Source organism: Pedobacter alluvionis (genome assembly GCF_003664035.1).
GTDB classification, from domain to species: Bacteria; Bacteroidota; Bacteroidia; order Sphingobacteriales; family Sphingobacteriaceae; genus Pedobacter; species Pedobacter alluvionis.
On record NZ_RCCK01000010.1, the window covers coordinates 1,730,146 to 1,787,816 of the forward strand.

At 39.8% G+C, this 57,671-nt stretch carries 50 protein-coding genes (1 of these 50 running past the window's edge); 36 read left to right on the forward strand and 14 right to left on the reverse strand.

All coding sequences use genetic code 11. The annotated features are described in order from the left end of the window. The first annotated feature begins 71 nt into the window (after positions 1 to 71). The 11 genes from BCL90_RS07560 (at position 72) to BCL90_RS07610 (ending at position 11,015) form a co-directional block, all read left to right on the forward strand. Positions 72 to 497, forward strand: a complete 426-nt coding sequence (locus BCL90_RS07560) for a Rossmann-fold NAD(P)-binding domain-containing protein (protein WP_121283357.1) — start codon at positions 72 to 74, stop codon at positions 495 to 497. 2 nt (positions 498 to 499) lie between these two features. Then, positions 500 to 1,846, forward strand: a complete 1,347-nt coding sequence (gene hemN / locus BCL90_RS07565; RefSeq protein ID WP_121283358.1) for an oxygen-independent coproporphyrinogen III oxidase — start codon at positions 500 to 502, stop codon at positions 1,844 to 1,846. A gap of 12 nt (positions 1,847 to 1,858) precedes the next feature. After that, positions 1,859 to 4,243 (forward strand): heavy metal translocating P-type ATPase, encoded by a 2,385-nt coding sequence (locus tag BCL90_RS07570; protein WP_121283359.1) that lies wholly within the window; start codon positions 1,859 to 1,861, stop codon positions 4,241 to 4,243. Further along, the gene (ccoS, locus tag BCL90_RS07575; RefSeq protein WP_121283360.1) at positions 4,240 to 4,419 is read left to right on the forward strand and encodes a cbb3-type cytochrome oxidase assembly protein CcoS; all 180 of its coding nucleotides are present in this window, start codon (positions 4,240 to 4,242) and stop codon (positions 4,417 to 4,419) included. The genes BCL90_RS07570 and ccoS overlap by 4 nt, the downstream gene beginning before the upstream one ends. Before the next feature lie 72 nt (positions 4,420 to 4,491). Then, a complete protein-coding gene (gene ccoN / locus BCL90_RS07580; RefSeq protein WP_121283361.1) occupies positions 4,492 to 6,633 on the forward strand; it encodes a cytochrome-c oxidase, cbb3-type subunit I in 2,142 nt (713 codons plus the stop codon). A gap of 3 nt (positions 6,634 to 6,636) precedes the next feature. Further along, positions 6,637 to 6,819, forward strand: a complete 183-nt coding sequence (locus tag BCL90_RS07585; RefSeq protein WP_121283362.1) for a hypothetical protein — start codon at positions 6,637 to 6,639, stop codon at positions 6,817 to 6,819. Beyond that, a complete protein-coding gene (locus tag BCL90_RS07590) occupies positions 6,806 to 7,774 on the forward strand; it encodes a cbb3-type cytochrome c oxidase N-terminal domain-containing protein (protein WP_244095071.1) in 969 nt (322 codons plus the stop codon). Before BCL90_RS07585 ends, BCL90_RS07590 begins: the two co-directional genes overlap by 14 nt. Further along, positions 7,758 to 9,134, forward strand: a complete 1,377-nt coding sequence (gene ccoG / locus BCL90_RS07595) for a cytochrome c oxidase accessory protein CcoG (protein ID WP_121283363.1) — start codon at positions 7,758 to 7,760, stop codon at positions 9,132 to 9,134. The genes BCL90_RS07590 and ccoG overlap by 17 nt, the downstream gene beginning before the upstream one ends. Positions 9,135 to 9,219: 85 nt before the next feature. Next, the gene (locus BCL90_RS07600) at positions 9,220 to 9,648 is read left to right on the forward strand and encodes a FixH family protein (RefSeq protein ID WP_121283364.1); all 429 of its coding nucleotides are present in this window, start codon (positions 9,220 to 9,222) and stop codon (positions 9,646 to 9,648) included. Then, the gene (locus BCL90_RS07605; RefSeq protein ID WP_121283365.1) at positions 9,645 to 10,346 is read left to right on the forward strand and encodes a sulfite exporter TauE/SafE family protein; all 702 of its coding nucleotides are present in this window, start codon (positions 9,645 to 9,647) and stop codon (positions 10,344 to 10,346) included. Before BCL90_RS07600 ends, BCL90_RS07605 begins: the two co-directional genes overlap by 4 nt. A 111-nt stretch (positions 10,347 to 10,457) precedes the next feature. Then, positions 10,458 to 11,015 carry an REP-associated tyrosine transposase gene (locus BCL90_RS07610; protein WP_121283366.1) on the forward strand — a complete coding sequence of 186 codons (558 nt, stop codon included), beginning with the start codon at positions 10,458 to 10,460 and terminating at the stop codon, positions 11,013 to 11,015. Between the two features lie 383 nt (positions 11,016 to 11,398). On the opposite strand, the gene BCL90_RS07615 is transcribed toward BCL90_RS07610, so the two are convergent. Next, positions 11,399 to 13,783, reverse strand: coding sequence for an outer membrane beta-barrel protein (locus BCL90_RS07615; RefSeq protein ID WP_121283367.1), 2,385 nt, complete (start codon positions 13,781 to 13,783; stop codon positions 11,399 to 11,401). 109 nt (positions 13,784 to 13,892) lie between these two features. Here BCL90_RS07615 and BCL90_RS07620 point away from each other — a divergent pair, with 109 nt between their 5' ends. Together BCL90_RS07620 and BCL90_RS07625 are read left to right on the forward strand one after the other, a co-directional pair. Continuing rightward, positions 13,893 to 15,347 carry a sensor histidine kinase gene (locus BCL90_RS07620; protein ID WP_121283368.1) on the forward strand — a complete coding sequence of 485 codons (1,455 nt, stop codon included), beginning with the start codon at positions 13,893 to 13,895 and terminating at the stop codon, positions 15,345 to 15,347. Beyond that, positions 15,334 to 16,026 carry a response regulator transcription factor gene (locus BCL90_RS07625; protein WP_121283369.1) on the forward strand — a complete coding sequence of 231 codons (693 nt, stop codon included), beginning with the start codon at positions 15,334 to 15,336 and terminating at the stop codon, positions 16,024 to 16,026. The genes BCL90_RS07620 and BCL90_RS07625 overlap by 14 nt, the downstream gene beginning before the upstream one ends. Positions 16,027 to 16,065: 39 nt before the next feature. Here the strand turns inward: BCL90_RS07625 and BCL90_RS07630 are convergent, their stop codons facing one another. Beyond that, a complete protein-coding gene (locus BCL90_RS07630; RefSeq protein WP_121283370.1) occupies positions 16,066 to 16,437 on the reverse strand; it encodes a winged helix-turn-helix transcriptional regulator in 372 nt (123 codons plus the stop codon). A 102-nt stretch (positions 16,438 to 16,539) separates the two neighbouring features. Between BCL90_RS07630 and BCL90_RS07635 the strand changes: the two genes are divergently transcribed. Next, positions 16,540 to 17,517: an NmrA/HSCARG family protein gene (locus tag BCL90_RS07635; RefSeq protein WP_121283371.1), complete on the forward strand. Its 978-nt coding sequence runs from the start codon at positions 16,540 to 16,542 to the stop codon at positions 17,515 to 17,517. Positions 17,518 to 17,575: 58 nt separating this feature from the next. Here BCL90_RS07635 and BCL90_RS07640 read toward each other — a convergent pair whose 3' ends face one another. The 3 genes from BCL90_RS07640 to BCL90_RS25605 form a co-directional block, all read right to left on the reverse strand. Next, positions 17,576 to 18,112, reverse strand: coding sequence for a hypothetical protein (locus BCL90_RS07640; RefSeq protein WP_121283372.1), 537 nt, complete (start codon positions 18,110 to 18,112; stop codon positions 17,576 to 17,578). 311 nt (positions 18,113 to 18,423) lie between these two features. Continuing rightward, complete coding sequence (locus tag BCL90_RS07645) at positions 18,424 to 19,161, reverse strand: type 1 glutamine amidotransferase domain-containing protein (protein ID WP_208529859.1); 738 nt, start codon at positions 19,159 to 19,161, stop codon at positions 18,424 to 18,426. A gap of 9 nt (positions 19,162 to 19,170) precedes the next feature. After that, positions 19,171 to 19,317, reverse strand: coding sequence for a hypothetical protein (locus BCL90_RS25605; protein WP_166792194.1), 147 nt, complete (start codon positions 19,315 to 19,317; stop codon positions 19,171 to 19,173). Positions 19,318 to 19,510: 193 nt separating this feature from the next. Between BCL90_RS25605 and BCL90_RS07650 the strand changes: the two genes are divergently transcribed. Then, positions 19,511 to 19,693 (forward strand): hypothetical protein, encoded by a 183-nt coding sequence (locus tag BCL90_RS07650; protein WP_121283373.1) that lies wholly within the window; start codon positions 19,511 to 19,513, stop codon positions 19,691 to 19,693. A gap of 146 nt (positions 19,694 to 19,839) precedes the next feature. Here the strand turns inward: BCL90_RS07650 and BCL90_RS07655 are convergent, their stop codons facing one another. Next, positions 19,840 to 20,169, reverse strand: coding sequence for a hypothetical protein (locus BCL90_RS07655; RefSeq protein ID WP_121283374.1), 330 nt, complete (start codon positions 20,167 to 20,169; stop codon positions 19,840 to 19,842). A gap of 245 nt (positions 20,170 to 20,414) precedes the next feature. Here BCL90_RS07655 and BCL90_RS07660 point away from each other — a divergent pair, with 245 nt between their 5' ends. Next, entirely contained in the window at positions 20,415 to 21,245 is an 831-nt protein-coding gene (locus BCL90_RS07660; protein ID WP_134380611.1) for an XAC2610-related protein, read from the forward strand. A 479-nt stretch (positions 21,246 to 21,724) separates the two neighbouring features. Here BCL90_RS07660 and BCL90_RS07670 read toward each other — a convergent pair whose 3' ends face one another. Continuing rightward, complete coding sequence (locus BCL90_RS07670) at positions 21,725 to 22,498, reverse strand: IclR family transcriptional regulator (protein ID WP_121283377.1); 774 nt, start codon at positions 22,496 to 22,498, stop codon at positions 21,725 to 21,727. Positions 22,499 to 22,772: 274 nt separating this feature from the next. Between BCL90_RS07670 and BCL90_RS07675 the strand changes: the two genes are divergently transcribed. The 16 genes from BCL90_RS07675 (at position 22,773) to BCL90_RS07750 (ending at position 45,202) form a co-directional block, all read left to right on the forward strand. After that, complete coding sequence (locus BCL90_RS07675; protein ID WP_244095072.1) at positions 22,773 to 25,466, forward strand: glycoside hydrolase family 2 TIM barrel-domain containing protein; 2,694 nt, start codon at positions 22,773 to 22,775, stop codon at positions 25,464 to 25,466. 224 nt (positions 25,467 to 25,690) lie between these two features. After that, positions 25,691 to 26,851: an ABC transporter substrate-binding protein gene (locus BCL90_RS07680; RefSeq protein WP_121283378.1), complete on the forward strand. Its 1,161-nt coding sequence runs from the start codon at positions 25,691 to 25,693 to the stop codon at positions 26,849 to 26,851. Beyond that, a complete protein-coding gene (locus tag BCL90_RS07685; RefSeq protein ID WP_121283379.1) occupies positions 26,848 to 27,999 on the forward strand; it encodes a CaiB/BaiF CoA transferase family protein in 1,152 nt (383 codons plus the stop codon). Before BCL90_RS07680 ends, BCL90_RS07685 begins: the two co-directional genes overlap by 4 nt. Before the next feature lie 141 nt (positions 28,000 to 28,140). Further along, on the forward strand, positions 28,141 to 29,304 hold the full coding sequence (locus tag BCL90_RS07690; protein ID WP_121283380.1) for a CaiB/BaiF CoA transferase family protein: 1,164 nt from the start codon (positions 28,141 to 28,143) through the stop codon (positions 29,302 to 29,304). Next, on the forward strand, positions 29,297 to 30,535 hold the full coding sequence (locus BCL90_RS07695; RefSeq protein ID WP_121283381.1) for an extracellular solute-binding protein: 1,239 nt from the start codon (positions 29,297 to 29,299) through the stop codon (positions 30,533 to 30,535). The genes BCL90_RS07690 and BCL90_RS07695 overlap by 8 nt, the downstream gene beginning before the upstream one ends. Continuing rightward, positions 30,532 to 31,614 carry a Gfo/Idh/MocA family protein gene (locus BCL90_RS07700; protein WP_121283382.1) on the forward strand — a complete coding sequence of 361 codons (1,083 nt, stop codon included), beginning with the start codon at positions 30,532 to 30,534 and terminating at the stop codon, positions 31,612 to 31,614. Before BCL90_RS07695 ends, BCL90_RS07700 begins: the two co-directional genes overlap by 4 nt. 591 nt (positions 31,615 to 32,205) lie before the next feature. After that, positions 32,206 to 32,649 (forward strand): MaoC/PaaZ C-terminal domain-containing protein, encoded by a 444-nt coding sequence (locus tag BCL90_RS07705; protein ID WP_121283383.1) that lies wholly within the window; start codon positions 32,206 to 32,208, stop codon positions 32,647 to 32,649. A 137-nt stretch (positions 32,650 to 32,786) separates the two neighbouring features. After that, positions 32,787 to 34,088, forward strand: a complete 1,302-nt coding sequence (fucP, locus tag BCL90_RS07710) for an L-fucose:H+ symporter permease (RefSeq protein WP_121283384.1) — start codon at positions 32,787 to 32,789, stop codon at positions 34,086 to 34,088. Positions 34,089 to 34,215: 127 nt separating this feature from the next. Continuing rightward, on the forward strand, positions 34,216 to 37,659 hold the full coding sequence (locus BCL90_RS07715) for a glycosyl hydrolase (protein ID WP_121283385.1): 3,444 nt from the start codon (positions 34,216 to 34,218) through the stop codon (positions 37,657 to 37,659). 24 nt (positions 37,660 to 37,683) lie between these two features. Beyond that, positions 37,684 to 38,277: a hypothetical protein gene (locus BCL90_RS07720; protein ID WP_121283386.1), complete on the forward strand. Its 594-nt coding sequence runs from the start codon at positions 37,684 to 37,686 to the stop codon at positions 38,275 to 38,277. A 22-nt stretch (positions 38,278 to 38,299) separates the two neighbouring features. Next, positions 38,300 to 38,473, forward strand: a complete 174-nt coding sequence (locus BCL90_RS25610; protein ID WP_166792195.1) for a hypothetical protein — start codon at positions 38,300 to 38,302, stop codon at positions 38,471 to 38,473. A gap of 61 nt (positions 38,474 to 38,534) precedes the next feature. Further along, positions 38,535 to 38,708, forward strand: coding sequence for a hypothetical protein (locus BCL90_RS07730; RefSeq protein ID WP_208529860.1), 174 nt, complete (start codon positions 38,535 to 38,537; stop codon positions 38,706 to 38,708). Between the two features lie 207 nt (positions 38,709 to 38,915). Then, positions 38,916 to 40,343, forward strand: a complete 1,428-nt coding sequence (locus BCL90_RS07735) for a sialate O-acetylesterase (RefSeq protein WP_121283388.1) — start codon at positions 38,916 to 38,918, stop codon at positions 40,341 to 40,343. Positions 40,344 to 40,830: 487 nt separating this feature from the next. After that, positions 40,831 to 43,155, forward strand: a complete 2,325-nt coding sequence (locus BCL90_RS07740) for a DUF5703 domain-containing protein (protein ID WP_394341700.1) — start codon at positions 40,831 to 40,833, stop codon at positions 43,153 to 43,155. Positions 43,156 to 43,250: 95 nt separating this feature from the next. Further along, on the forward strand, positions 43,251 to 44,039 hold the full coding sequence (locus tag BCL90_RS07745) for an SDR family oxidoreductase (protein WP_121283486.1): 789 nt from the start codon (positions 43,251 to 43,253) through the stop codon (positions 44,037 to 44,039). A gap of 146 nt (positions 44,040 to 44,185) precedes the next feature. Further along, entirely contained in the window at positions 44,186 to 45,202 is a 1,017-nt protein-coding gene (locus BCL90_RS07750; RefSeq protein ID WP_121283389.1) for a zinc-binding alcohol dehydrogenase family protein, read from the forward strand. A gap of 493 nt (positions 45,203 to 45,695) precedes the next feature. Here BCL90_RS07750 and araA read toward each other — a convergent pair whose 3' ends face one another. From araA to BCL90_RS07770, 4 genes are all read right to left on the reverse strand, one after another. Continuing rightward, positions 45,696 to 47,186 (reverse strand): L-arabinose isomerase, encoded by a 1,491-nt coding sequence (araA, locus tag BCL90_RS07755; RefSeq protein WP_121283390.1) that lies wholly within the window; start codon positions 47,184 to 47,186, stop codon positions 45,696 to 45,698. A gap of 464 nt (positions 47,187 to 47,650) precedes the next feature. Next, complete coding sequence (locus tag BCL90_RS07760; protein WP_121283391.1) at positions 47,651 to 48,352, reverse strand: L-ribulose-5-phosphate 4-epimerase; 702 nt, start codon at positions 48,350 to 48,352, stop codon at positions 47,651 to 47,653. Beyond that, positions 48,349 to 50,049, reverse strand: coding sequence for a ribulokinase (locus BCL90_RS07765; RefSeq protein ID WP_121283392.1), 1,701 nt, complete (start codon positions 50,047 to 50,049; stop codon positions 48,349 to 48,351). Before BCL90_RS07765 ends, BCL90_RS07760 begins: the two co-directional genes overlap by 4 nt. A 331-nt stretch (positions 50,050 to 50,380) precedes the next feature. Further along, the gene (locus BCL90_RS07770) at positions 50,381 to 51,271 is read right to left on the reverse strand and encodes an alpha/beta hydrolase (RefSeq protein WP_244095074.1); all 891 of its coding nucleotides are present in this window, start codon (positions 51,269 to 51,271) and stop codon (positions 50,381 to 50,383) included. Between the two features lie 428 nt (positions 51,272 to 51,699). On the opposite strand from BCL90_RS07770, the gene BCL90_RS07775 reads away from it, so the two are divergent. Both BCL90_RS07775 and BCL90_RS07780 read left to right on the forward strand, forming a co-directional pair. Beyond that, positions 51,700 to 52,251 carry a TerD family protein gene (locus tag BCL90_RS07775; RefSeq protein ID WP_121283394.1) on the forward strand — a complete coding sequence of 184 codons (552 nt, stop codon included), beginning with the start codon at positions 51,700 to 51,702 and terminating at the stop codon, positions 52,249 to 52,251. Positions 52,252 to 52,788: 537 nt separating this feature from the next. Beyond that, on the forward strand, positions 52,789 to 53,196 hold the full coding sequence (locus tag BCL90_RS07780) for a VOC family protein (RefSeq protein WP_121283395.1): 408 nt from the start codon (positions 52,789 to 52,791) through the stop codon (positions 53,194 to 53,196). 129 nt (positions 53,197 to 53,325) lie between these two features. Here the strand turns inward: BCL90_RS07780 and BCL90_RS07785 are convergent, their stop codons facing one another. The 3 genes from BCL90_RS07785 to BCL90_RS07795 all read right to left on the reverse strand — a co-directional run bounded on the left by BCL90_RS07785 (position 53,326) and on the right by BCL90_RS07795 (position 56,361). Further along, a complete protein-coding gene (locus BCL90_RS07785; RefSeq protein ID WP_134380614.1) occupies positions 53,326 to 54,027 on the reverse strand; it encodes a SpaA isopeptide-forming pilin-related protein in 702 nt (233 codons plus the stop codon). 31 nt (positions 54,028 to 54,058) lie between these two features. Continuing rightward, the gene (locus BCL90_RS07790; protein ID WP_121283397.1) at positions 54,059 to 54,742 is read right to left on the reverse strand and encodes a hypothetical protein; all 684 of its coding nucleotides are present in this window, start codon (positions 54,740 to 54,742) and stop codon (positions 54,059 to 54,061) included. 521 nt (positions 54,743 to 55,263) lie between these two features. Then, on the reverse strand, positions 55,264 to 56,361 hold the full coding sequence (locus BCL90_RS07795) for a LytTR family transcriptional regulator DNA-binding domain-containing protein (protein ID WP_121283398.1): 1,098 nt from the start codon (positions 56,359 to 56,361) through the stop codon (positions 55,264 to 55,266). A gap of 180 nt (positions 56,362 to 56,541) precedes the next feature. Here BCL90_RS07795 and BCL90_RS07800 point away from each other — a divergent pair, with 180 nt between their 5' ends. Both BCL90_RS07800 and BCL90_RS07805 read left to right on the forward strand, forming a co-directional pair. Continuing rightward, a complete protein-coding gene (locus BCL90_RS07800) occupies positions 56,542 to 57,480 on the forward strand; it encodes a cytochrome P460 family protein (protein ID WP_121283399.1) in 939 nt (312 codons plus the stop codon). A 1-nt stretch (position 57,481) separates the two neighbouring features. Next, positions 57,482 to 57,671, forward strand: partial view of a hypothetical protein gene (locus BCL90_RS07805; protein ID WP_134380617.1) — the beginning only. 281 nt of this gene lie beyond the right edge of the window; the window shows 190 of its 471 coding nt (coding positions 1–190); the start codon lies at positions 57,482 to 57,484; its stop codon lies beyond the right edge, outside the window.

Consider the following 57,671-nt stretch of genomic DNA (forward strand, 5'->3'; position numbering starts at 1 on the left):
TTTTTTTCTCTAAGCATTCTCACCTGTTGCCTTACGCTTCCTTCATAGTTTTGTATATATAAACACTGTATATGAAAGCTATAGCTTATAACATTAAGCCCGATGAAAAGGAATGGTTGGTACTGGCCAATTATAAAAAACACGATATCACCATAATTGCCAATAGCTTAACAGCCGATACGCTTTCATTTGCAACCGGCAAAGAGGCCCTTTTGGTTTTTAATAACGATGAGCTGAGTGGTAACATGATATTGGAACTTAGAGCGCTCGGTATCAAGTATATTGCAACTTCATCTTCACAAACAGATCATCTCGATCTTCCTGCTGCCGGGCTTGCCGGTATCAAGATTGCCAATGTGCCATTGCTTGCCGATCAGGCTGATACCAAAGCGAGGATGGAGCAGGTTATTAAAAATCTAGATCAGTGGGCTGCTGGTAAATGCGTGGGCAAAGCCTGCTGCTGCCAGAACGATTGTGCGACCGCTAAAAAACTGTAAAGATGGAAAGTGCCGAATTGCTTAAAAAATATAATGTAGCCGCTCCACGTTATACCAGTTATCCAACCGTTCCGTACTGGGATATTGAGAACTTTAATGCAAATGGATGGCTGGGTAGCGTGGCGAATACTTATGCCGGCTATAAAGAGGAAGGGATCAGTTTGTATATCCACCTTCCGTTTTGTGAAAGCCTTTGTACCTATTGTGGTTGTAATACCCGTATTACAAAGAATCACTCGGTAGAAGTACCTTACATCCTGGCTTTACTTGCTGAATGGGATATGTATGTAGGTGCCTTGCGTGAGAAACCTAAGTTAAGAGAAATTCACCTCGGTGGAGGAACGCCGACTTTTTTTAGTGCAGAAAACCTCGGGCTGCTCATTAACGGAATTATGCAAAATGCTACTTTGGCTTCCGATGCCGAACTCTCTTTTGAGGCGCATCCGGCCAATACCACCAAAGCACATTTAACAGCACTTTACCAGCTTGGTTTTAGAAGATTAAGTTTGGGGATACAGGATTTTGATCCCAAAGTTCAGTTTTTGATCAACCGCTTTCAAACACCTGCTCAGGTAGCTAGAGTAACTTGCGAGGCAAGGGAAATCGGTTATACTTCCATCAATTTTGATCTGATTTATGGGCTCCCCGGGCAAAGTATTGATGGGTTGGAGCGCACTATAAGCGATGTGATTACCATGCAGCCAGACCGCATTGCCTTTTACAGTTACGCCCATGTACCCTGGTTAAAACCCGGACAAAGGCACTATACCGAAAAGGATATTCCGACCGGAGATGAAAAATTTGCACTTTACCAATTTGGCAGAAAGTTACTGCTTGAGGCCGGTTACGAAGATGTGGGGATGGATCATTTTGCTCTGGAAAGCGATCTTTTGTTTCAATCGATGGCAACAGATAAACTGCACCGGAATTTTATGGGTTACACCAGTCAGCATACCCATTTACTTATTGGTCTCGGTGTTTCATCGATCAGCGACAGTTGGACAGCCTTTGCGCAGAACCCTAAAACAGTAGAAGCTTATCTGGATAAAATTGCACAGAAGTTATTACCTGTAGAAAAAGGACATTTTTTAACAGATGAAGATCTTTCAATAAGAAAACACATCCTTAATATCATGTGCAGGGCCAATACTGCCTACAGCGAAGGCATTCCCGAAAAGGTATATGAGCGGCTTTTGCCCTTGCTGCGCGATAAACTGGTATGGGTAACTGAAAAAGAAATCAGGATTACCACCAAAGGAAAATCCTTCCTGAGAAATGTCTGTATGGCATTCGACGAGAAGCTATGGCTTAAGCAACCTAAAACACAACTATTCAGTTCATCAATATAAGAAACGATTACAATGGAAGATCAAAGTAAAACCACAACCAAAGCCATTTGCTACCACTGTGGAGAGGATCTGCCCAAGGTAAAATATCAAACAGATGATAAAGATTTTTGCTGTGCGGGCTGTATGGCTGTTTTCAAAATCCTTTCCGAAAACAACTTATGTAATTATTATGTGTACAACAATAACCCCGGCAGGCAATTAAAAAATGAAAGCCATTTAGAATACCTCGACGATCCTAAAATTATCGATCAATTGCTCGATTACAAACATGAAAGTTCGGGCATCATTACGTTTTACATTCCCGCCATCCATTGCAGCTCCTGTATCTGGTTATTGGAACACCTGTATAAAATCAATCCAGCTATTTTCAGCTCAAGGATCGATTTTCTTAAAAAGCAGGTAACCATCAACTTCAACCATGAAGAAATTTCGCTAAAACATTTGGTAGAAACCTTAAATCAGATTGGTTACGAACCCTTAATCAGTCTGCAGGATGTAGTAAAGGCCCACAGCAGTTCGGTTGATAAAACTTTAGTGCTGAAAATTGCTGTCGCAGGGTTTTTAATGGGCAATGTGATGCTTTTTAGCTTCCCCGAATATTTTGGTTTATCGGGTTTTGAAAAACAGTTCCAGTCCTTATTCGGCTGGTTAAACCTGGCATTCTCCATTCCAGCGGCTTTTTATTGTGGGCGGGATTATTTTACCTCGGCCATTACCAGCATCAAACACAAACACATCAATTTAGATACGCCTTTGGCACTGATTATTGCGGTATTGTTTTTACGCACTGCATTTGAGGTCATTTTTGCCACCGGACCAGGTTTTGCCGATACGTTAACAGGTTTGGTTTTTTTGCTCCTCATGGGGAAATGGCTTAAACAGCGTACCTACCACCACATTTCTTTCGATCGGGATTACCGTTCTTATTTTCCTATTGCGGTTACTACATTAGAGAAGGGTAAAGAAAAACCTGTATCCATCAACGATATCAAAATCGGTGATAGGTTGTGGATTAGAAATGGAGAACTGGTGCCTGCAGATGCCATTTTAATGAAAGGTGATGCCTGGGTGGATATGAGTTTTGTTACCGGCGAATCGGAGCCGATACATAAAGTACTGGGCGAAATTATTTATGCAGGGGGGAGGCAAACCACCGAAGCCATAGAACTCGAAGTGATCAAACCGGTTTCACAGAGCTACCTTACCGGACTCTGGAATAATGAGAATTACAAAAACAACATCGAAAAACAGAATTTTAACGATTCTGTTGCAAAATATTTCAGCCTCGGGGTATTTCTGATTGCATTTGCGGCTACAGCGTACTGGTTGTTTCAGCATGATAGCCATAAGGCCTGGTCGGCATTTACCGCTGTTATTATTGTGGCATGTCCCTGCGTACTGGCTTTAAGCACGCCTTTCACTTTATCTGCTATCTTATCTGTTTTTGATAAAAAAGGATTTTATGTAAAAAATACAGATGCGGTTGAAGAACTCGCCAAATGTGATACCCTGATTTTCGATAAAACAGGTACCTTAACCAGTAACGAAAATGCTGAAATCTGCTTTAGTGGTTCCTTAACAAACGAAGAAAAACTGATTGTTGCTTCGCTGTTGCGCAACTCGACCCATCCCTTAAGCAGGCATATTTTAAAGGCTTTAAATGTGGAAAGATTTTATTCACTTAACGATTATAAAGAGGTGGTGGGTAAAGGTTTATCCGCTCAAATTAATAGCCATACTATCTATGCCGGACATTTATCCATGTTACCTGTAACCATAAAATCGGTTGGGGAAACTGGTGTGCATATTGTGATCGACCATAACTATAAAGGTTGTTTTGATATCAAGCAGCAATGGCGGCCCGGATTGGCTCAGCTGGTTTCGAAACTCTCTAAATTTAACCTGCAGGTGTTATCGGGCGATACGGATAAAGACCGTTCCATGCTGACAACCATTTTTCCTGAACAGAGCACCATCAGGTTCCGACAACGTCCGCATCAGAAACTGGACGCCGTTTTAAGCCTCCAGGAAAGCGGGAATACAGTAATGATGCTTGGCGATGGCTTGAATGATGCCGGAGCTTTAAAGCAGAGCAACTTTGGGATCGCCTTAACCGATAACATCAATAATTTTACGCCAGGCTGCGATGCCATTCTGCAGGGTGGCGGATTGAACCTCTTGCCACATTTTATCCAGCTCAGCAAAGATGGGCTTAAGGTGATCAAAATAAGTTTTGCCATCGCCATTGCCTACAACTGCATTGGTATTTATTATGCCGTACAGGGAACGCTTTATCCATTGGTTGCTGCGGTGCTGATGCCCGTTAGTACCGTTACCATTATATTATTCACCACCCTGGCCACCCGTTGGTTTGCCCGTAAAAATAAACTGATATGAATATCCTCTACTTTTTGGTTGGCTGCAGCGTTTTAATGGCACTCATTTTTCTTGGTGCCTTCTTTTGGGCTTATAAAACCGGACAAAACGATGATGTGCATACTCCTGGTATCCGCGTATTGTTCGATGACGAAGTGACTGCCGAAAAAAGTGAAGAAGATCACTTTTCCAGCTAACCGCCATCATCCTTTATCTCCTGGCTGCAGGATACCTTTGGTGTACAAAACATACAAAATTCCGCTTCGATTATGCAGCTAGAAAAATTTACTTACGATAACAGGATTGTCAGAAACTTTGGCATTGCCACCCTGGTTTGGGGAATTATAGGGATGACGGTTGGACTGCTTGTTGCCATGCAGCTCTTTAAGCCGGCAATGAACATGGGCAACCAGTACACTACTTTTGGCAGGATAAGGCCTTTGCACACCAATGCCGTGATTTTTGCCTTTGTAGGGAATGCCATTTTTATGGGCGTTTATTATTCGCTTCAGCGTTTACTTAAGGCCAGGATGTTCAGCGATGTGCTAAGCAAGATTCATTTTTGGGGCTGGCAACTCATCATCTTATCGGCCGTAATTACCCTTCCACTGGGTTTTACCACCTCACACGAATATGCTGAACTTGAATGGCCCATCGATATTGCCATTACCGTTATCTGGGTGGTTTTCGGCATAAACATGTTCGGTACCATTATTAAAAGGAGAGAGCGCCACCTCTATGTGGCCATCTGGTTTTACATTGCCACTTTTGTTACCATCGCGGTATTGCACATTGTAAACTCTTTTGAACTGCCCATTTCTTTTATGAAAAGCTACTATGTGTATGCGGGCGTTCAGGATGCACTGGTACAATGGTGGTATGGGCACAATGCCGTAGCATTTTTCCTTACTACACCTTACCTGGGCATGATGTATTATTTCCTTCCAAAAATGGCGGGTCGACCTGTTTACTCTTATAAACTGAGTATCCTGCACTTTTGGTCGCTCATTTTTATCTACATCTGGGCCGGTCCCCATCATTTATTATACACCTCATTACCGGGTTGGGCACAATCATTAGGCGTTGCTTTTTCCATCATGTTAATCGCACCAAGCTGGGGCGGTATGATCAACGGTTTGTTGACCCTTCGCGGCGCCTGGGATAAAGTAAGGGAAGATGTGACCCTTAAATTTATGGTAGTCGCCCTTACCGCTTATGGTATGGCCACTTTCGAAGGTCCTTTATTGTCGTTAAAACAGATTAACGGGGTAGCGCATTTTACCGATTGGATTGTAGCCCACGTACATGTTGGCGCTTTGGGCTGGAATGGCTTTTTAACTTTCGGTGTATTGTACTGGTTAATCCCTCGTATTTATAAAACAGAACTTTACTCTAAAAAACTTGCGGGTTTCCACTTTTGGATCGGTACTTTGGGTATCCTTTTTTATGCCATCCCGATGTATTGGGCAGGTTTTACACAAGGTTTGATGTGGAAAGAATTTACACCTGAAGGTTTATTGAAATACCCTAATTTCCTGGCTACAACCCTGCAGATTATTCCGATGCATGTTTTACGTTCAATAGGTGGTGCACTTTATTTAACCGGGGTAATTGCAATGACTTATAACCTGGCCAAAACCATGCTGGGCGCTAAACTTGTAGCCAATGAAGCTGCCGAAGCTATGCCATTATCCAAAATTGTAGTAGATAGTAGTCCTGCAGATAAGGCCTGGCACAGGGTACTGGAACGCAAACCAATGAAATTTATGGTGCTCTCGCTGATCATTATCCTCATTGGGGGAATGGTAGAAATGATGCCGACTTTTACCATCCAATCTAACGTGCCCACTATTGCAAGTGTAAAACCATATACTGCGCTAGAATTACAAGGGAGGGATCTTTACATCAGGGAAGGTTGTGTAAACTGCCATTCGCAAACCGTTCGACCTTTCCGTTCAGAAACCGAACGTTATGGAGAGTACAGTAAGGCTGGAGAATTTGTTTACGATCACCCGTTTTTATGGGGCAGTAAACGTACCGGACCAGATCTTCACCGTGTAGGCGGAAAGTATTCTGATGCCTGGCATTATAACCACCTGGTTGATCCGACTTCAATGTCTCCGGGAAGTATTATGCCGCCATATCCATGGCTTATTGAACAACAACTGGATATCAGCACTACTGCAAGTAAAATCAGGGCCATGCAAACATTAGGCGTTCCATATCCCGAAGGCTATGATAAACACGCCAATGAGGATTTAAAAATTCAGGCCGAAAAAATTGCGTTAGACCTGAAGCTGAACAATATCAAAGTTAAAAGCGACCGTGAAATTGTGGCCATTATTGCTTACCTGCAACGATTGGGTACCGATATCAAAGCCAATAAAGAAACCATTCCTTCAAATCAATAGAATATGTTCAATCAGATCAAAGATTTAGCCGGTGGCGAAATATACCTCGTTACCTCTCTGCTCATGTTCATGGTGTTTTTTGTAATTGTTGGTGTTTACCTCTTCAAATTAAGCAAAAACCATATCAAAACCATGAGCGAAATCCCTTTTCAAGACAACAAAACCAATCAATATGAAGAAGATTAAACTATTGTTATTTTCACTGTTTTTATCAGCTGCAAGCTACGCTGCTGAACAAAAAACAGCAGAAGCTATAGTACCTTCTCAGCCTGGATTAGGACTTAGCCAAACTGAAATACTCATTATACTGCTTTTGCTTTTTGCATTGGTACTGCTTTTTGTTTCGCTAACGTTGCTCAATGCATTTAAAGTAATGTACCAGGAACAGTTAAACCCCACTAAATATAGCGGACCTGTGAAGGAGGAGGCGCTCGATTACGATAGCTGGTTGAAACAAAAAACGGTAAAACCTTCTTTATGGGCAAAATTATTGAGTTTAAAGCCCATAGAAGAAGAAAAGAACCTGGTGATTGATCATTCTTATGATGGCATTAAGGAGTTAAATAACCCTGTGCCGGCCTGGTTTAACTTCCTGTTTTTTGGTACGATGATTTTCGCTGCAGGTTACCTCTTTTATTACCACATTGGTGGCTATGGCGATCTGCAGGATAAAGAATACGAAAATGAAATGGCCAAAGCACAAGTAGAAAAAGCTGCATATCTCGAAAAATCGGCCAATACCATTGATGAAAACTCCGTAAAGTTTGATAATACGCCAACCGTACTGGAAGATGGGAAAACGATTTTTAATACCAACTGTGTAGTTTGCCATGGCGATAAAGGGCAGGGCGTGATTGGCCCGAACTTAGCCGACGATTACTGGTTACATGGCGGCGGAATTAACAATGTGTTTAAAACCATTAAATATGGAGTTCCGGAAAAGGGAATGATCAGTTGGGAGAAAAATCTTAATCCTAAACAGATTAGTGCTGTGGCTAATTTTATCCTGTCGTTAAAAGGAAGCAATCCAGCGGGTGCCAAAGCCCCACAGGGCGAAAAATACGAAGCGAAAGACTTAAAAGACAATGAGATGAAAGCAGCGAAAGATAGTGTAAATCAAGCCGATGTTACCAAAAAATAAATCGGAAAGTAAGGGCAGGGGTAGAAATTTCATTTACCCTAAAAAACCGTCGGGTAGATTGTACAACTACCGCAAATGGGTAAGTTATGTACTGCTGTTATTTTTGTTCTCCTGTCCGTTTCTAAAACTCAATGGTGAGCAATTGGTACTACTGAATTTCATCGAAAGGAAGTTTGTTTTCTTTGGATTGATTTTTACCCCACAGGATTTTTACCTTTTCGCACTGGCCATGCTCATCTTTATCATCTTCATTGTATGTTTTACAGTAGTATTGGGCAGGCTGTGGTGCGGATGGGCCTGTCCGCAGACCATTTTTATGGAGATGGTGTTCCGCAGGATAGAATATTGGATAGAGGGCGATGCCAATAAGCAAAAGAAACTGGATGAAGGACCCTGGAACACCGAAAAGATATGGAAAAAAGGAAGCAAACATTTTATTTTCCTGATCATCTCTTTTGCCATTGCCAATACCTTTCTGGCTTATATGATCGGCTCTGATGTGCTATTTAAAATCATCACCGAGCCCATTGCTGGCCACGTTTCAGGTTTTATATCCATCTGGCTGTTTACCTTTATATTTTATGGCGTATTTGCTTACGTGCGCGAAGTGGTATGCACTGTAATCTGTCCTTATGGAAGGCTTCAGGGGGTGCTGCTCGATAACCAGAGCCTCGTAGTAGCTTATGATTTTACCAGGGGCGAACCCCGTGGACGCATACAGCGAAATACATTGGAACAAAAAACAGGCGATTGTATTGATTGTGGACTCTGCGTACAGGTTTGCCCTACGGGGATCGATATCCGCCAGGGAACACAGCTCGAATGTGTTAATTGTACCGCCTGTATCGATTCGTGCGATGAAGTCATGTTGAAAATAGATAAACCCAAAAACCTGATTGGGTTCTTTAACCAGGATTTTATTGCAGAGCGGAAACCTTATAAAATTGGTTTAAAATCTTACGGCTATGCAGCGGTTTTATTCGTGGTATTAATGGTTTTTTCTTCGCTGATTTATAAAAGAGAAAATATCCAGACTACCGTTTTAAGGGCCAGCGGCACTTTATACCAAAGCAGAGGGACGGATAGAACCAGTAACCTGTACAATGCAGAGTTGGTGAACAAAACCAATAAGGCGGTAAAATTTACTTTCAGGTCGAAGGATAGTAGTGATCAGATCGATTTTATTCAGCATGCAACTATTTTACCAAAAGAAGGTACCGTGCACCTCACTTTCTTTTTGATCAGGAAAAATAATTCAATTAAAAAATACAAAACAGATGCGGTTTTCGAAGTATTAGCCAATGGCGAGGTGTTGAGTACCGCGACAACTAGTTTTTTCGCACAGCCGGGAAACGAATGATTGAATATTGAACGATTGATTCTGCAATTGGCCTTTAAACATTCACTCATTCAAAACGCTCTCATTAAATTTAAAAACAAAACGTATGAACTGGGGAACAAAAATAGTAATGGGGATGTTTGCATTTATGCTATTTATAGTGGGGATGGTGATTTACATGTTCCATGTGCACGGTAGGGATGCCCTGATTGAAGAAAATTATTACGAAAAGGGAATTAATTACAATGCCGAATACGATGCCAAACAGAATGTATTAAATGATGATGCCAGGCCTAAAATTACCATTACCCATACCCAAATTGTAATACAGTTAAAAGACAGTGCGCAATACGAGCTGGTATTGATGCGGCCCGCCAATAGCGATGATGATGTTAAACGGAAAGGAAATACCACAGGAGCTTCGCATCTTATACTGGTAGATAAAACAAAAATGGCTAAGGGGATGTGGTTTATGAATCTTTCATGGCATGCTGGGGGCAAATCATACCTGTTTAAAAATAACATTACCTTATGACCGACTATCTGCCATTGGCATTTTTAATGGGACTATTCGGAAGCCTCCACTGCGCGGTAATGTGCGGACCCATTATGCTGGGCATGCCCTTCAGAAAACAGGATTTCTTTGATAGTGCGGTTCAGCTTTTGTTATATCAGTTGGGTAGAATTACTGTTTACACCGTTTTGGGTTTGCTGGTTGGTATTTTAGGAAACAGCATACGCCTGTTCAGTGATCAGAAAACGCTGAGTGTACTAATTGGTTCTGTATTAATTATATTTACGGCCTTACAGTTCAATAAAAGGTATAGAAACCGGTTTTCGATGATTCAGTTAAAGGCGATGAATCCGCTGAGCAAATTAATGGGTAAGGTATTCAATTTAAAATTATGGGGATTGTTTGCGGGTATGCTTAATGGCATTATCCCCTGTGGCATGGTTTACCTGGCCTTGGCAACGGCATTAAATACGGGCAATGTTCAATCGGGTGCTACTTTTATGTTTCTTTTCGGCCTCGGAACCACACCATTAATGCTCATGATCTCGCTTGGGGGAATCTTTTTGAAAAAATACATCCGTTTTAATACCAATAAGCTTATCCCCTGGTTAATGCTTTTTATGGGTGCTTTGCTCATCATGCGTTCTGCCGATTTAGGCATTCCATTTTTTTCTCCCAAAAACACGGGCGGCTATGGCCATTCGATAGAGTGCAGGTAGATAAGTTTGGAGTTGGGCGGGAGTTACGCATATACTAGCGCAAGTCTTAGTGGTGAGGATAATGTGGGCTGGCTGACTTGTGCTATTGAGATTAAGCTTTTATATTTAAGTATGAGTACAAAATATAAGTTGCATGATCCAACAGAAATATATTTTGTTTCTTTTGCCGTTGTGGGTTGGATTGACGTATTTACACGAGCTCTTTATAGAGATATTTTGTTAGAAAGTTTATCTTATTGCAGAAAAGAAAAAGGACTTAAGCTCCATGCCTGGGTAATTATGAGTAATCATGTCCATCTAATTATAAGTAGTAAGGAAGGATACTTATTGCCTAATATTATGCGTGATTTAAAGAAATATTCGTCCTTTAGGATTTTAAAAGAAATAAAAGAGAGCATTACTGAAAGCAGGAAGGAATGGATGCTCTACTTGTTTTCGAAAGCCGGGCAACAAAATGGCAACAATAAAAATTTTCAGTTTTGGAGGCAGGATAACCATCCAATAGCGTTAGATCCAAATCTTAATATGTTTGACGAGCGGATTAATTACCTTCATAATAACCCAGTTGAGGCTGGAATAGTGGCAAGTCCCGCTGACTATTTATATAGTAGTGCTATAGATTATGAAGAAGGAAAGGGATTGATTGAGATTGACCTGTTAATTGGCTAAATTTCAAGTTCGGCATGGCACTAAGGATTTTTTATAGAATTGGAGTAAAGGATGGATAGAGATTGATTTAACAAAAGCACAAGTCAGGCCATGGCATAGGCTGGAGGCGCTAAGACTTGCGCTAGAATCGGTCGATTAACCGATTGAATCATCGACCATTTAAAGAAATTAAGAATTTAAGATTTAGATAAATTTTATAATACGATCGTCATTTCGACTGAAGCGCAGCGAAATGGAGAAATCTGTAATCTGAGTTAAAAGATTTTGCTTCGCAGAGCCTTCGGGTTCTCCACTGCGGTCGAAATGACGATTTTTGTAGGAACCAATGATCTGTTAACCGATTTGCATTAACCAATGACCAGTGAACTAATGAACCTAATTCATTACTGCGTGCGTTTCTTCTCCTCTTCACTCGCCGAAGTTCTTTTCCTCGCTGCTGTCGGATTACCGCCCAATCGGTACGAGAAACTTAAAGTAGCACTGCGTGTATCACTTTTCTCATAAAAACCATTGCGTTGGTTTTCATAGTTTACGTCAATTCGATAGGCATTACTATAGAAGATATCGTTTACGGCCAGCCTTAAAGTTCCTTTACCTTTTAATATACTTTTGCTCATACCTGCACTCACATCATAAAGCCTGGCAAGCTTATAAATACCCTGTATGGTAGGAGAAGAGTACCATGCGCTGATTTCTGCTTTTAAACCCTGAGCTTTATTTAATGTAAAAGCATGGTTAGAACTTAGGTAAATGCCCCAAACATGATAATCGTAGCGGGCCTGTAAATATCCCGACTTTTCCTGGCGGTAGGAGCCCTGTGCATAATTGTTGATTTCCCACCACGAAGCCGGCTTGATCGGAAAGGATGCTGAAAAACCTATTTCCTGACTCAAATTCAGATTCCGTTGGGTATCATAAAAGAGTTTTGAGGTGTTATCCTGTACCGTAATATTACTAAAATAATCAACTACCCGCCTCAGGTAAAATGAAATGTTATATTGCTGTTTGTAGGTATAACCCAGTTCGCCATTGTAAATAAAGGCAGGTTGTAATGCAGGGTTTCCTTCCAGATAAGTGTAAGGGCTGGTGTAAGATTTAAAAGGATTAAGTCTCCAATATTCAGGACGGCTGATTCTTGAATTATAGGAGAGGCTGATTTCATTGTCTTTATTCATTTTATACACCAAGAAAAGTGTTGGGAAAAGTTTAAAATAGTTATTCTGATTGTTGGTGTTTAATACGACCGATTTCCCATTTGTTCGGGTGTATTCGCCGCGCAAACCGCCCTCAAAGCTCCACTTGCCTACATCTCCTGTAATGCTGGCATAAATGGCTGATATATTTTCGGCATATTCAAAACGGTCGCTACGGCTGCTTACCAATTCGGGACCGGTAGCTGAATTATTGTAAAAATCAAAACTGTTGCGTGTGCGGATACTACTGTATTTCAGGCCCGATTCAAAGGTCCATTTCTTCCAGAATTTATCCGTATAATCTATTTTTCCGGAATAAATATCAATATGTTGATCAGAAGGCGTAAAAATATGGTATTGATCAGGAAGCGGATTGCCGTTACCAGATATGCCGTAAGTATCTACCTGCTGGCTGTTATTATTCTGATATGGCACATAATCTAAGTCCACATTAATATTCCGGCCGTTGGTATCTAATTTGATCTTGTAATTGAGATTAAAACTATATTGGGAGGCTTTTCCGTTAGAAATGTTTTGGGTATGAAGGATAGAATCGGGTACTGCAGAGTGGTTGTTAACAATAGTCGTTAATGTACTATTCGGTCTGTTGTTTGCACCATTGTAGCCATTTACCAAAATGCCGATTACCTGTTTATCAGTAAGATTGTAATCAGCTCCTATTTTATAACTATTAGCATTCCCGGATCGTAGGCCCGATTTTTCATTCCGCCAATCCGAATAGTTTTCAGGCGAGGCGAAAATGACATATTCACTTTCTGTATGGTCCTTTTTGCGTCGGCTATAACCATAACTGCCGTACACATTCAGTTTGTCTTTTCTGTAATTAAATACTGTACCTGGATTGTAACTGCTATAGGTTGATTGGGTATAACCGCCGGAAAGTACCACGTTAAAGCCATCACCTTTTGGTTTTTTAGAAATAATATTAATTACCGCACCGCCCTGGGCATCATACCTGGCTGTAGGATTGGCCATAATCTCTATTTTGGAGGTGTTGTCGGATGGCAAACTTCGGAGATAAGCAGCCAGATCTTCGCTAGAGAGCCTGATGGGTTTATCATCCATATAAATGACCACACCCTTGTTGTTGGCTGTTACTCCGCCATCAAAACGTGTTTGTACTCCCGGAGCTTTCCCCAGCGCATCCCAAACCGTAGCACCACTGGCAATAATGCTGTTTTCGACATTAAATATCACCCTGTCTATTTTTCTTACAATAACTGGTTTTGAAGCCGATACCGTTACCTGGTCCAGGGTTTTATCGTCATTGTTCATCATTATGGTTACTGAATCCATCGGAAGATTTAGGGCTTTGCTTATATCCTTATATCCAACGGCCTTCAACAGTAATACGTAATGGCCTTTTAAAGGCTGCTGAAAACTGAACAGGCCGTTTTTTGAAATCTGGATGGCTAAGGTAGAATCTGCATGGCGCAGGCCAATGGTTACCCCATCTATGGGTTCTCCATTTTTATTGGTTACCAAACCATTACGCAATTGTGCAAAAGCAATTAAAGGAAAGCAGAAGAATAGGAGTAAGGTTAACTTTTTCATGTTTCAAAACTAGTTTCTAACCATGTAAAGCAGCGTTAATCTCGGTTAAATAAGGTTAAATTTTTAGTTCGTACTTCCATTGATAAAATGATTTGTTCATTTTAGGAGAATGAAATGGCTTACATCCAGATATGTTTTTCCTTTGGCAGTAATCACGCTGATCATAAGCCTCTGTTTGCAATGTGCCTGGATACGGCAATTGTACCTGGCACAAAAACAGGATGTTAAAAGCAAACTTGAATCTATTGTAAGCAACGCCTCTAAACAGATCGTTTACCGAAGCGTGTCCAGGGGGCGCGAACGGAGCAGTCGTTTTAAGCAGTTTTTTCTTTCTTCAGAATGGTTTTCATTGAGGCAGGCCTTTGATGAACTGACATTAGATAACCTGCATAGCCAGTTTCATTATGGGATCGATAATGATAGCACTGTCGTTGAAATGAGGATGTCTTTTCTCAATGATCCGAAAAAACACTTTAAAATATCTTCATCATCAAAAACGGATAACATGTCTCCACGTCAGGTTTCATCAGATGATCAGAGAGATTTGAAAAGTCTGGATAGCCTGGTGAACCGTCAACTCCAACAGTTTGGCCTCAGGATCCATAGGGATTATGCCTTATACGATTATTCGAGCGGAAAATTGATCAAGACAGTTCCTTTTACCAAAAGCAGTATTTCTTTTATCAGCGAGCGTTATACCTACAACTTAAAGTTCTTGCACAGATACCAGCTTGTAGTGGACAATATTTTTTGGACTGTTGTTTTTCAGATGCGTTATTACCTGATCTCATCCTTTATGATGCTGGTCCTTACCGCTGCAGCATTTTACTTGCTCATCAGACTGATGAAAAACCAGCAGCTTTATGCACAGGCGAGGATGAGTTTTACCAGCAATATGACGCATGAACTCCAGACCCCGATCTCGACAATTGCTGTGGCCCTTGAATCCATTAGCAAGTATCATTTAATTGATGAACCCGAAAAGCTAAAGAATTATATTAATATCAGCCGTCACGAATTGCAGCGCTTACAGTCGATGATTGAAAAGGTACTTAAACAGGAGCAAATGGACCTGGGGAAAACGAAACTGCAGTTTAGCCTATTCGATGTTCAGCCACTATTGCAACAGGTTATTTACGCCATGGATATACAGGTGCAGGAGAAAAATGCAGAACTTTTACTTTTGCAATCGGATGAACCTGTTTTTATCAAAGGTGATGCCATGCATATTTCGAATGTATGTTATAACCTCATCGATAATGCATTGAAATATTCTCCTCCTCATGCTAAAATTGAGGTATCCTGCAGCATTGCTGATCATGAATTAACTATCAGTTTTAAAGATAACGGCCCGGGGATAAATGAAATTTATCAGCAGCAGGTTTTTGAACGCTTTTTCAGGATTTTTAACCAGGATAATATACACAATGTGAAAGGTTCGGGACTTGGTCTTCATTATGTAAAACAGGTGGTAGAGCTCCACGGCGGACGTGTTGCGCTCCAGAGCAAAATAGGGAAAGGATGCAATTTTATGGTTATTTTGCCATTATATGAAGAAAATTAAGGTTTTGTATGCAGAAGATGAGCCTTTTTTGGCTCGTATTGTTTTCGATGGCTTAAGCAGTAGTGGTTATGAGGTAAATCTGGCTTTGGACGGGCAATTGGCCTGGACACAATTTCAGAAATATAAGCCCGATATCTGCGTGCTTGATATCATGATGCCGCAAAAGGATGGCTATACGCTGGCTACCGAAATCCGTAAATCAGATCCCAACATTCCCATTATATTTTTAAGCGCAAAGGCCCTTACCGAAGATGTGGTGATGGGATTTAAGAACGGAGGTAATGACTACCTTAAAAAACCATTTAGCATTGATGAACTGCTGGTACGCATGGAATCTCTTTTAAAGAGATTTGGACATACGCAAAAGGAAGAAAGTGAACTCGCTAGAAAATATCAGTTCATGAACTGTGAACTCGATCCGGTTGCCCAAAGATTAAAAACGTCTGTAGGTGAATATTCACTTTCTTATAAAGAAACCGTTTTGCTCGAATTACTGTTGAAAAATCGCAACAGCATTTTGGAACGGGAGGATGCTTTGATCAAAATATGGGGAGAAGACAGTTTTTACAATGGCCGCAGTATGGATGTTTTTATGGCACACCTGCGCAAGCTTTTAAAAAGCGAACCAGAAATACAGATCATCAGTTTAAGGGGAGTGGGGTATAAGCTTATTTGTTAATTGTTGCTTCCTCCTATTGAAGTAATATGCTGTACGCGGTCAGGCTTTGATAAACTCTCCATGCTCACATACAATTTCATTGCCACAGTTTGTAATGGCATCCAGAACGGGAATAAAACCTTTTCCAAAATCAGTTAAACTATAAATAACCTTAATTGGTGGCTTCGTACCATACACTTTCCGCAGTACCAAACCATCTTTTTCCAACTGTTTTAATTGAAGACTTAATGTCATTTCGGTGATGGAGGGCATTTCCTTGCGGAGCTCGCTGTATCGTTTAGGTCCGTTTTTTAAATGATACAAAATAACCGCCTTCCATTTTCCACCAATTAAATCCATCGTAAGGCTTACTGTACAAGGGTACATTTTCCCTTTTAGTTTAACATAATCTCCCGCACATTCTGTTTTCATCTTCAATTTTTTAGTCCTATCTGTTTTGATAGTTATTGCAAATGTAGATTACTCAAAATACTTTTGCAACTATAATAATGATAGTTTAAAAAATAAAGAAAAATGTTACATACTTCAATAGAAAATAACGCAACTTCACAAATTGAAAAACCACTCGTTACCATTGTTGGTATTTTGGGCAAGCAAGGTTATAGTGTTGCGCGTACACTGCTAACAAGCGGCGCTTACCGTATTCGCGGTATAACCCGCCGGCTTGATGCCCCGGAAGCAGTTGAGCTGGCGCAAAAAGGCGTTGAACTTGTAAGCTTACCGCTTAGCCTTGGGTATAAAAAAGAGTTTACAGAAGCATTTCGTGGCGCCGATAGTATTTTTCTGATGACACCGAACATTGCCCCGCCGGCTACCTACGAATTTGAATTGGGTAAAGAACTGGCAGATGCAGCCTTTGAGGCGGGGGTAAAACAGATCATTTTTAGTAGTTTGGAAAATGTAGATAAGTTAACAGGTGGAAAATTATTCGCACCGCATTTCACAGATAAAGCCAGGGTAGAAGCGTATATCCGCACTTTACCTGTAAGAAGTTCATTTATTTATATGGCTTTCTTTTTTACTAATCTAATGGAATTTTATAACCCTCAATTAAAAGGCGATACGCTTGTATTTCCGATTTATCTACCGAAAGATTTTGCTGCGCCTTTCGTAGATCCGCTTACTGCAACCGGACCTGCCGTTTTAGAGATTCTTTCAAATCCGGATAAATATTCAGGCAAATCCTTACCTGTAATCGGCGATATCATTACCCCACAGGAAATGGTTGATACCTTTACTAAAGTTACAGGTATAAAAGCTGAATACAGTTCGGCATATAAAAGGCAGGAAATACTCCGTTATTTCCCTGAATTTGCTTCAAATGATGTTTTGTTGAATGAGATTTTAGGCATGGCAGAATTTGCCGTAGAATATGGTTACTTCAGTAACGAGCGTGACCTGGAATGGAGTCGGCAGATCAATCCGGGCACCCTAAATTGGGAAGCGTTTTTACGCACAACCAATTGGAAAGGGCAGAAACTGATGTACTAAAAAATCAAGTGAATTTTAAACTAAAATGTGGGCGAAATATAGAAACCCATCTCCCAAGTCAATTGACGGATGAACCGATGATCTCATTTGTTATCGATAAAAATTTAAGCAGGTTTTTCCTATCAAAAAGAAGGGTGATAAAACGATCACCCCTCTTAAAAAAAAGTTTCATGCCTCCAGGATATTCACCATCCTCACCAAGCTTTTCTTTCTTGATTTTGTATCTGCTAAATTTTAATGTACTTTGTTGAGGGGTTGTCCTGTTCATAACCAAATTAAAGGGCAGGCCTTCCACCTCTATTGGTTGATCCTCAGGAATGATAAAAAACATTTCTTCTATGCTTTTGTCATCCCCAAGACTACAGTATAGTTCCAGCCCTGATCTGGTGAGCCACTTTGCATAAGGCTGCTCGTTAGCATCTTCATAAAAAATAGTTTTTACGCCTAATATTGCAGAAATTTTATCTGGTGTTTGAGGAAAGATAAATTCAGCATTTTTATTTAAGAGGGCCTTAAGACCAGCATTTTTCTGTGCAAAACAAAATAGCGGGAAGATTTGAAATAGCAATATTAATCTGAATGCAGTTGTTTTCATAATATGTGGATCAGAATGGCAAATAATCTATAACAAAGATAAAACTTTTTAAACCTTTGTTGTATGGTAAGGTATTTAATAGATTCTTAATTGTCCTTTAAGATAGTTGCTTTTATATGCCTGATGATGATTTCTTCTTGCCTAAGTGTTTTCTCCAGATTCAATTTTATTTTTTCCTGTAGGGCGCACTAAAACGAGCCGTCATCACTTCAATTATGATCAGCTTATCCGTATTCTCTTTGGTTGCCATCTTCCCCAGATGTCTTTTATGGGTTGCCGGGTGTAAAGGCTTAGTCCTCCAAATTTTTCAGTCATGCTTTTGTGAAGCTTTCCGTTTCTGGCGATTGTTCTGGTTGCTGTTCCTGCTTATCTGCAAGCCGTTCAATCAATGCTTTAGCAACAGGCCCTGCTGATAATGGATTCTGTCCGGTAATTAACAATCCATCAATTTCTACATGGGAAAGGAAGGGTACTAAACTATTTTTTATTTCAACCCCCAGTTCTTCCATTTTTGTTTGCAGCAGATAAGGAACATGGTCACCACGGCCAACTATTGTTTCTTCGGTATTGCTAAACGCCGAAATTCTTTTGCCCTTTAAAAAACCAGGACGTATGTTTTCGGCACTAAGCAATGCGGCCGGACCATGGCATACCGCTGCCACGGGTTTGCCAGCGTCTAAAAAGTCATGAATCAGGATACCACTATTATTGTCGACAGCTAAATCCCAAAGTGGCCCATGTCCGCCGGGATAAAATACCGCATCATAGTCACTAGCCCTGATCCCATTCAACGTGCTGGTATGAGAAAAGGCATTTTTAGCATCATCATCGTCCTGAAATCTACGATTAGAGCCTGTGATGTTTTCGGTCAGTTCACTCATCGGGTCTACTGGCGGTCGTCCTCCTTTAGGGCTTACCAGATCTACCCGATAGCCAGCGTCGATAAATTCGTAATAGGGATCGGTAAATTCGCCAATCCATACCCCGGTTTTATCTTCAGTATTTTGCATGTCGTGATGAGAAGTCATCACCATTAATATTCTTTTCATAATGTATTATTATTTTATGTCTTCAGGATCAAGTTCATTACCTTCTTCATCTATACGCTGGTGTTCATCCCAATTGGAATCTTGGGTGTTTTCAGTTTGTGGGTTTTCAGTTTGCTGTTCTGCATTTTCCTCTTCTTGTTCTTTTGGATCTTTCATGTTTTTCGGATTTTAGTATAAAGAGATAACAAGTTTAAGCGACTAATGGTTCGCTAAAGCTGAAAAGAAATGCTTAACAGCGTAAAAAGATTTGGATTTTGGTAATACACACCTGTTTTAACCACCTGATCTAAAATTGCCTTAATTGTTTAAACCTTATCGCCATTAGCATGTTTTATTAAGAAAAACGATTATGAACGATAACATTGAACCAAGAGACAATGATGCTGAAGACAGCAAAGGCCAGTCGCAAGTAAGTCCGAATGAGGAAAAAGAAGTCGATGACAATGAAGTACAGCGAGGCCTGACCGGCGAAACAGATGATGAGGAAGATGTTGGTGGAGACATTGCAGGTAATGCTGGTGGAAATACTTAATTATTAGGTCTGAAGAACCTTTGTTCCTCAATTGGCGTATTTTATTTGTCTATGCCTTTTCCCACTTTTCCTAAAATAGCGCAACATTATCTACGCATATTTTTGCGACATTAGCATTAATGTTTTAGTTTATATATGGTTGGTGACTAGACGATTTTTAAATTTTTGTTCAAGAAATCCTGTGCACTTCTTAAATCGGTGTTAATCTGTTCCTTGGTTAAATCAGAAATTGAATGCAGTGGATCATCTGTAAATTCGCTCACTAAGCTAACTTCTGCTTCAGCTCCATTAGCCCCGGTATTTCCAATAATATTAAAAATCCCTTCTACTCCCTCGTTAACAAAGCTATACTTTATTTCAAATTGTTGTTTGCCTTCTGTAGGGATCTCTGCAATTTCTCTATATTCACGTGCCTGTATGGTTTCAAGGCCTTGTTTCACTAATTTTATAGCTTCTGTTTTTTGCTCTTCTGTCATAATCCATTAATTAGATTTAATAGTTAACATTTAAGAAAGACTAAAGTTTGATTTTAAGCGACACGCTTGTAGAAAACAGCTGTTAGCATATTAATTTATGATATAAGCATTGTATTGGAAGCATAAATTTGCTGGTTTTGCATGGCTAATAATTTATAGATCATGAAAAGGATTCATTATTTTAGTGCTCAGTTGTTTAAAATTAATGGCACAATAAATGCCAAAGAGAGATATAACACTAAAAAATGATGCATAAGAAGTTGCTCTCCATAACTGTGTTCGTGTTACTGTTTTTCCGGGCATTATCCCAGCCATTTTCGCTTAAGTCCACTAATGGCACGAAGCCTTTCAGGCTGGATATTTACTTTGGCACTGATGGCAAGGGCGCATTTGTCCAATATCATGGTCAACAAGGCCTTATCGCTTTACAGCTAAAAACCTTGAGCAGCCAGGAAAAATCAGCGCAATCCAAAATAACTTATGTATGGGATGAGGTGATTGGAGGAAAGGCAACCGGTAGTTACGGACTTACCCGGGAAGCTGGAAAATTATCAGGCGTATGGTACAAACGGGCTAAAGATGGCAGGCGGTTTCAGTTGGAGCAGATCATAGCACCCGGTGACGAAGCAAGAATTGATAAGTATCTTCTTCATGACGTACTGATTTCCTTCAGGCATACATCTGACAACCTGCTCACCTTCAGTTATAGCGATGGTAATACAATTAAAACCCAGCTTCCAGGATTTGACCATCCCGATCCCCAGCGGTATGGCACGATTGCCGATTACAATTTCGATGGTTTTGATGACGTTGCATTTTCCATACCAGACGCAGGCATGGGTGTTTACCGCACTTTCAGTATTTATCTGTATAATCCCAAATCGAAGCATTTTAGCATACTTGCTGAACCCAATGCACCCCAGGCGAAATGTTCAGGTCTTTGTGATGTGGTACTGGATAAAAAGAATCGGCTTTTAATGTCCTCATGCCGGGGAGGCGCAACCTGGTGGAATGATATTTACAGTTTCTCCCAGCAAAATAACCTTATTTGGTTAAGATCAGCTAAACAGCAATAAAATATATACAGATTTTAGCGGTTGGCAATAGTAACAATTAAGTCCTCATAGAATGATATACTTCGATTATTAAGGTGTTCAATATTATTTGGAAAAGCTGGGTTCGGTGCTTTTAGGTTATGAAAGCCCTGCTCTCCCTCCAAGTCCTCACTCATTGTTCGCTTCGGGCTTTCCGTTCTATCAGGTTTATTTAACAAAACTCAGTTGTTTTTGGCTACAAACTAAATCGCTCAATAGCTTACCGGGACAAAATTCCGCGTTAGGGATTGTAAGGGTTCAGTACCGATTAAGCATCTGTTTTTATTTAATTACGGTATGCTTGCTTGTTTCACAGGTCTTCATCGGTACCGGAGCGAAGCGCAGCCCTGCAAAGCCCGGGCCCTTGCGCAGCTTGGGTAACGCCAAAATCAGTTGGCAGTTAGCGGTTTACAGTTATATTAGCTACTAGAAGGTCAAATCCCCCTTTAGGGAGTTGGGAGTTAAACCCCAATCCTTTGCTCAATCTTTTTAACGCATTTGTAGGCCTCGGCAAGAATCACATCGTTGGCAATCGTCTGATCTACATTTAGCGCATTTAACATCGAAATGGTTAAACAGGCAATAATGCCATTATTACTTGCTATACCGATTGGTACTGAAATATCGGTCACACCTGAAACCGAATCACTATTTTTAAAATAAGATCCCGTTTGCTGAATATCCGTTAAAGAACTTAAGAAATCTTCTTGCTGCGGTTTGGCATATTTCTTGAAAATTGCGTTGTTTTTTAAGGTTGCTATACGCTCAGCTTCGGGCATATAGGCCAATAAAACCTTGCCTGATGCTGTTAATGGTAAGGGAAATAAATTCCCTTCTTCAATGGAAAGTGCAATTGGGCCAGGGCTTTTGGCATGGATAATCACCATGACCTGGTTCATGTATAAAATACTCAAATGGCACGATTGGCGGATGGTATTGGCCAGTTCTTCCAACGGAAACTGTGCCGCTTTACGCAGCTCATCAATAGGTGAGTGCCGGTGTGAAAGATAAAAAAGTTTTAGTGATAGCCTGTACTTGCCCGAAACCTCATCGCGTAAAATGTAACCCCTACTTTCCAAACTCATCAACATCCTGTATATTTCGTTGGGTGTTTTCTCAATACCAATTGCAATTTCAGTTTGAGACAATGGGATCGATTGTGCTGATAAATATTCCAATATATCAAGTCCTTTATCCAAAGCAGGGGCCTGGTACTTCGATTCTTTTTCGTTCATGCGGGTTTAAATTTGGCTGTAGCGTATTTTTTACAATTTCAAACTTACAAAATGCTTTCTTATTTATACAACAGAAGATTTTGCATAATTTAAATATGAATATATGTTTTCATATTTAAAAAAAACATTTATATTTGAATTAGAGATGGTAATTTAAAGTTACGGAATTTTAAAGGCTTAATTCAAAAGAATTGAGAATTTATTTCTCCAGAAATTATATCACTGATAACCATTTATAAACCTAAGCAAACGCCGAAATGGTGTAGATTAAATGATGAGTAAACTCTTAATCTTTTCCTGGCTTTACCTGTTAAGCATTCCGCTTTTTGCGAAAGATCTTAAGGTTGCTCAGTTGGATGGTGAATATCGCAATAATCCGATTGGAATTGATGCACAATCGCCGGGTTTAAGTTGGGAAATGCAATCGTCAAAACTATGTGCATCAAGTCATTGCGAGGCACTCTCTGTTACGGCTTTTCGGGGAAGCAATCCTAATGCAGAAGAAAAGCCCACCCATAGTAGTAAGATTGCTTCCTACCCTGCAACGATGACCTCCCGTGTTTATGCCGTTCCTGAACCTCGCACCAGAATTAGCTTCAACAAGGATTGGAAATTCTTCTTAGGTGATGAGCCAAATGCAAAATCATCCTCATTTAACGATCTGAAATGGAGAAAACTCACTTTACCACACGATTGGAGCATTGAAGGTAAATTTGATGAGAAAAATCCCGCGAAACCTGAAGGTGGAGGTTTACCCACTGGCATAGGCTGGTACAGAAAGGAATTTACAGCACCGGCTAACTTTAAAAACAGACTAATCACCGTCGAATTTGATGGTGTATATAAAAATAGTGAGGTTTGGATTAACGGACAGTATCTGGGCAAAAGACCTTATGGTTATAGCTCATTTTCTTACGAGATCAGTAAGTTTTTGAAAACTGGAAAAAATAGCGTTGCGGTTAAGGTCGATAATTCTGCACAGCCCGATTCGCGCTGGTATTCCGGTTCAGGAATTTATAGAAATGTGTGGTTAACCTCAGCTGCAGCAGTTTCAGTAAAATGCAATGGTGTCTTTGTGAAAACTACTGTTACAAGTGGCGATAAAGGTCAGAGCATTGAAAACAGGATTTTATCTCCTGTTGAAAGCCTGGCATCAATCGCTGTTGATATCGAACTCGAAAATAAATTCAAAGCAAAGGGCAATTATAAAATCCTGACCACCATTTTCGATGATAAAGGATTGAAAATCGTGCAAAAGCAATGGCGGATTTCGGTTGATCAGAACACTTCTAAGTTGGTTACAAATGGTTTGGACATTGCAAATCCCAAATTATGGTCGGTTGAACGGCCGGTTATGTATAAACTGGTTACCGAGATTATGCAGGCCGATGGAAAAATTATCGACAGTTATACTACACCATTTGGAATCCGGGAATTTAACTTCGATGCACAAAAAGGATTTTCATTAAACGGCAAAGCAATGAAGATTTTGGGTGTTTGCCTGCACCATGATTTAGGTGCTTTAGGCGCTGCAGTAAATGTTCGGGCTATGGAACGCCAGCTGGAAATAATGAAAGCAATGGGCGTAAATGCCATCCGTACCGCTCATAATCCACCAGCTCCTGAGTTTTTAGATTTATGCGATAAAATGGGTTTCCTTGTGATGGATGAAGCTTTCGATATGTGGGTGAAAAAGAAAACCAAAAACGATTACCACTTAAATTTTCCTGAATGGCACAAAAGCGACCTGGAGGACATGATTAAACGCGATCGCAACCACCCATCTATTATTCTTTGGAGTATCGGCAACGAAATCCGCGAACAGTTCGATAGTACGGGTGTGGCACTTACCAAAGAATTGGTGGGTATTGTTAAAAATCTGGACAAAACCCGTCCGGTAATTTCAGCACTAACCGAAACAAAAGCAGAAAAGAATTTTATCTACCAGGCCAATGCGCTTGATATTTATGGATTAAACTACAATCACAAACTGTATAAAGACTTCCCTACAAATTATCCAGGAGTCAAATTTTTAGCAACGGAAACTACTTCTGCGCTAGAAACCAGGGGTTTTTATGATACAGCCGATACGATCCGCCGCTGGCCTAAAGACGGAAAAACAAAGTTTACCGAAGGCAATAAGGAATGGTCGGCATCTGCTTACGATAATGTTTCGGCATATTGGGGTTCCACACATGAAGAAACCTGGGCAGCAGCTAAAAAATATGATCATGTAGCTGGCTTATTCGTATGGACAGGTTTCGACTATTTGGGTGAACCGCTTCCATATCCCTGGCCGGCCAGAAGTTCTTATTTCGGCATTGTCGATTTAGCAGGTTTTCCGAAAGATTCATATTACATGTACCAGAGCGAGTGGACGAATAAACCAGTGTTACACATTCTGCCTCACTGGAACTGGAAACAAGGGAAATCAGTTGAAGTATGGGCTTATTACAACAAAGCAGATGAAGTAGAACTTTACCTGAACGGAAAATCCTTAGGTAAAAGATCAAAACATGGTGATGATTTACACGTGCTTTGGAAGGTGCCTTTTGAGCCTGGAACATTAAAAGCGGTATCACGTAAAAACGGGAAAGATATTTTAGTGCGGGAAGTTAAAACCGCAGGAAAGCCGGCAAAAATTGAATTAATAGCCGATCGGAAGAATATCAAAGCCGATGGCAAAGATCTGTCATTTGTTACTGTCCGCATTTTAGATGCTGCCGGAAATGTAGTGCCGGATGCTGATAATCTGGTTGATTTTAAACTAGATGGAGTTGGCTTTATCGCTGGCGTTGATAATGGCTTTCAGGCAAGTTTAGAGCCTTTTAAAGCCAATTACCGCAAGGCTTTTCATGGGGTATGTTTAGCTATAGTACAGTCAACAGAAAAAACGGGAACGATTAAGCTAACGGCATCATCAGCTGGTTTGTCGCCTTCATCGATAATTATAAAAACAGGTAAATAGAATAACAGAAATGATTCTATCGGTTGGTGTCTCACCAACCGAAACAAAAACAACATGGTTGGTGAGACACCAACCATTAGAGGGAAAAAAACTTGATTCCTTGGCCGTGGTTCGTGTCCCCACGAACCATAAACTTAAAACCTATCGGTTGGTGTCTCACCAACCGATAATAAGTAAAATAGAAACATGGTCGGTGGATACACCAACCATTAATTGCAAATAAAGTGGAGAATACAATTAATTTAAAAGGAATAACCTGGAACCACAGTCGTGGGCTTTTGCCGATGGTGGCTACGGCGCAGCGATTTTCAGAATTACACCCAAATGTAAACATCAGCTGGGAAAAAAGAAGTTTACAGCAATTTGCTGATTTTTCAATCCAGGAATTGGCAGAACGATTTGATCTGTTGGTAATCGATCATCCCTGGGCAGGTTTTGCTGCCAAAACAAAATCAATTGTGCCTTTGAATCTTTACCTTTCTCCGGAATATTTAAAAGGCCAGGAAGAAAATTCTGTTGGACAATCTTACGAAAGTTACTTCTATGAGGGTCATTTATGGGCCTTACCAATAGATGCGGCAACTCCTGTAGCTGCTTCAAGACCTGATTTGCTTGCTGAAAAAGGACTACAACTACCTCAATCTTTTGATGATTTATTGGCACTTGCCGATAAAGGTTTAGTTGCCTTTGCAGGTATTCCGATTGATGTATTAATGAATTTTTATACACTTTGCTGTTCTTTAGGTGAAGATCCCTGCCAAAATGATGAGGAAGTGGTTTCCACTGAAACAGGTATTAAGGTTTTGAAAATGTACCGGGAATTGGCTTCAAAAATGGATAAAGCCAATTTCAACAGAAACCCCATTCAGGTGTATGAAGCGATGACTTTAAACGACGAAATTGCATATTGCCCTTTCGCTTATGGCTATTCAAACTACTCGCGTAACGGTTATGCACGCAAAACCTTGCATTTTCACGATATGATTTCTTTAGATGGCAAAACCAATCTGAGAAGCACATTAGGCGGAACTGGTTTAGCCATTTCTGCTAAATGCGAAGCATTGGAGATGGCTGCCAAATATGTAGCATTTGTGGGTTCACCAGCTTGTCAATCCACCTTGTTTTTTGAAAGCGGTGGTCAACCGGGGCATTTAGCGGCCTGGAAAAACGAAGAAGTAAACCGTCAGAGTCAGCATTATTTTCGGAATACTTTACCTGCCTTACAAAGAGCTTTTCTCCGCCCACGTTACCATGGTTCAATGTATTTTCAAGACCATGCAGGAGATGTGGTGCGTGATTATTTAATGAACGGTGGAGATGAAATACAGGTTTTAACAGCGATGAATGAATTATATCAAAAATCTAAAAGTTTAGTATTATCATGAACAAGCCGTTAGAAGGACTTTTGATTTTAGAGTTTTGCCAGTTTCTGGCAGGTCCGTCGGCTGGTTTAAAACTGGCCGATTTAGGCGCACGTGTAATCAAAATTGAACGTCCAAAAACCGGCGACGCTTGCAGGCAACTATCCATTAAAAATCTTTTTATAGATGAAGATAGTTTACTTTTTCATACGATAAACCGAAATAAAGAGAGTTATGCTGCAGATTTAAAGAATCCTGAAGATTTAGAAAGATTAAAAAAATTAATCAGCAAGGCCGATGTGATGACGCATAATTTCCGTCCTGGTGTGATGGAGAAAATTGGCCTGGATTATGAAACAGTTCGAAAGGTGAACCCTAAAATTGTTTATGGTATGGTAACCGGTTATGGCAATGAAGGACCTTGGAAGAATAAACCAGGTCAGGATTTATTGGTTCAATCCGTTTCAGGTCTTGCTTTTTTATCAGGAGTTGACGTAGACGGACCAGTGCCTTTCGGACTTTCTGTTTCTGATATCATGTGCGGAAACCATTTGGCGCAAGGTATTATGGGCGCTTTAATCAAAAGGGCAAAAACCAATAAAAGTGTGTTGGTTGAGGTGAGTTTGTTGGAATCCATTTTAGATGTACAATTTGAAGTATTAACCACTTACCTGAACGATGGCGGGAAATTACCCGATAGAAGCGGAGCAAAAGGAAGCGCGCATGCTTATTTAAGCGCTCCTTATGGCATGTACGAAACTTCCGATGGTTATATTGCAATGGCAATGGGTAATCTTCCAAATATCTGTGCAATCATTAATTGCGATATTACTGATCTATATATAGAAGCAGGATCGGCTTTCGAAAACCGCGATAAGTTAATTGTTCGCTTAGCTGCAACGTTTAAAAAGGAAAATACAAAACATTGGGTTGATCTTTTGGAAAGTCATGGTATCTGGTGCGCAGAAGTACTGAGTTATCAAACTGCTACAGCCATGAATACTTATAAAAGTTTACAGATTGAGCAGGAGTTAGATTTAGCTGATGGCAAAAAAATAAAGACAACCGTGAGCCCGATCCGCTTGGATAACGAAAAATTATTTGCTAGTAAAGCCGCACCAAAACTTGGAGGAAATACGGCAGAGATTAATAAAGAGTTTGAATTAAAATAAAAAACTTAGTCGTCATTCCCGCGCAGGCGGGAATCTTAAGGCTTATTGCATTACGATTCCCAATCGAGTTGGGAATGACGACCGATAAAAGATTGCTTCGTGCTTCACAATGACGTAGTGCGAAATTTAAAAAATAAAATTATGCTACCGCTTGAAGATTATTTAGTTATCGATTTCAGCCAGTTTCTTTCTGGACCATCGGCAGGTTTGCGCCTCGCCGATATGGGTGCGCGCGTAATCAAAATTGAACGTTTGGGTATTGGCGATATCTGCCGCACACTTTATACTTCGAACCTGATTATGAATGGCGAATCATCAGTTTTTCATGCCATCAACAGAAACAAAGAAAGCTTTGAAGTTGATTTAAAAAGCGAAGAAGATTGCGAAATGGTTCGCGAACTGCTAAAAAAAGCAGATGTAATGATTCATAACTTCCGTCCAGGTGTGATGGAACGCTTAGGTTTCGATTATCAATCGGTTATCGCTTTAAATCCTGCAATTATTTATGGTGAAATATCAGGTTATGGAACCGCTACCGAATGGAAAAATAAGCCAGGTCAGGATTTACTTTTACAATCGGTTACCGGCCTAACTTCTTTAACAGGAAATGCCGATAGCGGTCCTGTTGCCATGGGGTTATCTATTGTAGACATGCTGGCTGGCGCGCATTTAGCACAAGGACTTTTAGCTTGTTTATATCGAAAAGCCATAAAAAATGAAGGCGGATTGGTACAAGTAAGCATGATGGAATCGGCTTACGATTTTCAGTTCGAAACCATTAGCACCTTTATGAATGATGGTGGATGCTTACCCGAACGCTCAAAAAAGAACAATGCAAACGCATATTTAGGTGCTCCTTATGGGATTTATCAAACAGAAAACGGATATTTAGCCCTGGCAATGGGTTCAATTCCACAGTTAGGCAATTTGCTCGGATGCGAGCAGCTGGAAGATTACGTTGAAGTGAGCGAAGCGTTTGATAAACGGGATGAGATTAAAACTATTTTAGCCAATCATCTTCTATCGGCCACCACCGAAAGGTGGCTTTCCATACTGGAACCGGCAGATATCTGGTGTGCCGATGTTTTAAACTGGAATGCGCTAATGGCGCACGACGGGTTTAAGGTGTTGAACATGATTCAGGAAGTGGAAATGATCGATGGTTACAAATATGAAACCACCAGATGCCCGATCCGGATTGATGGTGAGTTGCTTACCTCATCAAAAGGCTCGCCTAAATTAGGACAGGATAATGAGAAAATTATCAAAGAATTTATAACACAGCATACAACTGCAAATGCATAACCAGGTAGAAACTTTCAGAATAGCCGTCCGTAAATTTGCCCCTTTTGAATCTGCCATGCAGAAATTCTGGGATCAATATTGTATAGTTTCGGGTTGCAAACTAAAGTTGGAAATGGTGGTGATGGATTTACACGAGCTTTACGACAGTACCATTACCCAAAAAGGTTTAGCCAAAGGCGATTTCGATATTGCACACATCAGCACCGATTGGATTTTAGAAGGTTATACCAATCATGATTTTGAAGTTTTAAATCCTTACATCAATAAAAATAAACCCGACGATTTTCCGAGAGGGTGGAGCAAGTCGCTGCTAAGTTTACAGCGTTTTGGCTGGGAAGTAGTAGGGCTGCCTTTTCACGATGGGCCTGAATGTTTCATTTACCGCAAAGATCTGTTTGAAAGCGAAACTGAAAAAGCCAACTATTTAGCGCAGTATGGAAAGATTTTAGATGTACCGAAAACCTGGGAAGATTTTCATCAGATTGCCAGGTTCTTTAACCGTCCTCAGGATAATCTTTACGGAAGTATCTTCGCCTGTTATCCTGATGGCCATAATACTGTTTTTGATTTTTGTTTGCAATTGTGGACCAGGGGTGGAAGCCTGGTTGATCAACATGGCCATATCCAGATCAATACCCAAGCGGCAATTGACGGGCTTAATTTCTACCGCACGATAGTGAACGACAAAACCGCTGTTCACCCAAAATCAGCACAATTCGAATCTGTTGCTGCAGGAATTGCGTTTTCGCAAGGTGAAGCTGCAATGATGATCAATTGGTTTGGTTTTGCAGCCATGTGCGAAGTAGATGCAAATTCAAAAGTGAAAGGCAAAATTGATGTTGAACTTTTACCCTCAGCCATTAATGAAAAATCAGCTTCTTTAAATGTTTACTGGCTTTACACCATTGCCAGGGGGAGTAAAAACAAAGATATCGCATACGATTTTCTTCGTTTTGCCCTAAGCAGGGAACAGGATAAACAGCTCACCTTAGAAGGCGGAATTGGTTGTCGGATTTCAACCTGGACAGATGAAGAAATCAATCAAATCATTCCATACTATCATAAACTCGAAGCTTTACATGAAGTAGCCAATATGTTACCACAAAAAACAAATTGGGCTGCAATTGCAGCAATAATCGATCAGATGGTTTTGCAGGCCATAAATACAGATCAATCAACCGAAGAATTGATCCGACTGGCACAAAACCAGATTAACGAAATTGACAAATGAGCATTGATATAAAATATAAACCAGAATTACCACAAAGCAAACAGCCCATCATCATCATTGGTGCAGGTGGCATTGTGGCCGATGCGCATCTTCCGGCCTATAAAATTGCAGGTTTTGAGGTTCACGGCATTGTAAACCGAACCAAAGAAAGGGCGCAGAAACTGGCAGATACTTTCGGCATTCCGAACGTTTACAATTCGGTTGCTGAAGCTGTAAAGCTGGCTCCGGCAAACGCAGTTTATGATCTAACCATCATGCCCGAACAATATATTGAAACGCTAAAACAGTTGCCTGATGGAAGTGCCGTACTGATCCAAAAACCAATGGGTGATGATTTTACACAGGCAAAGGAAATCCTCAATCTGTGCCGGTCGAAAAACTTAAAGGCAGCTATAAACTTTCAGTTGCGCTTTGCACCATTTGTAAGTGCTGCAAGATACCTGATCGATGAAGGATTAATAGGCGAACTGTACGATATGGAGGTTCGGGTGACGATTAAAACGCCCTGGGAGATTTTTCCTCATGTAATTATTCATCCGCGTTTAGAAATTCAGTACCACAGCATTCATTATGTAGATTTAATCCGTTCGTTTTTGGGTAATCCGGAAAGTATTTTGGCTAAAACATTAAAACATCCGGCTAAAAGTTTGTCATCATCCCGTTCTACCATTTTATTCGATTATGGAGATACCATGCATGCGGTGATTAACACCAATCATGATCACGATTTCGGTCCAAACCACCAGGAAAGTTATATTAAATGGGAGGGAACCAAAGGTGCGATTGTAGCGAAGATTGGTTTATTGATGGATTATCCGCATGGTGTACCTGATGTTTTTGAATATTGCATTGTAGAAGAGGGGAAATCATCAGAATGGCAAACTGTAAAACTGGAAGGCTCCTGGTTTCCAGAGGCTTTTATCGGCACGATGGCCAATTTAATGCGGTATAATGAAGGTTCAAGCGATGTTTTAAATACTAGTGTCGAGGATGTGATTCAAACCATGGCTGTGGTAGAAAGCGCGTATAAATCGAGTGATATTGGAGGCGTTAAAGTGAAGGAGCAATTAAATAAATAAGAATATCGTCCTCGTTTATAACGAGGATGTACGAGAAAAGCGATTGTATCGCTTAAATAAGCAAATTATGTATTTCAAATAAACAAATTTTAAGATTACCGAAGAAATTTGTTTTGCGAGAAAGATTGCTTCGTTTCGATGAAAACTCGCAATGACGGAATTATAAAATTAAATCGTCTTCGTTTATAACGAGGATGTACGAGAAAAGCGATTATATCGCTTACAAAAGCAAAATTATGCATTTCATATAAACAAATTTTTAAGATTACCAAAGCAATCTATTTTGCGAGAAAGATTGCTTCGTTTCGATGAAAAATCGAAAACTCGCAATGACGGAATTATAAATTAAATCGTCTTCGTTTATAACGAGGACGTACGAGAAAAGCGATTATATCGCCTAGATAAGCAAATTATGTATACAAAATAAACAAATTTTAAGATTACCGAAGAAATCTATTTTGCGAGAAAGATTGCTTCGTTTCGATGAAAAATCGAAAACTCGCAATGACGGAATTATAAAATTAAATCGTCCTCGTTTGTAACGAGGATGTATGAGAAAAGCGATTGTATCGCTTATAAGAAACTAAAACTATGTATTTCAAATCAACATTTTTTGAAGATTATCAATTACAGGATAAACGTGTTACGCTAGGTCGCACAATAACAGAAACTGATTTTGTCGTTCACGCAGGTCATACCGGCGATTTCTTCCCTCACCACATGGATGCAGAATGGTGTGCTACACAACCGTTCAAACAAAGAATCGCACATGGAACCATGATTTTTAGCATTGGGATCGGTTTAACCGCATCAGAAATTAATCCGGAGGCCATGAGTAAAGGATACGACAAACTGCGCTTTGTAAAACCTGTTTTTATTGGAGATACCATTCACTCCGAAATTACCATTTCTGAAAAAGGAGACAGCAAAAGACCGGAATATGGTACTATAACCGAACACGTAGAAATCATTAACCAACACGGAGAAGTGGTATTAGTCTGCGATCATCTCTTAGTCGTGAAAAAGGTCCATTAGTTCAACGGTCAATAGTTCATTCGTCTGGGTGCCTATAGCGACAGTTTACCAGACATGATTACAACACCAATGAACCAATGACTAATGAACCAATCAACTATTAAGCTAACCAACTATAGAACTAAACCAATGAACCAATGACTAATGAACCAATAACCACACAACCAGAAATTGTAACCGACGGCGATCCCTCATCAGGAAAGAAGTATCTATTACCATTTATACTCGTAATCAGCTTGTTTTTCCTTTGGGGAATGGCGCATAACCTCGATTCGATTCTGATTCCCCATTTAAAAAAAGCCTGTAATTTAAATAATAAACAATCAACGTTGATTGATACCTCTGTTTTCTTCGCTTATTTTTTAATGGCTATTCCAGCCGGAATGATTTTGAAAAAATGGGGATATAAAGCAACCATGATCTCGGGTTTACTTGCTTTTGCTTTTGGTGCATTTTTATTTGTACCAGCTGCCAACAACCTGTCCTACATCACATTTTTGATCGCACTTTTCATCATTGGTTGCGGTTTAACCATGCTCGAAACTTCAGCAAATCCTTACGCTGCCGTATTGGGCGATCCTGCAAAAGCAACAAGCAGATTAAATCTGGCTGCATCTTTCAACGGATTGGCTGCAATGGTTGCACCAATGATTGGCGGATTGTTTATCCTGTCGGGTAAATCGCACACAAAAGAAGAGCTGGCTGCGATGACTGAAGTTAGCCGAAATAACTACTTCCTTGAAGAGGCCGCGTCGGTGAAAACACCTTATATTACGCTTGGAATAGTGTTATTAGTTATAGCCGCAATATTCTACTTTATTCATCTTCCGGAAATTAAAACGAAAAGCATTGATGGTGAAGCAAAGGGAAGCTTTTTCGGTTCACTACGACACAAACATTTAAAGTGGGCAGTTGTTGCTCAGTTCTTTTATGTTGGCGCGCAGGTTTGCGTAACCAGTTTTTTTATTAGAATGGCCCAGCAAGGCGGCGGGTTTGACGAGAAAACAGCTGCATCTTATCTGGCAATTTATGGGTTATTATTTACTGTTGGCCGCTTTGCAGGAACCGCGATTCTTCAGTTTGTGTCATCGAATAAGCTGCTCGCTATCTATGCGGTAATCTCTATTTTATTGTGTTTGGTAGCCATATTAGGCAAAGGATCTTACGTGGTTTATGCGCTGGGTGCAATAGGCTTTTTTATGTCGATTATGTTCCCAACCATTTTTGCGTTAGGAATAGAGGGAATCGGCGACGACACCAAGCCAGGGTCATCATGGTTGATTATGTCGATTGTGGGCGGAGCCATTTTACCATTTGGAATGGGAAGTTTAATCGATATGTATGGCGATAATATTCAGATCGGTTACAGCATTCCATTGGTGTGTTTTGTGGTTATTCTTTATTTCGGCTTAAGAGGGTATAAAATCGCACACAAATAATATAAGTTGGTCATTACGTTAGTAAAATAAAGTCTATCTATATTTTTAGTAAAAGTATTTCTGTTGAAGAGAAAGATTGCTTCGGGTAGTAAAAACACCCCTGGGCATGACCATAAATTTTTAAAAAATGAAATTGAGGTTTAGTAAAATTCTGGTATCTGTGCTGTTGTCAAGCTTTTTCCTGGCGTTAAATGCTGATGCGCAACAGAATGAAAATGCTAAATCCTGGGTATTTTGGTATTGGGTTAAAGGAGCGGTATCCAGAGCAGGTATCACTGCCGACCTTGAAGCGATGAAATCAAATGGCATAGCAGGTGCTTATTTAATGAGTATCCAGGGGCCAGATAAAACACCGGTTTACTCGCTACCTGCAGTTCAGTTAACACAAGAATGGTGGAAAATGGTTGAATTTGCCATGAGCGAGGCAAAACGTTTAGGTTTGAAATTAGGCATGCATGTGAGCGATGGTTTCGCATTAGCTGGTGGACCGTGGATTACACCAGAACTTTCCATGAAAAGAGTGGTGTGGTCTAAGATAAACATCAGTAATTCAAATAGTAAAATCACTTTACCTCAACCAGAATCAAAAGAAAATTATTATAAGGATATAGCAGTTTATGCATATCCGTCTCCCGTTGGTGAAAACCTCTCTACGACAACTGTTATTCCAAAAATTACTACAAGCAATGGAGCTGATGCCACGGGCCTCATTCAGCCACAGAATAAGAAAAACTTTGGTTCAAATGAGCCATGTTATATTCAATATGAATTTGCAAAGCCCTTTACCTGCAGAACCATAAGCATTAAAGTCAGCGGAAATAATTATCAGGCGCAACGTTTGGCTCTCGAGGTAAGTGATGATGGGAAAAATTTCCGATCCATAGGTAGGTTGGAAGCCCCACGACATGGCTGGCAGGATACTGATGAAGATGTTACCCATTCCATTGTACCTACCACCGCCAAATTATTCAGGTTTATTTATGATAAAAAGGAATCTGAACCAGGTTCAGAAGATCTGGATGCGGCCAAATGGAAGCCATCGTTAAAACTGGTCAATCTGGAGTTATCATCAGAAGCAAAGATCAATCAGTTTGAAGGTAAAAACGGTTCTGTTTGGCGGGTGAGTAAAAGAAGTATCGACGCTGAAATTGCTAAGAATTTATGTGTGCCGTTGAATAAAATTATTAATCTTTCAGATAAATTAAATAAGGACGGAACTTTAAATTGGAAAGCGCAGAAAGGCAATTGGACAATCTTAAGAATTGGCCATACTTCAACAGGACATACCAATGCAACTGGTGGCGGTGGAAAAGGATTGGAATGTGATAAATTTAATCCGGAAGCCGTAAAATTACAGTTCAAGAATTGGTATGGGGAGGCATTAAAGCATGGCGGACCAGAAATCGCTAAAAAAGTTTTAAGCGTTTTTCATGTAGACAGCTGGGAATGCGGCAGTCAGAATTGGTCACCGGTATTTAAAGCCGAGTTTTTAAAGCGTAGGGGCTACGATTTAACGCCTTATTTACCCATCATGACCGGATTACCTGTAGAGAATGTATTCGTGTCCGAAAATTTCCTTTACGATGTTCGAAAAACGATCTCAGAATTGGTTGTAGACCAGTTTTATAAAACGCTTGCCAAGTTGGCAAAAGAGAAAGGTGTAACCTTTACTGCCGAAAGTATTGCACCAACGATGATGAGTGATGGTTTAATGCATTACAAAACTGTCGATATCCCAATGGGCGAATTTTGGTTAAATAGCCCCACGCATGACAAACCAAATGATATGTTGGATGCCATTTCTGGCGCACATATTTATGGGAAAAACATTATCCAGGCAGAGGCTTTTACAACAGTCAGAATGGACTGGAATGAAAACCCGGCAAATATGAAAACGCTACAGGATCGTAATTATGCCTTAGGGATCAATAAATTGGTATATCATGTTTTTACACACAACCCCTGGACTGGTCGCAAACCAGGAATGACTTTAGATGGGGTTGGCCTATATTTCCAACGTGACCAAACCTGGTGGAAAGCGGGAAAAGCATGGATAGAATATGCAGAACGTACTCAAAATTTACTTCAGCAGGGTAAACCAATTGTCGATATTGCCGTTTTTACGGGTGAGGAATTGCCACGCCGTTCCGTATTACCTGATCGTTTGGTTGAAACCTTACCCGGCATTTTTGGCGTAGATGTAGTAGAAGCAGAGCAGAAACGACTTGCCAATATTGGTGAACCTTTAAGGCAAATTCCTTCCGGTGTAACCCATTCTGCAAACATGGCCGGTCCGGAAAATTGGGTAAATCCTTTACGTGGCTACGCTTATGATAGTTTTAATCCAGACGTATTAAATACCGCAACAGTAAAAGATGGTAATGTGGTTTTCGAAAGCGGTGCCTCATATAAAATTTTGATAATACCAGGCAACATGAAAATGAATCCGAATTATCAGTATATGAGTTATCGCACTGTTAAAAAACTGCTGGAATTGATTAAAGCTGGTGCTAAAGTAATTATTGGAGATAAGCCATTGTATCAATCTGAAATTAAGCAAGTTAAAAAAACTATTTTTGATAATATTGTAGAAGAGATTTGGGAGGGAAATTTTGAGTCTTATAAAAATAATGGTCGACCAGTTTATAAGAAAGATTTAGGTTTAGGTCAGGTTTTTAAAGCACCGTTCTACGGAGAAACTTTTGATGCCTTAGGTTTAGGAAGAGATTTAGAGGTAAGCGACTTAACAGATGACAAGGCTAAGGGAAATTATGCAAAGGGTATAGGTTATGCACATAGAATTGATGGAGAAAAGGAGATTTATTTTATCACTAATCAGGAAAATAGAAAAAGAGAACTTTTTTTAACTTTAAGAAGGGGTAAAAAATCTGTACAGACTTATGATGCAGTAAGCAATACCTGGGTTAAACCCGATAAACTCAACGACACTATTGCCGGAACAAGATTAAATTTAACCATGTATGCAAATCAATCAATCTTTGTGGTTTTAGATACGCCAGGTGTTTATTTACCCAATTCGCAAAGCGCAGAGAAGCAACTAAGGGATGCGAAAGCAAAAGAGGTCAAAAAAACTGATATTGATATCTCCAAAAACTGGCAGGCAAAATTCGATACGGCATATGCGGGCCCATCAAAACCTGTCATTTTTAATGAATTAACCGATTGGACATTAAATACAGATAGTTTGGTTAAATATTATTCGGGAACTGCTGTATATAGCAAAAGCTTCATCTTTAATGGAAATCTTAAAGGTAAAATCTGGCTTGATTTGGGAGCGTTTTCCAGCATTGCAGAAGTTAAAATCAATGGTATAAATTGTGGTACTTTGTGGACTGCTCTGCATCGTTTAGAAATTAGTAAAGCCATCAAAAATGGTAAAAATCAAATTACGATTGAAGTGACCAATACCTGGGCTAATCGTTTAATAGGTGATAGTAAATTGCCTGAAAATAAAAGAATTACCAAAACAACTGCGCCTTTCCGGTTAGAAGGTAAACCTTTAAATCCTGCGGGCTTATTAGGTCCGGTAGTGATACAAGTGGAAGAATAATTGAGCATTAAATATTTCAAATAAATGAAAAAAATAATTGTACTATTTCTTGTTTTGGTTCAAACTGTTGTTTTCGCGCAACAAAAGAAAGCAAAGGATAATTTTAATGTCCAGATCAGGTTAGAAAAAGGTGATTTAAATAAAGATGGTTTAGCTGACAAAACCGTAATAACAATGGATACCATCGATGCATCCGTTCCCTTGAGGTTGCAAATATTTTTTCAACAGCCCAATAAAAAATTTAAATTGGTTTTCTCTTCAACAAGTGTAATTGAACCCCAATACATAAACGGCATACATACTAAGAATTCAATACCATATTTTTTTATTGAAGGAGGGTATTTATTAATGAACTCCGAAAAAAATGATGTCCGATTTGAACATAAATTCATCTATAAAAACGGAAGTTTCCAATTGATTAAAATCTCCAGCGTAGTATATGATGGGCAAAATTCGACAACCGAGACCGTGTTTGATCTTGTGTCTGGAGTGAAAACAGCAACTACAACTCCGTTAGGTTCTACAAAAGAGTCAAATAAGTACACAAATAAAATAATGATAAGGCCATTGCCTACGCTTCAGAATTTAAAATCTTTTGGCAATAAATTATACTGGTAAAATTCAATTAAACAGAAGAACAATGAAAAAGTTACTTCATATTAACAAATATTTTGTCTCTCAGGCTTTACTAATTCAGGTATTTACTGTTGCGATGCTTTTTCTAATAGGAAATTTAAAAGCACAGGATAAAGCTTTGGTGAATACATCAAATTCTCCATATGCCAAATACGTAGTTTCAATATGGCTGATATAGCCTGGACAAAAGGCTTTTGGGCCGATCGTTTTAAAGTAAAAACAGAAACCATGGTGCCGAAATGATGAGTCTGACCGGTAACGTAAAAATAGGAGAGCCAAACAACTGGAAAAATGTGTTGTACAGGCCGATTGAAGATAAAAATACAGCCACTGAAATAAAACTGGTACCATACTTTACCTTGGGAAACCGTGGCCATTCGGAAATGTCGGTTTGGTTGCCTGTGAGTAGATGATATTTATGTTTTACTATATAAGACATGTAAGAAAATATAAGGTTATAGCGATTAATAGTTATAAGGTAATAAACTAAGATGCGCTCAGGTGGCTCAGGTGGTCGATAAATAAGAAACAAAAAATATACTATTGAGCTTATATACAACTTAAATTTCTTATATGGTAACTAAAACTAGGGAGTCTTAAGTGATGAAAAATAATAACAAATGAAACTAAAACTTTTAATTTTCTTAAACCTCGCATGTGGCCTTGTTGCATCAGCCACGGTAAAGCCTGCATCCATCTTTACCGATCACATGGTTTTGCAACAACAAAGCAAAGTGGCCATTTGGGGCTGGGCCAAGCCGTCAACCAGGGTAAAAATCAATACTTCCTGGAATAAACAAAATTATACGGTTACTGCTGATCAGCGTGGTAAATGGAAAGTCAAAGTTTCAACACCATCAGCTGGTGGACCATACGAAATGGAACTCAATGATGGCGAAAAACTCGTTTTAACAGATATCCTGATTGGTGAAGTTTGGTTTTGTGGAGGGCAATCAAACATGGAAATGCCAATGAAAGGTTTCAAAAGCCAGCCTATCATTGGTTCAAATGAGGTAATTTTAAAATCAGCGAATAAAAATATCAGGTTATATACCGTTCCCCGCTCCTCAATCAATGAACGACAAGAAAACAGCAAGCCGTCTGATTGGAAATTAGCTGCGCCAGAAACCGTTTCTAATTTTAGCGCTACAGCCTATTATTTCGGCTCTCTGTTAAGCGAAATGTTAAATGTGCCAATCGGGATTATCAACGACAGTTACGGTGGTTCAACTATTGAGGCCTGGATGTCGCCCCAGGATTTAAAACCGTATACAGAAATCAAGATTCCTTCAAAAGGAGATAGCATAAAAGAAGTGAGCCGCACACCAACCACACTGTACAATGGCATGCTTTATCCGGTAATTGGTTATGGCATAAAAGGGGCGATCTGGTACCAGGGCGAATCTAACTATGAACGACCAGACCGTTACGAAGACCTTTTTCCGGCAATGGTATCCTCGTGGCGTAAAAATTGGGATAATGGCGATTTTCCATTTTTCTATGCTCAAATTGTACCATACAATTACGCGCAGCTCCCGCCATATCATGTTGGTGGAAAATATAATTCAGCCTATTTACGGGATGCACAACGCAAATCTTTAACTAAAATACCGAATTCCGGAATGGCTGTTTTATTGGATATTGGCGAAGAAAAATCAATCCATCCGGCAAATAAGAAACAAGGCGGACAGAGATTGGCTTATCTTGCATTGGCGCAAACCTATGGTATAAAAGGTTTTGGTTTTGCAAGTCCGAATTACGAATCATTAACGGTAGAAAAGAATACAGCTGTAGTCAAATTTCAAAATGTACCGAATGGGTTAACTTCTTTTGGTAAAGAACTATCTTTATTCGAAATTGCAGGTGCCGATCAGAAATTTTATCCGGCAAAAGCGGCCATAAAAGGTAGTAGCATAACGGTTTCAGCTCCTGAAGTTAAAGTACCTGTTGCTGTTCGTTATGCCTTTAAAGATTTTGTAACCGGCGACTTATTTGGAAATGATGGCTTGCCTGTTTCCTCTTTCCGTACCGATAACTGGGATAATTAATAATCGAATAATGATTTTTACCACGAAGACACAAGAAGCACTAAATATTTTGGCTGAGAACTTAAATGCTCTTATTTGTCTGATATGGTCGAAATTCATCAAGCTTCCTGCCTTAGCTGCTCTCAGGTGCCTTAGGTGGTCAAACATATTAGAAACAACAAAATTAACCACAAAGGCACAAAGAATACAAAGTATGTGCACAAGGCGCTTAAGTGTTCTCACATGGCTTATATGGTTGAAATTCATTAATCATGCTACCTTAGCTGTTCTCAGGTGCCTCAGGTGGTCAAACATATTAGAAACTACAAAATTGACCACGAAGGTACAAAGAACACGAAGTATGTGCACCAGGCGCTTAAATGTCCTCACATGTCTTATATGGTTGAAATTTATTAAGCATGTTGGCTTAGCTGCTCTCAGGTGGTCAAACATATTACAAACAATAAAATTAACCACAAAGGCACAAAGAGCACAAAGCATGTGCACCATGCGCTCAAATGTCCTTACATACCTTATATTGTTAAATAACATAAACCTAAAAAAAACAACTCTTTCCTTGGTGTTTGTGTCTTTGTGGTTGATAAGCACAAATGCTTTTTCGCAAGAAAAAGACAATATAATTTGGACCTCACAAAGTAATAATTCATCAGAATCGATGCCCGTAGGAGGTGGTGATATCGGCTTAAACCTTTGGGTAGAAAAAGGTGATGTTTATCTCTACTTATCACGCAGTGGAACATTCGACGAAAATAATACCTTACTCAAACTTGGTCGCGTAAAACTGAGCTTAAGCCCAAATCCATTCGAAGGAAAAACATTCGAACAAGAATTGATTTTAAAAGATGGCTATGCTCAGATTTCAGGCAAAAATGGCAGCTTAAATGCTCAAATTAAGGTCTGGGTTGATGTGTTTAATCCGGTAATCCACCTTGATGTAAAATCAAACCAAAAAATAATTACCCAAGCCAGTTACCAAAGCTGGCGTTTCGAAGACCGCATCACAAAAGGCAAAGAGAACAATCAGAATTCGTATAAGTGGGCACCCCAGGGTATTGTTAAAACATTTAAAGACGAAATAGCTTTTAAAAACAACACCGTTCAATTCTATCATCAAAACAAAGCTGAAACCGTATTCGATGTTACTGTAAAACAACAAGGATTGGAGGACAGGAAAGCTGATCTATTTAACCCTTTAAAAAATCTCATTTTTGGAGGCTCTATGCAAGGCAACAATATGGTGCCTGCTGGAAACTATACCGGAATATACCTAAGTAAACCATTTAAAGCCTGGATGTTGAGAAGTAAAAAACCTTCTGCTTCAAATTACATCACCATTAAGTTAAATACATCAAAAACGGCGTCGATTAGTGAATGGGAGAAAGCTTTAAATGTTGTAAATAACAAAAATAACCAAAAAGCCAGTATAAAATGGTGGAATGCTTACTGGAAAAAAAGTTTCATTTACATCAATGCTAAAGACGAAACCGCAAATCAATCTGCTAGAAATTACCAGTTGTTCAGATATATGTTGGGTTGTAATGCTTTTGGTAAATACCCAACGAAGTTCAATGGCGGACTTTTTACTTTCGACCCCCAATTAACCGACACGACATTAAAATATACACCCGATTTCAGGAACTGGGGTGGTGGAACGCATACCGCTCAAAACCAACGCCTGGTATATTGGCCCATGTTAAAAAGCGGGGATTTTGACCTGATGAAACCTCAGTTCGATTTTTATCTGGATCTGTTGAAAAATGCAGAAATCAGAACAGAAGCCGCCTGGGGACACAAGGGAGCAAGTTTTACCGAGCAATTAGAAAATTTCGGATTACCAAATCCTGCTGAGTATGGCTGGAAACGCCCTGCCGATTTTAATAAGGGTATGGAATACAATGCCTGGTTAGAATACGAGTGGGATACTGTATTGGAGTTTTGTATGATGATTTTGGAAACCGAAAGATATGGCGGCAAAAATATAGAAAAGTACATTCCTTTAATTGAAAGCTCACTTACTTTTTTCAAAGAGCATTATACCTATTTAGCCAAACAACGTGGGGCAAAAGCTTTAGATGCCAATGGTCATTTGGTTTTATACCCGGGGTCTGCAGCTGAAACCTATAAAATGGCTTACAATTCCACTTCTACAATTGCAGCTTTAAAAACGGTTTTGGAGAGATTGATTGAACAACCTTCTTTGTCTGAAACTAATAAAACCGAATGGACAGCGATGCTGAAAACCATTCCGCCAATAAGTTTCAGGACTTTCGATGGACATGCTACCATTTCTCCTGCTAAACTTTGGGAGCGCATCAATAATACCGAAAGTCCGCAGTTGTATCCTGTATATCCATGGGGCACTTATGGAATTGGTAAACCTGGTTTAGACACTGCGATGAACACTTTTAAATATGACACCGACGTGCTGAAATTCAGTAGTCATGTCGGATGGAAACAAGACAATATTTTTGCGGCAAGGCTTGGTTTAACCAATGAGGCTGCGAAGCTAACCACCGCTAAATTAAAAGATTCAGGCAGGAGGTTTCCTGCATTTTGGGGGCCAGGTTTCGATTGGGTGCCTGATCATAATTGGGGAGGATCGGGAATGATCGGTTTACAAGAAATGCTGATGCAAGTTGATGGGAAAAAAATATATTTGTGCCCGGCATGGCCAAAAGATTGGGATGTTCATTTCAAACTTTATGCGCCATATCAAACTACTGTTGAAGGCACTTTAAAAGGTGGAAAATTAATAGATTTGAAAGTATTGCCGGAATTAAGGAAAGCAGATATAATTAATATGATTAACTAATCGGTATCGTCATCCTGAACTTGTTTCAGGATCTAATCAGCACTGAAGACCCTGAAACAAGTTCAGGGGGACGCTACAAAAAAAAAATAAAAAACATGGATTTACAATTAAAAGAAAAAGTTATTATCATCACTGGTGCTGCAAAGGGCATTGGTCGTAGTATTGCAGAAGTGTTTGCCAAAGAAAATGCAATTGCGGTAATCGTGGGTAGAAAAGCAGAAGACAATCAAAAAGTAGTTGATACAATAACTGCAAATGGAGGAAAAGCCGCGCAGTTTGTGGCTGAGTTATCCAACCCAGATGATTGTGAAACGGTGGTGAAAAACATTGTAGCTCAATTCGGAAGAATTGATGGTTTAGTGAATAACGCAGGTGTTAATGACGGTGTAGGTTTAGAAAGTGGAAATTATAAAGACTTTATGGCTTCATTACATAAAAATGTGGTGCATTATTATTTGATGGCACACCACGCGCTGCCAGAATTAATTAAAAGTAAAGGGGCAATTGTAAACATCACCTCTAAAACAGCAGAAACAGGACAAGGAAATACTTCAGCTTATGCTGCTGCTAATGGAGGTAGAAATGCCTTAACACGGGAATGGGCAGTAGAGTTGCTTAAATATGGAATCCGTGTAAATGCAGTTGTGGTTGCCGAATGCTGGACGCCCGCTTACGAAACCTGGATTGAAACTTTGGATGATGCTGAAGAAAAGCTAAAAGAAATCACTTCTAAAATTCCATTAGAAAACAGAATGACAACAGCTGAAGAAATTGCAAATATGACAGCTTTTTTAATGTCGAATAAATCAAGCCATACCACCGGACAGATTATTCACGTTGATGGTGGTTATGTGCATTTAGACAGAGCTTTGGCAAACGCTTAATCCACTTACAACGTCATTTCGAGCGGAGTGCAACGTAGTCGAGAACCCGAAGGCTCTGCGAAGCAAAATCTATCTAAGCAGATCTCTCCATTCCACTGCGCTTCAGTCGAGATGACGATTTTTCTTATTCAATCATTAAAATAAAAATGAAAACCCTTACCTGTACCACACCTGGAACCTTTGAATATTCAGAAACGGAAAAACCTGAACTAAAAAAAGACCATTCGATTATAAAAATTAAAAGAATTGGCATTTGCGGAACTGATTTACATGCCTTTGAAGGCACCCAACCTTTCTTTAATTACCCAAGAGTGTTAGGTCATGAGTTATCTGGCGAATTGGTTGAAGCCGATGGAGCAGATGGTTTTAAAATAGGAGAGGCCGTTACTTTTATCCCATATTTTAATTGTGGCGAATGTATTGCCTGCCGGATGAATAAACCCAACTGCTGTGTTAAAATGCAGGTTTGCGGGGTACATGTAGATGGCGGGATGCGCGAATATTTACAGGTTCCATCCAGAACACTTTTACACGGCGAAGGATTGAGTTATGATGAACTTGCTTTGGTTGAACCTTTAGCCATCGGCGCACACGGTGTTCGCAGGGCAGATGTTCAGCCAGGAGAATTTGTACTGGTTATCGGTGCGGGGCCAATTGGTTTAGGTACAATGGAATTCGCCAGAATTGCCGGAGCCAATGTAATCGCTTTAGATATTAACGAAGACCGTTTAGCATTCTGTAAAGATAAACTGAAGGTGGAATATATGGTTAATGCCCTTTCACCTGATGTAACGCAACAACTTAGTGATATTACCAATGGCGATATGCCAACAGTAGTAATTGATGCTACAGGTAATCAAAAAGCAATCAATAACGCTATAAATTATATGGCACATGGGGCAAGGTTTGTTTTAATCGGATTGCAAAAAGGAGATTTGATTTTTAATCACCCTGAGTTTCATAAGCGCGAATCGACATTAATGAGCAGCAGAAATGCCACCATTGAAGATTTTGAGCATGTGATAAAATCAATGAAAGCTGGTTTGGTTAATCCTACCAATTATATTACGCACCAGGTAAAGTTTGAAGAAGTAAAAGATGAGTTTGAAAGCTGGTTAGATCCAAAAAATGGGGTGATTAAAGCAATGGTTAGCATAGAATAACCCTCATGTTTATAATTAAAAGAGGAATTTTAGTGAATTGATAGTCGGTAGAATCGTCATTCCCAACTTGATTGGGAACCACGGAGTGCTCATGAATGCCTTTGAAACAAGAGAAACTTATGAATAATCTTAATGCAATAAGCTTTAAGATTCCCGCCTGCGCGGGAATGACGAACTTCTACTGAAATCTGTAAATGGTAAATGAACGACAAGCAGTTGAGAAATCTATTTTAGATCTCTCCATTTCGCTGCGCTTCATCCGATAGCTATCGGATCGAGATGACGACAGTTCTAGACAAATCTTAAATCGTCCTCGTTTGTAACGAGGATGCCCGGAAAAGGCGATTTTATCGCCCAAAGTAATTTTAATAGACATACTTTAAGATTTCCGAAGTTTCCATTTCACCAAGCCGTTAACACTTCGGAAGTGATAAAAAAAGGCCGGTAATCCTAAAATTACCGGCCTGAACATTGAGCGTTAGTTAATCAAAAACTATTTATAAAAAACTTCATTCCAATGCAATTCATTTCTGAATTGATTGATTTTGGTATCAGCACCAATGTTTACATATTCTAAACCCGCAATATTGGCAAAATCCAATAAATGCTCAGTGGTTAAATTCTGACTATAAGCGGTATGGTGTGCACCACCTGCATAAATCCACGCTGCACAACCCGTTTTCATATCAGGAAGTGGTTTCCACAATACACGGGCTACCGGTAAATTTGGTAAATCATGTTCAGCTTCTACAGCCTTTACTTCGTTCACTAACAGACGGAAACGGTTGCCCATATCAATCAAAGATGCATTTAAAGCATCACCACCGGCAACATTAAAAACCAAACGGGCAGGATCTGCCTTGCCACCAATGCCCAATGGATGAACTTCTAAACTGGCTTTTCCACTCGCTAAAGAAGCATCAACCTCAAGCATGTGTGAACCTAAAACCATCGAATTTGCCGGATCAAAGTGGTAAGTATAATCTTCCATAAATGCATTACCACCGGCTAAACCTGCACCCATTACCTTACATGCACGTACTAAAGCTGCTGTTTTCCAGTCACCTTCACCAGCGAAACCATAACCATCGGCCATTAAACGCTGTGCTGCTATCCCTGGCAACTGAATCATACCATGTAAATCTTCAAAAGTATCAGAGAAACCTTTAAAGCCACCATCAACCAAAAACTTACGTAAACCCAATTCAATTTTAGCTGCCTCGTAAACTGATGAGTGTCTTGCACCGCCAGCTTTTAAATCATCGGCCATTTCATAAGTAGCATCATATTCTTTCAGCAAAGTCTGAATATCATCTTCACTAATTCCATTAATTACTGCTACTAAATCACCTATGCCATAAGTATTTACTGCAAAACCAAATTTCATTTCAGCTTCTACCTTATCGCCATCTGTAACGGCCACATAACGCATATTATCACCAAAACGGGCAAATTTAGCGCCTTGCCAATCGTGCCAGCCTGCAGCAGCCCTGCACCAGGTATCGATCTGTTTAGCCACTTCTTCATCCTGCCAATGACCAACAACCACTTTACGATCTTTACGCATACGCGACACCATAAAACCGAATTCACGATCGCCATGTGCACTTTGGTTCAGGTTCATAAAATCCATATCAATGGTATTCCATGGAATGTCTCTGTTAAACTGTGTGTGTAAATGCAATAGCGGTTTTTGCAAAACATTCAACCCCCTGATCCACATTTTAGCCGGAGAGAAGGTATGCATCCAGGTAATTACCCCAATACAATTCTCATCAATATTGGCTTGTTGCAAGGTTTCGAAAATCTCTTCCGTTGTTTTTACAATCGGTTTGTACACAACCGAAACAGAAATACTTCCGTTCTGGTTTAACGAATCAGCCACTTGCCGTGCATGTTCTGCTACTTGTTTTAAGGTTTCTTCACCGTACAAATGTTGCGTACCCGTAATAAACCAAACTTGTAATTTTTTTAAATCAATCATTACTATCTATGTTATTTTTAATTTATTCAATTCCCCTCGGTATGTGTCCTCACAGACCGAAATGTTTTTCTCTTCCGTGGCCTATGTCCTCATAGAACATTATTCATATTCTTTTTTTGAAAAGCAAGGTTCCGTATTCATCGGTTACTGCAGTTCTGCTTTCCGTTTTATCCTCAATAGCAGTACAATTTTAGCCAACTAAACCCGACCGTAGCGAGATGCCGATTTTTTTCAATCGGCAGAAGCGGGGGCGGGACTGTTGTAACCTAAATGATGCTGCCATTGCTTTCCAAAGCAAATCGCTAAATATTTTAATCTATTGTTAATATTTAAAAAATTGTTTGGTGAGCCACCAAACATGGAATCAGCACCACTACAATTGCTTTCCTAATTCTTTAAACTTTTATGCCACTTTATCTCTGTATTCAAGACTGAAGACTTTAGACTCATGACTGTGGACTAATCTAACTCTGTCCATAATAAGCCCCGGCACCATGCTTCCGCTCATAATGTTTTTCAATCAGCGAATCTTTCAGCTTTGGGGCCTGCGGATTAATCTGCTCGGTTAATAAAGCCATTTGTGCTACAGTTTCCAAAACCGCGCTGTTATAAACTGCTTTATCGGCCGTTTTGCCCCAGGTAAATGGAGCGTGGTTACCCACTAAAATCATTTCGACTTCTTTATAACTCAGGCCTAAACTTTCAAAATGGTTCATAATCTGGAAACCGGTTTCGTACTCGTAGTTTCCTTTAATCATTTCATCAGCCATAGGTGGCGCACATGGAATATCAACAGTTAAATGGTCGGCATGTGTGGTTCCGAAAATTGGAATTGCCCTTTGTGCCTGTGCCCAGGCCGTACCATAGGTAGAATGTGTATGTACAATCCCCCCAATTTCTTTCCAGTGTTTATATAAAACCGCATGGGTTTTGGTATCTGATGAGGGGCGTAAATTGCCTTCAACTGTATTTCCGTCAAAATCTACAATGACCATTTTGTCCGGCGATAGATCTTCGTAAGGTACACCGCTTGGTTTAATCGCAAATACCCCTCTTGCACGGTCGGCAGCACTTACATTACCAAAGGTAAAAAGCACCAGTCCCAATTTAGGCAATTGCATATTGGCCTGGTAGGCCTGTTCTTTTATATCCTGATAGTTGCTCATGATAAATAAGGTTTTACATCTTTTTTATTGTATTTCTCCAGGTATCTGCCTAGTCCCAAATATTGTTGGTAATGCTGGCGGTAAAGTTTTTGCTTTTTAATATTTGGTTTATATTCTTTTTCAAAACCTGTTCCCATAGCTGCCATTGCTGCTTCAATATTCGGATAAACACCTGCTGCAACTGCAGCGAACATTGCCGCACCTAATGCACAGGTGTGTTCGAAACGGTGAATTCTGATTGGCATTTCCAATACATCGGCCATCATTTGCATGATATAGGCAGATTTTTTTGCTACCCCGCCAATGCCGATAATCCCTTTTACAGGTACACCTTGCTCTTTAAAGCGATCTACAATAGCTTTAGCACCAAAACAGGTGGCAGCAGCTAATGCACGGAAAAAGCGTGGTGCGTCAGTTCCTAAACCTAAACCGGTTATCGCACCTTTAAGTTCCTGGTTTGCATCCGGTGTTCTGCGACCGTTTAACCAGTCAATCGCGAGTTCTGCATAATCAGTATCTTCTAAAGCCTCAGCTTGTTTACTTAAATTGGCAATAATTTTAGCCTCCAGTTCTTCTTTTAAAGCAATTGCTGTAGCTTCATCTATTAGTGCCGATTCGGTCAATAAATGATTCAACGGCCAGCTGATTAAGTTCTTAAACCAGGCATAAACATCGCCAAAAGCAGATTGCCCCGCCTCTAAACCTGCCATTCCCGGAATTACTGAACCATTAACCTGTCCACAGATACCGTTAATCAATTTGCCATCTAAATCCTGGTTAGGTGCAACGAGGATATCGCAGGTACTTGTACCCATTACTTTACTCAGGTAGTAAGGCTCAATTTGTCCGCCTACCGCACCCATGTGCGCATCAAATGCGCCAACACCAACAACTACATCTGTACTTAAGCCCAGTTTAGTTGCCCATTCTTCGCTCAATGTTCCTGCAGCAATATCAGAAGTATAGGTATCGGTGAATAATTTATCTCTAAAGCCGGCTAAAAGCGGATCAAGACTACTAAAGAAATCTTCCGGAGGTAAACCGTTAAATTCTTCTGCCCAAAGTGCTTTATGCCCGGCAGCGCAACGACTGCGTTTCATTTCTGTGATATCATTTCCACCACAAAGTAAAAATGGAATCCAATCGCAGTGTTCTACCCAGGACGCTGCAGCTTTTTTAATACTTGAATCAACCCTTAAGATATATAACAATTTAGCCCAGAACCATTCTGAAGAATAAATGCCACCAACATATTTAAGGTAATTCGTAGTGAATTTTGTAGCATGCTCATTAATCTCGGCCGCTTCTTTAACTGATGTATGGTCTTTCCAAAGCACAAACATAGCATTTGGATTATCCTCAAAATCTTTGGTTAAAGCAAGGGGAGTACCTGTTGCATCAACAGCAACCGGGCTTGATCCGGTTGTATCAACCGAAATACCTTTTACCAGCTTTGCAATTTCTGCACCGCCGGCTTTTGCAAGGCAATCTTTTATGGTGTGGGTTAAACCTTCAATATAGTCTAATGGGTGCTGGCGGAACTGATTAACAGCGGGTTTACAATATAAACCTTTCTGCCATCTTGGATAAAGAAAAACAGATGATGCGATTTCTTTTCCGTTTGCGGTATCGACTAGAACAGACCGGACAGAATCTGACCCGTAATCTACTCCAATTACATAGTTTGCGTTGCTCATAACAATAAATAAATGTCTAATTAACGTTTATTTATTTGAATTTAAAAATTTAATTATTCTTTTCATTAAAAACATTAATTCTAGGAGAATAGCTTTACCATTTTTTATGGAATATCCGTCCCTTAAAAAGGCAGACGCCAGGGAAATCGCTTTTAACTTTTCTCTGATAATTCTTCCTCTTTCTGTGCATGTCTAAGCATTATGTTTGCCACGGAAGCACGAAAAACACGGAAAAACTTTAATCTCCTCAGTGATTTCTGTGCTTCCGTGGCTAATTAATTTTTGCAAATGTTTTAAGAGCAATTTCCCTGAGGTAGACGCTGAGCTGGCGTTACTCTTTTTTCAAAAGGGGATATAAAAACTTAAAAGAATTAGAAACCGCCTGATGCATGATTGTTGCATGATTCTCTTGTGGTAAATAATCGAAATAGACTTTAACAGTGTTGTTTTTAAAACCTTTTATCTTTTCGGCCAATACATTTGCATCCACCTCCATTACCCTGGGAATTTCGGTAGGCGTTAGTCCTTCTTTACCAACAGCAATGTAAACCGCGGTTTGCTGGTTAAAGGTACTTTCACTGATTTTCGAATCCTGATTGAGCAACGAACCATTGTTCCACCATAAGCTTGGACTAATAATAATGTATCGATTAAAAAGATCAGGCTTTTTGATTAAAATTTCGGAAGCCAGCAAACCTCCTAAAGATTGACCGATAATGGTTTTGTTTGTATTCGTTTTATATTTTGACTGAATATAAGGCTCAAGTTCTTTTTCAATAAAAGAAATAAATTTATCGGAATGGCCAGTTGTAGGATAGTTTTTCTTATCGCGCTCAATCGATGTAGGAAATGTAAAATCCCTTTTACGATCAACAGTTGCAATGCCAACTACAATAGATTTTGGAACCTGATTTACCCATTCGAAACTATTAAACTGTACAAGCCCTGCAATATGAATGAAATCTTCATCGGCAGAACCATCGAGCAAATAAATTACCGGATATCTGGTACTGTCGCTTTGATTATAACCTTCAGGAAGGTATATGTTCAGGATTCTTTTCTCTGCCAGTTCTCCCGATTGTATTTCATCTATTACGCCAAGCACAAAAGGTTTAGTGTTACTTGTGAGTTTCTTTTTTTTTGTTTGCCCAAAAGCCATTAGCTGGCAAAAAAACAATAGCGCAATTAAAAATATTTTATGGGGATGCTTTTGTAGTTTCATTAGATAGAAATCATGTTTGTTGAACAGATCTGCCGAAAATTAATGATTTCTTTGTATCTATTGACTAAAATGCGGCTAAAAATATCTTCTGGAAGCTAAATTCTCAGCCCAATCGGAACCAGGCACAGGATTTCCGCCACGAAAACCCAACCTTTGTTTAATAAACCTGATAGAGCAGGTTAGCCCGGAGCCCGATTTATGCATAGTCTATGTTGTTTTTATTGAGTGCTTGCTTGTTTCACAGGTTTCATCGGGGGAGGACTAACAGAGATAGCAGGACTGCCGTCCCAAAGAAAACCTGCCGTGCATTTTCAAAAAAACAATCGCTGCTCATACCTTTTTACAAATACCCAATATTTTTTCCCGGGCATTGCAATAATCTCGATTTAACTTTAGCTTGCGGGCATTAAAATTCAACCTGTTATTACATGGCCATTAATCTTCAAAAAGGACAACGCGAAAATTTAAGTGCTCCAAAATTTACCATCGGGCTGGGCTGGGATACCAACAGTGCTTCGAGCGGTTACGATTTCGATTTAGATGCCTCTGTATTTATGCTTGGCGAAAACCGGAAATTGATTGCTGATGAATATTTCGTGTTTTATAATAATTTAATTTCTCCGGATGGCGCCCTTACCCATACAGGCGATAATTTGACAGGAGAGGGAGATGGTGATGATGAAGCGATCCATGTTGATCTTACGGTTGTGAACCCTGCGATCAGCGAATTGTGCATTGTGGTAACCATTCATGATGCTTTGGCACGCAGGCAAAACTTCGGGCAGGTTAAAAACTCTTTCGTACGCATTGTAGACACCAATGGGGTAGAAATTATGAAATATGAACTGGAAGAAGATTTCTCTATTGAAACTGCTGTAGAGTTTGGCCGTATTTACCGTCGCAATGGAGAATGGCGTTTTGAAGCCGTAGGTGTAGGAATGAAAGGCGGACTTCAGGATTATGTAAATAAGTACCAGTAAATAAATAGGTTAACATTCCAGTCTCTGGAGGTTAGTGTACACTAGCGAAGCAGCATTAAATTAAAAAAGCGAATGACAATGCGCAAAAAAAAAACGCCTATATTTTCATATAATATACTACTGGTGCAACCTGCATCATGATTAACATTAACATTTGATGGCTTATTATCAGGAAAGCAATTGCAGTATTCCATAGTTTAATTTCTTCCTGCTCTACCTTCTGCCATGAAAAATGGCATTCGTTCGATCAGGTTTAGTTGAGTCATTTTCTGCTACTATGTCGGCTTTCTGTGCCACAAGCCTAAGTTCATAGCACTGATCGAGGCAGCATCCCCGATTTTTCATCGGGATAAAGCAGAGCAGGATATATCAGATAAGCCAACACGAAATATTCCTTTATATTTTACCGCAACATCAGGGCCCCATATCAACTTATTCTTCAGGAATATGTACAGGAAAAAGTAAAAAATTACAAGCCCTGACAAACGGTTGTCATGAGCAGCCGATACCTTCGTTGCACAATTAAAATAATTAGCAATGAATTTAATATCCACCCGCATTATTACGGCCCAGATTGAAACTCTCATCAATTTTTACGAACAGGTAACAGGTTTAAAAGCCACCAGATACACGCCTGATTTTGCCGAGTTAAAAACCCCAGGCGCAACCCTGGCCATTGGGAGCATACGCACTTTACAATTTTTTGGTGGCGACAGTGTTGCCCAACCTGCACAAAACTGTAGCATGATTATCGAATTCAGGGTTGATGATGTGCAGCAGCGTTTCGAACAATTAGCGGTTTCCTTAAAAAGCGCAATCGTACAGGAACCTACCATTATGCCCTGGGGCAATCAATCTTTATTATTAAGAGATCCTGATGGCAATCTGGTGAATCTTTTTACTCCGGTAACGCCCGAAGCTATAGAAAAGTTTAAGGGTAATTAAACCAGATATGATCTGCCGACTATTTACAGGTTAAATGATATTTTTACGGGAAATAAAAAGGGGCTGCCCGATCATTTTCGAACAGCCCTTTGTTTTTTTTAAAATTCCTGACCTGATAATATTATTATGTTAAAACGGATACGAATAGAGTGTAGGGCTACTTTTAGTATCTTTTGCAACACTGTAACTGCCATATCCATAACCAAGATTGCGGTTTGTCAGGTTATATACAATAAAATCGAAAGTCATATCCGAAGGCACTCTAAACGATACAAATCCGTTAGCGTCCGTTACCCCTTTAAGGGTTGAGGAATTAACCACATCAAAAATATTACCCGAATTAAGTTTAATGTCATTAACGGGATAAGCAACCACTCCCATGTTTTTTAAGGGAGTTCTGTAGTCGTTTCTGGAGATCAGTGTAAGGTTTAGAAAGCCTGAAAAATCAGAAACTTTAGTGCTCTTTTTTTTATCTGTATCGGCAACAACCTGAATAAATTCATTGGTACGGTACCTCAATTTATTGACAATTACAGTGTCTGCAATTACAAAGTAATTTTTAGGTAAAAGGTCAGAGAAATAAGCTACGCCGTCCTGATCTGTAGTTATTGTACTAATTAATGCATTTGGAGCCGGGAAACCTGGATTTAAACTCACTTGTTCATCATATAAGGAAACTTTAATACCAGCTAAACCTTTCCCTGCATCATCTACAAGTTTATAACTCAATTTGCCAGAATTTACCCCATCAACTAATTTAACGTTGGTAATCTTCTTACAGGAGAGTGCTAAAATAAACAGCCCGAACAGGACCATAATTTTACATTTCATATGCTATAAAATAAGCGCGTTTGCGATCAAACTATTGTTGATAGATATTCATTAAATAGTTAACCGTAGCATCTTTTTGTACCGATACGCTATTATTATAATTGTAAGAAGCATTGGTAACCGTATTATAAAGATACACGGAGTACTGCTTATTCGAAGGGATTTTGAACGTGATCAAACCCGTATCGTTGGTAACTCCCGAAAAATCGGCAACTTTTAAATTGGCAGCGGTAGTTGACGCATAATTGAATTTATTTGACGGGATTATAATCACACCTATGTTTTTTAAAGGCTGATTATTATTGTAAGATCTAACTGTAAGCGCAAATGTTCCTGAATAATCGGTTACTTTTGTTTCCTTAGCCTTAACAGCACCAGTACGCACCTGAACATACTCCTGAACCAGATAAGCTACGTTATTAACTTTCGCAGAATCGGCAACAAGCATGTAATTGTTTGGATTAAGGTCTCCAAAGTCAGCCAAACCGTTCGGGTCTGTTAAACGGGTTTCTAACAGGATATTGTAGTTTGAATAATAAGTATCGGTGCGGTCAAATAAAGATACTTTTACATTTGCCAATCCTTTGCCGGCATCGTCAGTTAGCCTATAGGTAAGTTTTCCGCTGGTTGAAAGTGTCACATCAACATTGGTAGTTTTTTTGCAGGCGGCGAAAGCTGCAACTAGAAGAATTAAGAGGGTTAATTTTGATTTCATATACATATTTATTTTGGGCGCAAATATAGAATAATGATTGAGTACTCATTAACTATTTTTATTAAATTATTGACATCATAAATAGCGGTTTGATAATCAGTGGAGTTAGAAGATTATGTGTAAAATTAAATGCTCAATTTAAGAGCCTGTTTAAATTTTATTCAATTACATTACTTCTACTAGCTTCTCACAAGAGCGAAGTCGATTGCTTCTCTTAACTACAAAAAATTGTCTTCGACTACGCTCAGACTGGCATACGAAATAAATTTTACTTAATCTTAAACAGGCTCTAAATGAAATGCGTCTCCATTCTTAGATAAAATATAAAATTATCAGTTAAACAGGAGGCAATCTTTGGGCAACCTTTGCCGGAATATCAAGACAGGGTTGAAATAATACTATAAGTACACTAGATATTTCCAGGCAAAATCGATGTTTGGACGTAGATAATGAATGTGCCATTAATAACCTAAAGCATTCATTTTTAAGTTAAATGTATTAATGTATTTTTTGTTGAAAAATTACCTGTCAAGCCATTTTTTAAATTCGGATACCTTGTTTTTACTGATCAATATTGTTTCATCGGGCTCTGGTGCGACCACAATTTTCAGTTGGTTTTTGCCATAGATATAAATGGTTTTGATAGCGTTAAGACTAATAATAAACTGCCTGTTTGCACGGTAAAAGGTATCTCCGTCAAGCTGTTTCATTAACTCATCAAGGCTCAACGCAGTAGTATAGCTTTTGCCATTGTGCGTAATGATATTAACAGCAGCACCATCGAAAAAGAAAAAGGCTATCTCAGTGATATCAAGGTGGATCAGTTCGTCTTTTAAATAGGTAATCATCCTTTTTCGGGCAGTTTCCTTATCTGGATTTAGCGAAACTACAGCATTTTCCTGTTGCAATCTGGCCAGTTGTTCATTTAAGCTGGCCAAAGTGTTCACTTTTTCATTTAAGGTACTGATCTCTAATGAAACCGATTTTTCATACCGGCCATAAATCTGCCTGATCAGCATTAAACAGCTCCCGATGATAATGACCGCAGTGGTTAAAAAACAAATGATAAACTGTGTGTAGAGACCCGATAGTTTAGCCTGTAGTACTTCGATATTAGCATGTGCCGCCACGATCCAGTCGCTGCCCTTTACCGGATAAATATTTACGATTTCTGAACTCCTGTTTTTCGCTTCCGGAAAACTCCGCGTACCACCCAGGTTTTTCTGTTGCGCAATGGCTTCATTAAAAGGTATTGATCCATTTCGGGACTGAAGCATAGAATTGTCCTCCGCTATTTTCTGGCCGATGAGTGCCGGATTGGGGTGGCAAAGTTCGATTCCGTTTTTATCATACATACAGATAAACTCGCCCTGGGTATCGGTATTTTCTATGCTTTGCTGCAGGTTGCGGATCACCTTTTGCTGCGCAAGTCCGCTTTGCAGCTGCTGTTCAAGCAAGCGTCCAATTTCCCTGCTTTCCCTTGCACCCGATTCCAGTTTGCTGGCCCATAACTTTTCGGCAGCACTGTTATAAAGGTAACGGAAAGAAAGGTAACTGATCAGTGTTACCATAATGCTTACGGTAAGAAAAAGTAGCAGGTGTAATCGTCCTTTTAACATAGGGGTTAGTTAAAAATCGCCAGAATAATTTATTCGATTTTAGAGGTCAAGGTCTTAAAAAGATCGGACTATTCAAAGCGGTTTATTCGCCTTTAAGGCTAAATTTATCCCTCTCATAGGATTGTAATAGTGTATTGGGTGCTTTGAAGGCTAATTTTGATCAGATTAAAAAAATAATCCATGAAACTCAAATTCAAAATCGTAATCGGCATCCTCAGCCTGGTATTGCTGGCGCAGCTGATCAGGCCAGAGGAATTACATTCAGCAAAAGCACAGCAAGTTAAAAGGCTTGCAGGTGTACCGGAAGAAGTGGCAAAGGTATTGGAAACGTCCTGTTTCGATTGCCACTCTTCCCAAACCAGCTGGCTTTGGTTTGACCGGCTCACGCCTGTTAATTTTTTGGTGGCTTCGCACATCCGTGACGGCAGAAAAGCGCTCGATTTTTCACAGTGGGATTCGCTCGCTACCCCAAAACGTAATGCCATGTTGTATTTCGCCTTAAACGGAATGCTTTCAAAAGAAATGCCTTTAAGCAGTTATACAGCACTGCATCCTGCGGCAAAGTTAGATCAGAACGATATCGATCTGCTAAGGGCTTATCTGTTAAATACTGCCTTAAGTAAACCTGCCAGTACAAAAAGCAATTCGAAGGGAGCAGCGCAATCATCTGTTATGGAAGTGAAAAGATCGCCAAACGGAATTGCTTATCTGCCCAATTACCGCAACTGGAAAGCAATAAGTACTACGGAGCGTTTCGACAATGGCACCATCCGCATCATTTTTGGCAACCCGGTAGCGGTTAAAGCCATACATGAGGGTAAAACAAACCCATGGCCGGATGGAACCATTTTTGCCAAAACCGCATGGAAACAGGAGCAAGGCAAAGACGGAAGTGTTTATGCTGGCCAATTTGTTCAGGTGGAGTTTATGATTAAAGATGTTAAGCAGTATGCCGGTACAAAAGGCTGGGGCTGGGCGCGGTGGAAAGGGGAAAACCTTTTGCCTTATGGTAAAACGGTGAAATTTGATTCAGAATGTATCAGTTGCCACAGGCCAGAACGTGATCACGATTATGTATTTACCACACCGTTTGATATTAAGGACTTAAACAAAAAATAAGATGAGATTAATATTCACCGCAGGGCTATTTGCCCTTATGATATTGTTGATGACGGGCTGTAAGCCAAATTCCGTTGATCGGATCAATACTGGAGCTTCGATAACGAGCATTTCCAGACTTCCTGAAAATCCTTTGGAGATGATACCGATGGCCGTTAGCTTGCAGCCACAAAGAAAAACTATGTCGACGC

What these genes read in the sequence shown, in the direction of transcription:
- BCL90_RS07570 (WP_121283359.1), top strand. Translation starts at nt 1,859, where the DNA reads ATGGAAGATCAAAGTAAAACCACAACCAAAGCCATTTGCTACCACTGT.
- BCL90_RS07625 (WP_121283369.1), top strand. Translation starts at nt 15,334, where the DNA reads ATGAAGAAAATTAAGGTTTTGTATGCAGAAGATGAGCCTTTTTTGGCT.
- BCL90_RS07730 (WP_208529860.1), top strand. Translation starts at nt 38,535, where the DNA reads ATGATGAGTCTGACCGGTAACGTAAAAATAGGAGAGCCAAACAACTGG.
- BCL90_RS07560 (WP_121283357.1), top strand. Translation starts at nt 72, where the DNA reads ATGAAAGCTATAGCTTATAACATTAAGCCCGATGAAAAGGAATGGTTG.
- ccoS (WP_121283360.1), top strand. Translation starts at nt 4,240, where the DNA reads ATGAATATCCTCTACTTTTTGGTTGGCTGCAGCGTTTTAATGGCACTC.
- BCL90_RS07715 (WP_121283385.1), top strand. Translation starts at nt 34,216, where the DNA reads ATGAAATTGAGGTTTAGTAAAATTCTGGTATCTGTGCTGTTGTCAAGC.
- BCL90_RS07705 (WP_121283383.1), top strand. Translation starts at nt 32,206, where the DNA reads ATGTATTTCAAATCAACATTTTTTGAAGATTATCAATTACAGGATAAA.
- ccoG (WP_121283363.1), top strand. Translation starts at nt 7,758, where the DNA reads ATGTTACCAAAAAATAAATCGGAAAGTAAGGGCAGGGGTAGAAATTTC.
- fucP (WP_121283384.1), top strand. Translation starts at nt 32,787, where the DNA reads ATGACTAATGAACCAATAACCACACAACCAGAAATTGTAACCGACGGC.
- BCL90_RS07630 (WP_121283370.1), bottom strand. Translation starts at nt 16,437, where the DNA reads ATGAAAACAGAATGTGCGGGAGATTATGTTAAACTAAAAGGGAAAATG.
- BCL90_RS07750 (WP_121283389.1), top strand. Translation starts at nt 44,186, where the DNA reads ATGAAAACCCTTACCTGTACCACACCTGGAACCTTTGAATATTCAGAA.
- BCL90_RS07785 (WP_134380614.1), bottom strand. Translation starts at nt 54,027, where the DNA reads ATGAAATGTAAAATTATGGTCCTGTTCGGGCTGTTTATTTTAGCACTC.
- BCL90_RS07795 (WP_121283398.1), bottom strand. Translation starts at nt 56,361, where the DNA reads ATGTTAAAAGGACGATTACACCTGCTACTTTTTCTTACCGTAAGCATT.
- ccoN (WP_121283361.1), top strand. Translation starts at nt 4,492, where the DNA reads ATGCAGCTAGAAAAATTTACTTACGATAACAGGATTGTCAGAAACTTT.
- BCL90_RS07775 (WP_121283394.1), top strand. Translation starts at nt 51,700, where the DNA reads ATGGCCATTAATCTTCAAAAAGGACAACGCGAAAATTTAAGTGCTCCA.
- BCL90_RS07770 (WP_244095074.1), bottom strand. Translation starts at nt 51,271, where the DNA reads ATGAAACTACAAAAGCATCCCCATAAAATATTTTTAATTGCGCTATTG.
- BCL90_RS07640 (WP_121283372.1), bottom strand. Translation starts at nt 18,112, where the DNA reads ATGAAAACAACTGCATTCAGATTAATATTGCTATTTCAAATCTTCCCG.
- BCL90_RS07720 (WP_121283386.1), top strand. Translation starts at nt 37,684, where the DNA reads ATGAAAAAAATAATTGTACTATTTCTTGTTTTGGTTCAAACTGTTGTT.
- BCL90_RS07670 (WP_121283377.1), bottom strand. Translation starts at nt 22,498, where the DNA reads ATGAACGAAAAAGAATCGAAGTACCAGGCCCCTGCTTTGGATAAAGGA.
- BCL90_RS07800 (WP_121283399.1), top strand. Translation starts at nt 56,542, where the DNA reads ATGAAACTCAAATTCAAAATCGTAATCGGCATCCTCAGCCTGGTATTG.
- BCL90_RS07780 (WP_121283395.1), top strand. Translation starts at nt 52,789, where the DNA reads ATGAATTTAATATCCACCCGCATTATTACGGCCCAGATTGAAACTCTC.
- BCL90_RS07690 (WP_121283380.1), top strand. Translation starts at nt 28,141, where the DNA reads ATGCTACCGCTTGAAGATTATTTAGTTATCGATTTCAGCCAGTTTCTT.
- BCL90_RS07620 (WP_121283368.1), top strand. Translation starts at nt 13,893, where the DNA reads ATGAAATGGCTTACATCCAGATATGTTTTTCCTTTGGCAGTAATCACG.
- BCL90_RS07675 (WP_244095072.1), top strand. Translation starts at nt 22,773, where the DNA reads ATGAGTAAACTCTTAATCTTTTCCTGGCTTTACCTGTTAAGCATTCCG.
- hemN (WP_121283358.1), top strand. Translation starts at nt 500, where the DNA reads ATGGAAAGTGCCGAATTGCTTAAAAAATATAATGTAGCCGCTCCACGT.
- BCL90_RS07695 (WP_121283381.1), top strand. Translation starts at nt 29,297, where the DNA reads ATGCATAACCAGGTAGAAACTTTCAGAATAGCCGTCCGTAAATTTGCC.
- BCL90_RS07760 (WP_121283391.1), bottom strand. Translation starts at nt 48,352, where the DNA reads ATGAGCAACTATCAGGATATAAAAGAACAGGCCTACCAGGCCAATATG.
- BCL90_RS07700 (WP_121283382.1), top strand. Translation starts at nt 30,532, where the DNA reads ATGAGCATTGATATAAAATATAAACCAGAATTACCACAAAGCAAACAG.
- BCL90_RS07605 (WP_121283365.1), top strand. Translation starts at nt 9,645, where the DNA reads ATGACCGACTATCTGCCATTGGCATTTTTAATGGGACTATTCGGAAGC.
- BCL90_RS07615 (WP_121283367.1), bottom strand. Translation starts at nt 13,783, where the DNA reads ATGAAAAAGTTAACCTTACTCCTATTCTTCTGCTTTCCTTTAATTGCT.
- BCL90_RS07610 (WP_121283366.1), top strand. Translation starts at nt 10,458, where the DNA reads ATGAGTACAAAATATAAGTTGCATGATCCAACAGAAATATATTTTGTT.
- BCL90_RS25605 (WP_166792194.1), bottom strand. Translation starts at nt 19,317, where the DNA reads ATGAAAGATCCAAAAGAACAAGAAGAGGAAAATGCAGAACAGCAAACT.
- BCL90_RS25610 (WP_166792195.1), top strand. Translation starts at nt 38,300, where the DNA reads ATGAAAAAGTTACTTCATATTAACAAATATTTTGTCTCTCAGGCTTTA.
- araA (WP_121283390.1), bottom strand. Translation starts at nt 47,186, where the DNA reads ATGATTGATTTAAAAAAATTACAAGTTTGGTTTATTACGGGTACGCAA.
- BCL90_RS07650 (WP_121283373.1), top strand. Translation starts at nt 19,511, where the DNA reads ATGAACGATAACATTGAACCAAGAGACAATGATGCTGAAGACAGCAAA.
- BCL90_RS07655 (WP_121283374.1), bottom strand. Translation starts at nt 20,169, where the DNA reads ATGACAGAAGAGCAAAAAACAGAAGCTATAAAATTAGTGAAACAAGGC.
- BCL90_RS07745 (WP_121283486.1), top strand. Translation starts at nt 43,251, where the DNA reads ATGGATTTACAATTAAAAGAAAAAGTTATTATCATCACTGGTGCTGCA.
- BCL90_RS07685 (WP_121283379.1), top strand. Translation starts at nt 26,848, where the DNA reads ATGAACAAGCCGTTAGAAGGACTTTTGATTTTAGAGTTTTGCCAGTTT.
- BCL90_RS07660 (WP_134380611.1), top strand. Translation starts at nt 20,415, where the DNA reads ATGATGCATAAGAAGTTGCTCTCCATAACTGTGTTCGTGTTACTGTTT.
- BCL90_RS07735 (WP_121283388.1), top strand. Translation starts at nt 38,916, where the DNA reads ATGAAACTAAAACTTTTAATTTTCTTAAACCTCGCATGTGGCCTTGTT.
- BCL90_RS07600 (WP_121283364.1), top strand. Translation starts at nt 9,220, where the DNA reads ATGAACTGGGGAACAAAAATAGTAATGGGGATGTTTGCATTTATGCTA.
- BCL90_RS07635 (WP_121283371.1), top strand. Translation starts at nt 16,540, where the DNA reads ATGTTACATACTTCAATAGAAAATAACGCAACTTCACAAATTGAAAAA.
- BCL90_RS07740 (WP_394341700.1), top strand. Translation starts at nt 40,831, where the DNA reads ATGCGCTCAAATGTCCTTACATACCTTATATTGTTAAATAACATAAAC.
- BCL90_RS07790 (WP_121283397.1), bottom strand. Translation starts at nt 54,742, where the DNA reads ATGAAATCAAAATTAACCCTCTTAATTCTTCTAGTTGCAGCTTTCGCC.
- BCL90_RS07645 (WP_208529859.1), bottom strand. Translation starts at nt 19,161, where the DNA reads ATGAAAAGAATATTAATGGTGATGACTTCTCATCACGACATGCAAAAT.
- BCL90_RS07765 (WP_121283392.1), bottom strand. Translation starts at nt 50,049, where the DNA reads ATGAGCAACGCAAACTATGTAATTGGAGTAGATTACGGGTCAGATTCT.
- BCL90_RS07590 (WP_244095071.1), top strand. Translation starts at nt 6,806, where the DNA reads ATGAAGAAGATTAAACTATTGTTATTTTCACTGTTTTTATCAGCTGCA.
- BCL90_RS07585 (WP_121283362.1), top strand. Translation starts at nt 6,637, where the DNA reads ATGTTCAATCAGATCAAAGATTTAGCCGGTGGCGAAATATACCTCGTT.